Origin of the sequence: Saccharothrix espanaensis DSM 44229 (assembly GCF_000328705.1) — a bacterium.
GTDB classification, from domain to species: domain Bacteria; phylum Actinomycetota; class Actinomycetes; order Mycobacteriales; family Pseudonocardiaceae; genus Actinosynnema; species Actinosynnema espanaense.
Genome location: NC_019673.1, coordinates 510,020 through 566,150 on the forward strand (window position 1 = coordinate 510,020; position 56,131 = coordinate 566,150).

The window sequence follows — 56,131 nt, forward strand, 5'->3', positions numbered from 1 at the left end:
CACCCGACGCGAGCCCGACCGCCGCTCCCGGCGCGGGCTCCGGCGCGACGCCGGCACCCGTCGCGGGGGCCCCGGTCGAGACCGGTCCCGCCGAGACGGCACCCGGTCCCGAGCGGTACCTGATCGCGCCGGGTGCCGAGGAGCGCGAGGAGCCGGCGGCGGCCGGTGGCGGTGCCCCGGTGAAGAAGATCCTGATCGCCGCGCTGGCCGTGCTGGTCCTGGTGGGCGGCTTCTTCGCCATCCGGTACTTCGTGTCCGCCAACTCGACGGCGTCGGCGGGCGACTGCGTGAGCCTCGCCCAGCAGGACGACAACCGTGCCGACGTGAAGAACCTCGACTGCGGCGACGACAAGGCGTCCTACAAGGTCGGCAAGGTCCTCGACACGGCCGACGCGGTGTGCCCCGAGGAGGGGCTGTACACCGAGGTGTCCCCGGTCGGCGGCGTCGGCGACGGCTACAAGCTGTGCCTGCTGCCGAACATGGCCGAGGGTGCCTGCTACAAGCCGGACGAGGGCACCGGGTTCGTGAAGGCCGAGTGCACCGGACCGGAGACGATCAAGGTGACCAAGGTCATCAAGGACTCCACCGACCTGACCCAGTGCCCGGACAGCGCCGGCATGTCCTACCCGGAGCCCGCCGTCACCTACTGCCTGGCACCAGCCGAGGTGTAGCGGTCTGAGGTGTAGCGGTCTGCGGTGTAGCGGTCCGGGGGTAACCACATGCGGTGAACCCGCTCAACCCGGCGTGCGGCCGTGCCGATGTCCCTGACCATGCGGAAACTCGGGTGGGGCATCGGTGCGGCCGTCGTCGTGCTGGCGGGCGTCTACGCGCTGACCACGACCGGCGGTGACGCCCCGCGCCCGGTGCCGGGCGAGTGCGCGAGCATCTCCGGCACGGCCGACCAGCCTCGCTACCAGGTCGCCGACTGCGCCGCCGCCCAGGCGAACGTCAAGGTCGCGAAGGTGGTCGACCAGGCCGGGCAGTGCCCCACCGGCGGCGCGCCCTACTCGACCTACACCGGCCCGGTCACCCTGTGCCTGATCCCGAACCTGGTCGAGGGCTCCTGCTACGAGCAGGACGGCGAGGCCGGCGTGCGCAAGGCCGACTGCGGCTCGGCCGAGGCGGTCAAGGTGGTCAAGGCCGACCGGGGCGGCGCGACCTGCGGCACCGGCCGCACGCTGACCTACCCCGAGCCGTCGGTCACGTTCTGCCTGGCCCGCGTCGGCGACCTGCGCTGACACCGCCGGCCGCGGGGGTCGGGCCGGGGTGACCCGGCCGACCGGTCGGGCTGATCGGAAACCGCTGCGCACGCCGGCCGCCCGGCGGTACGTTCCGCTCGTCCGATCCGAGAGGAACACCGCGTGACCACGCCCCCGAACCAGCCGCCTCACGGCCCGCCGCCGGGCGGCTACCCGCCCCCGCAGCCGGGCTGGGGCCAGACGCCCCCACCGGGCTTCCCGGCCGCCCCGCCCGCGGCCCACCCGCAGCAGCAGCCCTACCCGCCGCAGCCGAACTACCCGCCGCCGGGCCAGGGCTACCCGGGCCAGGGCTACCCGCCACCCGGCTACCCGCAGCAGCCCGGCTACCCGCCGGGCCAGCCGGGCTACCCGGGGCAGCAGAACTTCCCGCCGCCCCCGAAGAAGGGCACCTCCACGGGCGCGAAGGCGCTGGTCGTCGTGGTGGCGCTGGGCGTGGTCGGGATCGTGGTGGCCGGGATCATCGCGGGCATCGGCAGCCCCGGCCGGGCCGCCGTGGGCGACTGCATCAAGGTCAACTCGGTGAGCGTGACCGACGCCGACGTGGAGACGATCGACTGCTCCTCGCCCCAGGCGGCGTTCAAGGTGGCGGTCACCCTCGACAGCAGCACCGACGCGTGCCCGTCCGGGGACTACTCCGAGTACAGCGACCGCGGCGGCCGGCGCAGCAACGGCTTCAAGCTGTGCCTGGCGTTCAACGCCCGGGAGGGCGACTGCTTCAAGCAGGAGGGCACGATTGTCGCGGGCAAAACCACCAAGGTGACCTGCGATTCGTCGGCCACGCACAAGGTGCGCAAGGTGGCGGACACCGAGGACGAGAACCAGTGCGAGAGCGGTGAAACCGTGTTCGTCTACTCACAGCCCGCTACCACGATCTGCATGGTCAAGACTGAATAACAAAACCGAGGGGCCTTCCACGAGAACGCGGAAGGCCCCTGGAAACATCATCTTTCGTTCAGCGCGCGCGGTGGGCCGGTGGTCGGGTTTGTTCCTCAGCGCCCGCGGCCGGCACTCCAGCGCACGGCGCTAGTTCGTCGTTCCCGGCGGTAGCAGGGCCTGGACGTCCAAGCGGGACTCCAAGACCTCCTCGGCGTCCATCATGTCGGCCACCCGCTGGAGCCGGATCTGGTTGAGCGACAGCGGGAACGTGCCCACCGACACCAGTGCCGCGGTCTGCTGGTCGACGTCGACGTACCCGGTCAGGGCATCCTGCACGGACAGCTTGTCGTTCGTCGCGAGCTGCTGCGCGTCCCGCAGGACCTGGCGGAACAGGGCCAGCGTGCGCGGGTTGGCGTCGGCGAACTTCTTGCTCGACGCGTACCCCGACATCGGGAAGTCCTTGGTCGGGCCGATCGCGGTGTCGGTCACGATCCGCGCGCCCACGTCCTTCTGCGCCTTGGTGATGAACGGCTCGGTCATCCACGCCGCGTCGACCTGGCCCGCCTTCATCGCGTCGACCATCTGCTCGAACGGCATGACCTTGAGGTTGATCCGCTGCTTCTCCACGCCGGCGGTGTCCAGCACGGCCTTGGTGGTCAGCGCGCCGACGTCGGACTCGCTGTTCACCGCGATCCGCGGCGAGGCGAACCGGGCCGGGCTGTCGTAGTCGCTGTCCAGCGTGACCAGGGCCATCGTGTTCGCGCCCGCCTGGTACGCCTCGCCCTGGAGCTGGAGCTGGGTGCCGTCGGCGACGGCGCGGAACAGGTTGACGTGACCGGCCCAGGTCACGTCCAGCGTGGTGTCGAGCTGCTTGATGCCCTCGGCCTCGCTGCTCAACGTCACCAGCTGCACGGACAGGCCGGCCTTCTCGAACAGCTTCTCGTTGGTGGCGAGCTTCAGCGGGGCGACGTCGACCACCGGCATCACGCCGATGCGCAGCGTGTTGCGCTCCACCTCGGGTTTGCCGCCGCTGTCGGTACCCGGCCACAGGCCGCACGCGGTCAAGGTCGCGGCACACGCGAACAACGCTGCCGCACGTCGAAGAACACGCGCTGGGGTAGGCATGGCACCTCTCGCCGCGATGACCTCTTGAGCGGGGTCTATTTGATCAACCGAATTGTCGACGCATGTTGTCGATGCCGGGGATGGTAACCACCCGGAGGTGTGAAACGACAGTCCCGACCGATACGGTGAGTGCTTCCAGAGTCTTCCCCGCGGCAGGGTCCCGGCACTACGCTCCCGGCCGGGTGGCTCAAGGTCCGTGTGGTGGCGTTGCGTCCCTGTGCGGGGTGGGGTGCCTAGCCGGCGCTACCACTCCTGTGCTGCAATTCGGCCCGAATTCGTGTCCATGCTTCGGTCCGTGGGGAGAGGCCGGGGAACACTGCTGCCGGAAGAGGAAGCCCAGGGTGGCCCGACGAGAGAGAGGTCCCAGCCAGTCAGGCGTGGAGAATCCACCACGCTCCGATACCCCCGGAATGGGTGACGGACTGGCTGCGCTGAGTGATGGAACTGTGACCGAGTCCACGGGCGCCGGGCCGACAACCGATGTGCGCGAGGCGCGGAACGCGGGCACCGCCCCGTGGCGGCTGCAGAACTGGCGGCTGCCGACCAAGCTGGCGGCGGTGCTGCTGATCCCGACCATCGCCGCGCTCGCCCTCGGCGGTCTGCGGGTGCAGTCGGACCTCGGCGACGCCACCGAGTTCAACCGGTTGGCCAACCAGATCCAGCTGGAGGCCGCGGTCGCGGACGTCGTCCAGCAGCTCCAGCGCGAGCGCGACCTGAGCGCGAGCCACGTGGCGTCGGGCAAGAGCCTCGACCGCGTCGTGCTCGACCGCCAGCTGCGCCGCGTCAACGACACCACCGACGCGCTCAACAGCAAGATCGTGGAGCTCAGCGGCGACCTCGACGACGAGGTGGTCACCCGGTTCCGCCGGGCCGCCGAGCAGCTCAAGCGGCTCAACAGCCTGCGCAACGCCGTCCGGGACACCGCGTACCCGTCCGACGCCGTGCTGCGCACCTACTCCGAGTCCGTGGAGAGCCTGCTCGACCTCGGCGAGCAGGCCATCGCCGGCATCAACCACCCCGAGCTGGTGCGGCTGCACCTGGCCACCAACGCCATCGGCCGCATCAAGGAGCAGGAGTCCCGCAAGCGCGGCATCATGCTCGACGTGTTCCAGCGCGGCGGCTTCGGCCCCGGCCAGGAACGCGCCCTGCTGGCCGCGAACGCGGAGCTGGAAGCGGCGCGCAACGACTTCCGCAAGTCGGCGACGCCGGACCAGGCCAAGATCTACGACGACACCGTGACCGGTCTGATCGTCGACACCGCGAACGACATGCAGGAGTCGGCGCTGAACCTGGCGGCCGGCGGCAAGAGCCTGTCCTCGCTGCGCCCGGAGAAGTGGGACATCGCGTCCACGCTGACGGTGAACCTGACCCGTGACGTGGAGAACCTGCTGCTGGAGCAGCTCACCAACCGCACCGGCGAGCTGACCGGTCTCGCGCGCACCGCGGCGCTGCGGGACTCGGGCATCGTGCTCGGCGCGCTGCTGCTGGCGTTGATCATGGCGCTGTTCGTGGCCCGCTCGATCCTCAACCCGCTGCGCGTCCTGCGCCGCACCGCGCTGGAGGTCGCCGACCACGGCCTGCCGGACGCGGTCAGCCGGATCCTGGTGGACCCGAACCCGCACGAAGCGGCCAAGACGGCCATCGCGCCGGTGCCGATCACCACCAAGGAGGAGGTCGGGCAGGTCGCCCGCGCCTTCGACGCGGTGCACGGCGAAGCGGTCCGGCTGGCCGCCGAGCAGGCGCTGCTGCGCGACAACGTCAACGCGATGTTCGTCAACCTGTCCCGCCGCTCGCAGGCCCTGGTGGAGCGCCAGCTCAACCTGATCGACCGGCTGGAGCAGGACGAGCAGGACCCCGACCAGCTGGCCAGCCTGTTCGAGCTGGACCACCTGGCCACCCGGATGCGGCGCAACTCGGAGAACCTGCTGGTGCTCTCCGGCACCGACCTGTCCCGCCGGCTCACCCGCCCGGTGCCGGCCGCCGAGGTCCTCGGCGCGGCGGTGTCCGAGGTCGAGCAGTACGCCCGGGTGCAGGTCGGCCAGACCCCGGAGCTCACCGTCCAGGGCCGCGCGGTCAACGACCTCGTGCACCTGATCGCCGAGCTGCTGGACAACGCCACCGCGTTCTCCGACCCGGTCACCAAGGTCACCGTGCGCACCGCCCGCACCCGCAAGGGCGAGCTGGCGATCGAGATCCAGGACCGCGGCGTCGGCATGGCCGAGCAGGAGATCACCGACGCGAACGAGCGGCTGGCCGACCCGCCGGACGTGGACGTCGCGGTGTCCCGCCGGATGGGCCTGTACGTGGTCGCGCGGCTGGCCAAGCGGCACGACATCAAGGTCCGGCTGCGCGCCAACGAGGACATCGAGGGCGGCACCACCGCCCTGGTCGTGGTGCCCGAGACGCTGGTCGCCGCGCCCGCAGCGCCGGGCGCGCCCCAGGAATCGGTGTTCGGCACCCCCGCCGCCCCGGTGCACCCGAACCCGGCCGAGCGGGCCAGCGGCATCGCCGGCGCGTTCACCGGCTCCATGCCGCGCCTGGACGACGAACCGGCGTTCCCGGTCAGCTTCGTGCACAGCGACAGCGAGCCGGACGCCGCCGGGCTGCCGCTGTTCGGCGAGACCCCGGCGGAGAGCTCCGGCGAGATCTCGCAGCCGTGGCTGCCGGTGGGCGACGAGTTCACCGAGCGCGACGTCGAGCACGAACCGGCGGGCTCGTTCGGCGAGCCGACCCTGTTCACCGCCTACGAGGACCGGCCGGACGACGACGCGGACGCGCACGGCTTCGAGACCACCCAGTTCGCGCCCGCGATCGAGAGCCGGCTGGGCGGCGAGCCGTCCGCCAAGCCGTTCGCCGAGCCGTTCGCGGAGGCCCCGCCGGTCGCGGAGCCCGAGCCCGTCCGGCGCAACGGCTCCACGCCGCACCTGCCGGAAACCGCCCGTCCGGTGCACGACCTGGACGCCCCGACCGAGCGGCTGCCGATCTACGAGGCGGTCCTCTCGCAGTGGTTCCAGGCCGTGGGCAGCGAGACCTCGGCGGCGACCGCCCAGGACGTGCCGCCCGCGCCCCGGCCCGACCCGAAGCCCGAGCCCGAGCACGAGCCGGAGGCGGCGGCCGAGCCCGTGCTGCCGACCCGCCGGCCGCAGCCGGTGCCGCCGGTCGCGCCGACCACCGAGGCGGCCCCCGTGCCGCCGCCGGTCGCGGCGCGCGAGGTGGACAAGGGCCGGCCGTTCACCGAGGGCGGACTGCCCAAGCGGCGGCCCGGCTCGCCCGACAACTCGCCCCAGCGCGCTGCGGAGGTGCCCCGCGTGTCCGAGGCCGAACCGGCCGCAGAGCCGGAACCGGTCGCATTCGGCGGTCTCGTGCGCGGCGCCCACGCGCACGCCGATCCAGTGCACAATGATCACACGCCCGGTGATCACGACCGCGGTGACGACCACCCGGACGACGGCGTCGAGCCGTCGGCCGAGCAAGCTTGGCACTCGCCCGCCGACGAAGGCTGGCAAGCGGCCCAGGCGCTGCTCAGCAAGGCCCCAGAGACCACGACACAGGCGGGGTTGCCCAAGCGGGTGCCCAAGGCTCAGCTTGTGCCGGGATCGGCCGCTCCCAAGCCCCAGGGCGCGGAGCGGCAACCGCAGCGGCCCCCGCTGCCACCACGATCGGCTGACGCGATCCGTGGACGCATGTCGAGTCTTCAGCAGGGCGTCCGTCGAGGGCGACACGCTTTGATCGACGCTTACGCTGGTGACATGTCGAGCCGGCAAGACGAGGAGCAGGAGTGACGACCGCAGCTCAGCCAGGCAGCTTTGGTTGGCTTATCACCGACTTCGTGCGCCGGGTTCCCGGCGTGGCCCATTCCGTTGTGGTGTCGGCGGACGGGCTGCTGCTCGCCGGCTCGCAGGGCCTGCCCCGGGACCGCGCCGAACAGCTCTCCGCAGTGGCCTCCGGCCTGGTCAGCCTCACGGCCGGCGCGGCCAGGTGCTTCGAGGCGGGCACCGTGAACCAGACCGTGGTCGAGATGGAGCGGGGCTACCTGTTCCTGATGTCGATCAGCGACGGGTCGTGCCTCGCGGTGCTCGCGGCCCCGAACTGCGACATCGGCCTCGTGGCCTACGAGATGACCCTCTTGGTCGAGCGCGTCGGCCAGCAGTTGACCCCGGAGCTGCGCGCGCAGCTCCAGGGTGCGGTTCGGCGGTAGATCCTCATGAGATCGTGGGGGTGAGCGGTAAATGGCTGAACGATCTGGCGCGGGTGGACGTCGCTTCGGTAGGAACTTCAACTACCAGGAGTGGGCCGCCGGCGGGTTCCAATTCGAAGAGCCGGATGCCGACCCCTCAGCAGACGAGGAAGCCGAGGACGCACCCAACTCGAGGACCGGTCGGGCGGCCGAACCTCCTCGGGTCGAAGGCACAGGGCAGGGGCAAGGCGATATGTCTCAGCGTGAGGTTGACGACTCGTCGTACGACTACGACGACGTTCCCAACCGGTTCGACATCGACGGGTACGGCAGCGGGCTGTTCGGGGGTCCGGGCGCCGACCTGTTCGGCGCCCACGGCCTGCCGGACAGCGTGCCCGAGCAGGTTCCCTACACGACCGGGCCGCAGCCGGTCGTGCGGCACGAGGAGAACCCGGCGGCGGAGTCGGGCTCGCTGGTCCGCCCCTACACCCGGACGGGCGGCCGCACCCGGCCGGACTACGACCTGGCCATCGAGGCGCTGGTGTCCACCAGCGAGCGGGGCCTGGAGCGGGACGCGGCGGTGCTGCCCGAGCACCGGTCGATCTGTGGTCTGTGCACCGACACCAGGTCGGTGGCGGAGGTGGCGGCCCACCTGCGGCTGCCGCTCGGCGTCGTCCGGGTGTTGATCGGCGACATGGCGAGCATGGGTTTGGTATTGATTCACCAGGGCGGCTTGGTCGTGGGGGACAGGCCGTCCATTGAATTCCTTGAGAGGGTGCTCAGTGGGCTTCGCAGGCTCTAGCCCCAACGCGGCCGATGGCGAGCGGAAGCCGACGACCTCCGCGAAGATCGTGGTGGCCGGTGGCTTCGGCGTGGGCAAGACGACGTTCGTCGGTTCCGTGTCGGAGATCGTTCCGCTGACCACCGAAGCGGTGATGACCGAGGCGAGCGCCGGGGTCGACGACCTGTCGGCGACGCCGAACAAGGTCACCACCACGGTCGCGATGGACTTCGGACGGGTGTCGCTGGACCAGGACCTGATCCTGTACCTGTTCGGTACGCCGGGTCAGCACCGGTTCTGGTTCATGTGGGACGACCTGGTCAGAGGTGCGATCGGGGCGATCGTGCTGGTCGACACGCGGCGACTGGCGGACGCGTTCGCGTCCATCGACTTCTTCGACGACCGGCAGCTGCCGTACGTCGTCGGCGTGAACTGCTTCGACGGTCTGCTGCACCACCGCATCGAGGACGTGCGGGAAGCGCTGACCATCGACCAGTCCGTGCCGATGGTCACGTGCGACGCCCGCAACCGGCAGTCGACCAAGCAGACGCTGATCACGCTGGTGGAGCACGCCATGCGGCAGTGGATGTCGGTGCGCGCGGGCTGAGCCCGGGTTCCCGGACGAAGGGGCGGCACCCGCGTGGCGGGTGGCCGCCCCTCCCTGCTGCCCGCTCGCGCTTCCTCGCCGGGAGCGGACACCCCGCGCCCTACCGGCGGCGGACCGCGTTCGCGCTGTCCGGCGGCACGGGCCGCCGGGTGGGGCACTCGACGCGGAACGCGGTCCCGCGGCACGTCGGCGGGTAGGCGCGAGCCGCCGGTGCCGCTCCTCGGGCGCTGGGGTCTTCGCGCGGGACCACCCGGCCGGCCCGCGGCACGCGGTCGGCGGCCGGTGCCGGTGGCACCGGTGCGCACCGGGTGACGGCCATGCCGGGCTCCTCACGTGGTCGGGTCGCTCTACCGACCCCTCAACCCGACGCTAGGTCGCCTCGCCGCCACTGGCGGGTGATCGGCCTTCCCGATCGGGGATCACGCGGAGTCGCCGTCGCCCTGATCACCTGCCGCTGAACCGCCGGCTGTCGGGTCGTCGGCTGCCTGGTCGCCGGCTGTCGGGTTATTGCCGCTGGACTTGCGCCGCTGGGCGTTCGCCGCTGGGTCGGCGCTGGATCGGTGTGGGGGTGGCGCGGTCGGGTTCGTTCGCGGTCGGGGCGCGCGAAAGGGGCGGCCTCCTCGTGGGAAGCCGCCCCTCGGGCCGCTCAGGCAGGTGGTGTCGCACCCGCCGAGACGAGGCCTTCGCCCAGTCGCTCAGTCGTCGACCCCGAGGCCACCCCAGTCGTGGCCGTCGTCGCCGTGGCCCCACCAGTCCGGGTTCCCGTCCACGTCGACGTCCACTGTGGAGATGTCGTTGAACGAGTCGTCGATCCAGGTCAGGTTGTTCGTCGTGTGGGTGTTGGTGACGTCGTTGTCGTCGCCGAAGATGATGATGGTGTCGGCCTGCGCCAGCCCGCCGGAGAAGGCGAAGGCCGCGACGGTCGCAGGGACGATAAGCAGTGCTCGTCGGATGATCGACATGCTGAGTGCTCCTCGTTGCGTCGGGGCGCCTTATCAGCGCCTGTCTTCGACGCTAGGCCGCAACTCGATCACTATCGGGTAGACCGGACCCACGGACAGGGGTCACGCGGAGTCGCCCTCGACGAGCGCCGCGGAGGTGATCCGGTGCAGCGGGAAGCGCCGCACCTCGCCGTAGCTGACGTCCACGCCCTCCAGCACGCCACCGCCCACGACCTGCGGTTTGATCACGCGGCGGGCGGCGGTGCCGTGGCTGTCCACGAAGTCCACCAGCACGTCCCGGCCGTCCCGGGCGGCTTGTTGCAGCAACGCCAGGGTCGCGCTGGGTCCCGCGCCCAGGTGACCGGGGACCGAGACCCGGGCACCGCCCGTAGTCGTCGCTGCCTGGTCACCCGCCCGCACCGCCCGGACCAGCTCGCCCAGCTGCTCGTCGGACGGGGGTGTCGGTGCCGGTGAGCGCCGTCGGCCCTTGCCCGGGATCCGCCGGCCGCCCGCCCGCAGGTCCAGCACCCGGCCGTCCGGCCCCTCGGCGGCCGGCGCGAACCCGGCCGCGCGCAGCCCGTCGAGCACCTCGGCCAGCGGGTACGGGCTGACCAGCACGGTCGGCGCGATCTTGCGCAGCTCCAGCCGGTCCGCCGCCGGGTGCGCGGCCACCTCGGTGACCAGCACCGGGTCGTCGCAGCGCAGGAACGACCCGGCCGCGCCACCGCGCAGCCGGCCGTGCTTGCGGGCCGCGTCGTCGATCAGGTACGTCAGCGACTGCGGCACCGGGGTGCGCGACTTGCCGCGGAACAGCTCGTGCAGGTCGGCGGCGGTGCGCCCGGCGTCGAACGCGCGCCGCACGGACTCCTCGCGGACCCGGTAGACCGTCGCGCCGCCGGCCGACTCGACGTCGGCGACCAGCGCGATCTCGTCGGCCAGCTCCGGCTCCAGGCGGCCCGGCGCGACCACCGTCAGGTCGGCCTGCACCAGCACGTGGTCCACCGGCGCGGGCAGCGCGTCGCCCAGCCGCTTGGCGGCCGGGCCGGGGCCCTCGGTGAGCAGGGTCCGGGCCTGCGCGGTCAGCGCGTCCAGGGCCAGCACGCCCACCGCCGTGCCCTCCTCGACGGTCCACCGCACCAGCTCGTCGCGCAGCCGGCCGCCGCGCCGGGGGGCCCGCCACGCCAGCACGGCGGCCAGCTCGTCGGCGTCGACCGCGGCGGTGCCCGGCGGCAGGGCGGCCAGCGCCTCCAGCACCCGCCTGCGGTCGCGCGGCGCGGCCGGCCGGTTCAGCTCGGGGGCCAGCGGGTTGAGCAGCCGGTCGCGCTCGTCGCGGCGACCGATCAGGCCGGGCAGCCGGGGCAGGTCGAGCCACGCCTGGGCGAGCGTCGCCCAGCGGTGTTCGGGGGCCGCGGCCAGCCACGGGTCGGCCTGCGCGGTCGGCACCCACTCCGGTTCCGCGCCCTCGCTGTCGGCGACCAGGTTCGCGTTGACCACCAGCTCCACCAGCAGGGCCGCGCGGCGCTCGTCCACGTCCAGGTCCTTGGCCAGCTTGCGCAGCTCGCGCACCCCGACCCCGCCCGAGCGCAGCACCGCCGGCGGCTCCGCCGACCACGCCGTCAGCAGCGCCTCGACGTGCCGGGACAGCTCCAGCGCCTCGCCGGCACCGGTGCTGTCCACCGTCACCGGCTCACGGGCCAGCGTGGTCAGCGGCGGTTCCGAGGTCCGGACCTCGCCCAGCGGCCGGTCGCCGCGCACCGCCAGGCCGATCTCGCGGGGCAGCTCGACGGTCAGCGCGTCCCGGCGCACCAGCAGGCCGCGGGCCAGCAGCTTCTGGATCGGGGTGCGGGCGTTGGCCAGCGACACCACGTGCGCGGCGTCCTTGGTCTGGCCGACCGGCGGGCCGGCGGCCAGCGCGCCCAGCACCCGGCGCTCGTCCTCGCCGAGCCCGGACAGGTCCGCGCCCGCCAGCGAGGGCACCGAGCGGCCCAGGCCGCACGGGAAGGGGTTGACCGCGTCGCGGGTCGCCGGGGGCGTGCTCAGCGCGTCGTCGTCGCCCCACACCAGGACGCGGGCGCGCAGCAGGTCCGTCGCCGCGCGCACGTCCACGTCGAACAGGGCGTCCACGTCGGCCAGGCGCACCGGGCGCTGGTCGGCGTCGAGCACGAGCAGTGCTTCCAGCACGGTGAGGGTCAGCGTGTCCAGGTCTTCGCACGCCCGCGCCACCGAAGCCCGCGACCCGACCCGGGTGGCGAGCACCATGGTGTCGGCCGGTGGCGGCGTGGCCAGGTCTGGGCGCGCGCGCAGGAGAGCCACGAGCGCGGTGTCGTCCTGCGCGCGCAGCCACTCGGCGAGTGTGGTGCCGGACATCCCCACCACGGTATAGGGCCGCGCGCGATCCCGAGCCGGTGAGGCACACTTGTCCACGACGTGCAGCACCACCGAGGAGGAACCCGTGGCCAAGGCCCGCCCCGAGCGCATCGACCCGAACTGGCCGCAGCCGCCCGCGGACGCCAAGTACGCGGTCAGCGAACTCGCCAGCGACGTCCAGGGCGCACTGTCCCCGTTCGGCAAGCTGACCTTCCCGCTGCCGGTGGACGAGCTCGGCTACCACCACCCGGTGACCGAGATCAACCGCTGAGTTCAGGCTCCCGCTGCCCCACGGCCGTGCCTCGGCCGTGGGGCAGTTCGCGTTCCCGGGAACTCCCGCGCGCGCCCGGCCGGTCCGAGGTTCCTGGCCGGCCCGGGGAGCTGTGCGGGACAGCCGGGCCGGACGTGAGGAACTTTCCGTTCAGCGGGCGTGCGGCCGGAAGGTTTGCTGCGCGGGTCGAGCCGCGCGCGTTCCGTTAATCCGTGCGGACTAGGCTCGGTTCCCGCTTGAGCAGTGCTGTTCTGGGAGGATTCGATGCCGGTCCCCGGCCCTGGGTATTCGATCACCGTCCGGCTGGAGGCGCCGCCCTCGGCGAGCGCGGCGGGCGACCTGACGTCGGCGGTCGGCCGCGCGGGTGGCGTGATCACGGCGTTCGACGTCGTCGAGTCGCACAACGACCGGGTCGTGATCGACCTCACCTGCAACGCGCTGTCGGCCAACCACGCCAAGGACATCACCGACACCCTGGGCCAGTTGCCGGGGATCGTGGTCCGCAAGGTGTCCGACCGGACGTTCCTGGTCCACCTCGGCGGCAAGATCGAGATCTCCTCCAAGGTCCCGCTGCGCAACCGCGACGACCTGTCCCGCGCGTACACGCCCGGCGTGGCCCGGGTCTGCCAGGCGATCGCCGAGAACCCGGACGACGCCCGCCGGCTGACCATCAAGCGCAACACGGTCGCGGTCGTCACCGACGGCTCCGCCGTGCTCGGCCTGGGCAACCTCGGCCCGGCCGCCGCCCTGCCGGTGATGGAGGGCAAGGCCGCGCTGTTCAAGAAGTTCGCGGGCGTCGACGCCTGGCCGGTGTGCCTGGACACCCAGGACACCGAGGAGATCATCCGCGCGGTCGAGCTGATCGCGCCGGTCTACGGCGGCATCAACCTGGAGGACATCGCCGCGCCGCGCTGCTTCGAGATCGAGGCCCGGCTGCGCGAGAAGCTCGACATCCCGGTGTTCCACGACGACCAGCACGGCACGGCGATCGTCGTCGTCGGCGCGCTGCGCAACGCGCTGCGGGTGGTCGGCAAGAAGATCTCCGACTGCAAGCTCGTGGTCTGCGGCGTCGGCGCGGCCGGTTCGGCGATCATCCGGCTGCTGCTCAAGCAGGAGCCCGGCGACGTCGTCGCGGTCGACGTGGACGGCATCGTGCACCGCGACCGGCCCGGCCTGGACGAGAACCTCAAGTCCATCGCGGCCGTGACGAACAAGGGCAACGTGTCCGGCCGGCTGCACGACGCGCTGGTCGGCGCGGACGTGTTCATCGGCGTGTCGGCACCCAACCTGTTCGGGGCCGAGCAGGTCGCCACCATGAACCAGGACGCGATCGTGTTCGCGCTGGCCAACCCGGACCCCGAGATCGACCCGATGGAGGCGCAGAAGCACGCCGCCGTGGTCGCCACCGGCCGGTCGGACTTCCCGAACCAGATCAACAACGTGCTGGCGTTCCCCGGCGTGTTCCGCGGCCTGCTGGACGCGCACGCGCGCACCATCACCGACTCGATGCTGCTGGCCGCCGCGACCGCGATCGCGGACGTGGTGGACGGCCAGAAGCTGAACGCCTCGTTCATCGTGCCGAGCGTGTTCGACACGTCGGTCGCTCCGGCCGTCGCGGAAGCCGTCCGCAAGGCCGCCGCGGCCCAGTCGTAGCCGGTCGTAGCCGGTCCTCGGGGGTTTCTTGACGTGCGGTGCGTCGTGCCGGGTCGGTGCGGAGGCATAGCATCGTTCGCATGAGCAAGCAGTTCACCCACCTCGACGGAAGCGGCGCGGCCCGCATGGTCGACGTGTCGGCCAAGGAGCAGACGAACCGCACGGCGGTCGCGTCCGGCGTGCTGCGGACCACTCCCGAGGTGGTGGTGCTGCTCGGCAGCGACGGCCTGCCCAAGGGCGACGCGCTGGCCACCGCGCGGATCGCCGGGATCATGGCCGCCAAGCGGACCTGGGAACTGGTGCCGCTGTGCCACCCGATCGCGCTGTCCGGGGTCGTGGTGGACCTGGCGCTGGAAGGCGCGGAGGTCCGGATCACCGCGACCGTGCGCACCACCGACCGGACCGGCGTGGAGATGGAAGCGCTGACCGCCGTGTCGGTGGCCGGGCTGACCCTGCACGACATGGTGAAGTCGGTGGACCCGGCCGCGACGCTCGACGAGGTGCGCGTGGAACGCAAAGAAGGCGGCAAGACCGGCCTGTGGGTCCGCCCATGACCACCGACGACGCTCCGGCTTCCGCCGTTGGTGTGCCGATGTCCGCCGTTGGTGTGTCGGCTTCGGGCGGACGGGTGCGGGCGGCGAGGGTGGTGACGGCGTCCAACCGGGCCGCGGCGGGGGTCTACGAGGACCGGGGCGGGCCGATCATCGTGGCGTGGCTGCGCGAGCGCGGGTACGAGGTGCCCGATGCGGAGGTCGTGCCGGACGGCGAGCCCGTCGCGGAGGCGTTGCGGGCGGCGGTGGCGGACGCGGTGGCGGTCGTCATCACGACCGGCGGGACCGGGATCAGCCCGACCGACCGGACGCCCGAGGCGACGCGCGCGGTCGTGGACTACGAGGTGCCGGGCGTGGCGGACGCGATCCGGCTGTCGGGCTGGCCGCGCGTGCCCACCGCGGTGCTGTCGCGCGGGGTGGCCGGCGTGGCGGGGCGGACGTTCGTGGTGAACCTGCCCGGGTCGACGGGCGGCGTGCGGGACGGGTTGGAGGTGCTCGGCACCCTGCTGGAGCACGCGGTGGACCAGGTGGCCGGAGGTGACCACGGATGACCGAGGTCGTGCGCGCGACCGTCAGCGACCAGCCGCTGTCGGTGGAGGAACACGCGAAACTGGTGCAGAACGCGGCGGCCGGAGCGGTGGTGACGTTCTCCGGGGTGGTGCGCGACCACGACCACGGGCGGTCGGTGCGGGAGCTGGAGTACGTCGGACACCCGTCGGCGGCGGACGTGGTGGCCGAGGTGGTGGCGGACGTCGTGGCGAAGTTCTCCGGGGTGCGGGCGGTGGCGGTGACGCACCGGGTCGGCGAGCTGGCGATCGGTGACGTGGCGCTGGCGTGCGCGGTGTCGGCCGAGCACCGGGCGGAGGCGTTCGGGGTGTGCTCGGAACTGGTGGACGAGGTGAAGCGCCGACTCCCGGTCTGGAAACGTCAGGTCTTCACCGACGGCACCGACGAGTGGGTCAACTGCCCCTGACCACGCGCCCGTGGTCGCCGTTCGCACAACCGCCGAGTACGCGGCTATGGGTCGAGTTGTCGCCGACTGCTCAGCCGCGGAGCGTGGCCGCCGGTCACGGTGCTGCGGAGTGCGTGGCGAGGAGTGCTTGGCCGAAGAGTGCGTGGCGCTGGCCCCCGATTCAATTATCCCACCGACCACCGACAGTACGCCTGGTTCGGGCCGGCGTGCCGGCGGGCTAGCGGGGCGGCAGGCGACGGCGTCGGTCGGCGACGGTGGACGGCCAGCGTCGGGCATCGGCGGATCGGGGATCGGGCGAGCGGCGGCAGGCGTCGACAGGCGACAGGCGACAGGCGACAGGCGACGGGCGGCGTCCGGCGGCCAGCTGGCCGGGCGGGTGGCCGGCCGGGTGGCGAGGCGGGTGGCGAGGCGGCGGGTGGAGGAAAGCAGAGACCCCGCCGTCGGGGGGAACGGCAGGGTCTCTGGTCTGGTGCCGGCAGTCGCCGGCGCCGGGTCACTTGGTGGCGATCTTGTGACCCACCATGATCAGGTCGGCGTTCGGGATGAATTCCTTGTTGAGCTCGTGCAGCTTGGCCCAACCGCCCTCGACCTTCAGCTCCGACGCGATCTTCGACAGGCTGTCGCCCGGCTTGATCTCGTAATCGCCGGCGGGGTTGGTGCTCGGCAGCGCGACGGTCACCGGAGCGGCTTGCTGCTGCACCGGCGCCTGCTGCTGCTGCTGCTTCGGGGCCTGCTGCTGCTGGGGCTGCGGGGTCGTCTGGCGCTGCTGCGCGGGAGCCGGCGCGGTCCGCTGCGGGGCCGGGGCGGCACCGCCGCCGAGGCCCTTCGGGCCGCACACCGGCCAGGCGCCGATGCCCTGGGTCTGCAGGACGTTCTCCGCGACGCGGATCTGCTCCTCGCGGGAAGCCTGGTGGGGCATGCCGGAGCCACCGTTGGACGTCCACGTGCTGGGCACGAACTGCAGCCCGCCGTAGTAGCCGTTGCCGGTGTTGATGCTCCAGTTGCCGCCACTCTCGCACGCGGCGACCGTGTCCCAGTTGACGCCGGAGCCCTGCGCGTTCGCGGTTCCGGTGGCCAGGCCCAGGGGGGCACCCACGATGACGCCGGCGACGGCGACCTTCGCGACGGTGCGGGCGGTGGCACTGATGGTCGGGCGGTGCTTGCCTCGGTAAGAAGCCATTTCCCTCTCGGCCCACCACACCTGCACGACCGACGCGGGTTCGGGGCCCGTGATGTCGATCAGTCCCTGTCCGGCGGTATTCCTCGCTCGGGGTTTGGTTCCGGGGCCACTGGACAGGGTTCGGCGTGTGGCGTCCCGGTGGTGCTCGTGGTTGGTCGGGGCCAACCGAAGAGCGACCGTACGTAATCGGGGAGCGCAGGTCCAAACGTTCCAGGGTGTGATGGCTATCACTGTAACGCTTTGGGGTGATCTGCCGAGATGGGTATTTAGCCAGGTCAGGCGGCCGTTACCTTCTCGTTTCCGTTCTGAGATCTGTCGAGATAGATCACGGTAAGTGAGGTCTGGCTCACGTCATTCCGTCGGCCGTGGCAGGCCCGTCAGCCGCCGGCGAAGGGTGGCAGCACGTCCAGTCGGGCCCCCGTGGCGACGGGCGTGTCGCGGTCCCGCACGGCCACGCCGTCCAACAGGAAGCTGCACGCCGGCAACACGCGCCCGAGCCCGTCACCGTGCCGCGCGCGCACCGCGTCGAGCACCTGCGCGACCGTGGGCGTCCCGGACAGCTCCAGGCTCTCGTCGGACACCCCGGACGCCGCCCGCGCGCCGGCGAAGTACCGGATCGTCAGTCGCACCACGTCGTCCTCCGAGCCTTGAGAGTCTGTCCGGCCGTATGAGCCGTGTGGGCCGTACGTGTCATGTGGGCCGTGTGGGCTATCTGGGTCTTGCAGGTCGTGTGAGGGTCTCGCGGGTCGCCGACAGGAGGAGGGCGTCAGCCGCCGATCGCGCTCATCGGGCGGTCGGGTTGGTGGAAGCCGTCGTCGTTGATGCCGTGCCCGGCCGCCTTCGCCCACGAGTTCCCGCGCCACCGCACGGCGATCTCCTCGTCGGACGCGCCGTCGCGCAGCAGCGCCCGCAGGTCCGTCTCGGTCCGGGAGAACAGGCAGTTGCGCACCTGGCCGTCGGCGGTCAGCCGGGTCCGGTCGCACGCCGCGCAGAACGGCCTGGTCACGGACGCGATCACGCCCACCGTCGCGGGTCCGCCGTCGACCAGCCAGCGCTCGGCCGGCGCGCCGCCCCGGTCGCCGGGCTCGGGCACCAGGTCGAACGCGCCGCGCAGCGCCGCCAGGATCTCCTCGGCGGTGACCATGTCGTCCCGGTTCCAGGCGTGCTGCGGGTCCAGCGGCATCTGCTCGATGAACCGCAGCTGGTAGCCGTGGTCGAGGCAGAACCGAAGCAGCGGCACGGCCTCGTCCTCGTTCACGCCGCGCATCAGCACCGTGTTCACCTTCACCGGCATGAGACCCGCGTCACGCGCGGCAGCCATCCCCGCGAACACGTCGTCAAGGCGGTCACGCCTGGTCAGCGTGTGGAACCGGGCCGGGTCGAGGGTGTCCAGCGAGATGTTGACCCGGTCCAGCCCCGCGTCCACCAGGGCACGGGCGCGCTTGGCCAGGCTGATGCCGTTCGTGGTCATCGACATCCGGGGCCGGGGGGCGAGGGCCGCCGTCGCGGCGATCACGCCCTCCAGGCCGGGCCGCAGCAGCGGCTCGCCGCCGGTGAACCGGATGTCGGTCACACCCAGCCTGGTCACGGCCACGCCGATCAGCCGCGCCAGCTCGTCGTCGGTGAGCAGCTCGGGCTTGGGCAGCCAGTCCAGGCCCTCGGCGGGCATGCAGTAGGTGCAGCGGAGGTTGCACCGGTCGGTCAGCGACACCCTGAGGTCGGTCGCGACCCGGCCGAACCGGTCGACCAGCAGCGGGGAGTCCGGTCGCGCCGACGCCTCGGTCGTGCCGCGCACGCCGGGTAGTCCCAATTCGACTGCCGTCACCCCTACCAGGGTACTGCTACGACACTGGTGGGTATCGCCGCAAAACGGGACGGCGCGGTGGGACGGCTTGGTGGGACGGCTTGGTGGACCATGCCGAGCCGGGTCTCTCGGCGGCTAAATTATTGACATGACGAGCGAGCACGACGTCCCCGCCGACGTGTTGGAGCGGTTCGGCTTCTACGCCCGCGAGACGAGCACGCTCACCATCTTGTTCCACAGCCGGGTGGCCGAGCAGATGGGGCTCTCGCCCACCGACGAGAAGTGCCTGGACCTGGCGATGCGCGCGGACGAGCCGATCACGGCCGGCAAGATCGCGGAGCTGTCCGGGCTGTCCACGGGCGCGGTGACCGGCGTGATCGACCGGTTGGAGAAGGCCGGGTACGTGCGCCGCGTGCGCGACCCGCACGACCGGCGCAAGGTGCTGGTCGAGGTGACGGTGGCCGAAGAGCGCTTCGGTCACCTGTTCGTGGGAGCGCAGCAGACGTTGCAAGAGGTGTTGGCCCAGTTCACGCCGGCGGAGTGGGCGGTGCTGGAGAGGTACAACAAGACCGTGATCGACGTGTTCCGCAGGCGGGTGATCGACGGCTGATCGGCGCGGTTCGCGGAGGTGGGGAGGAGAGAGGAGATCGGGCGGGGGCCCGGGTCGAGGGTGCCGGTCAAGGAGCGCTGGTCGAGGGGTTAGCCGGCAGCATGGCGGCATGGCCGAGCAGTGGAACTACCTGATGGACATGGACGGCGTGCTCGTGCACGAGGAGCACCCGATCCCGGGGTCCGGCGAGTTCGTGGCGGAGCTGACCGCGAACGGCATCCCGTTCCTCGTGCTCACCAACAACTCGATCTACACCCCGCGTGACCTGCGCGCCCGGCTGTCCCGGACCGGGCTGGAGGTGCCGGAGTCGGCGATCTGGACCTCGGCGCTGGCCACCGCCCGGTTCCTGGACTCCCAGCGGCCGGGCGGCTCGGCGTTCGTGATCGGCGAGGCCGGGCTGACCACGGCGCTGCACGAGGTCGGGTACGTGCTGACCGACCGCGACCCGGACTACGTGGTGCTCGGCGAGACGCGCACGTACAGCTTCACGGCGATCACCAAGGCGATCCGGCTGGTCGAGGAGGGCGCGAAGTTCATCGCGACCAACCCCGACGCGACCGGACCGTCGCGGGAGGGGTCGCTGCCGGCCACGGGGTCCATCGCGGCGCTGATCGAGCGGGCCACCGGCCGCGAGCCGTACTACGTGGGCAAGCCGAACCCGTTGATGATGAGGTCGGCGCTGCGGGCGTTGGGCGCGCACTCGGAGAACACGCTGATGATCGGTGACCGGATGGACACCGACGTGCGGGCCGGGCTGGAGGCCGGGTTGCGGACGATCCTGGTGCTCACCGGGATCTCGGCGGACTCGACGGCGGAGCTGTACCCGTACCGGCCGACCCGGGTGCTCAAGTCGATCGCCGACCTGGTCGGGAACTCGGGCGACCCGTTCCCGGCGTAGCGCTGGTGGTTTTGGCGGTGACCTGCGCAAACAGGGGGATTGTCGTACCTGCCGGTTAGGTTCCGCGGCATGGGCATCGACTACTTGGCGGTTCTGGAGCGGTACGGCGAGGCGTTCGCTGACGCGGTGGACGGCAACCTCGACCGGCCGGTGCCCAGCTGTCCGGGGTGGACGGTGGACGACCTCGTGGCGCACCTGGCCGCGGTGCAGGGGTGGTGGCTGTCGGTGCTGCTGGCGAAGGGGCCGATGCCGGACCCGGCCGTCGCCCGCCGGGCCGGGGAGACCGGGCCGGACCGGGTCGCCGGGTGGCGTGAGATCACCGCCCGGTACCAGGCGGTGCAGCACGAGTACGGGGGCGAGCCGGCGGTGTGGGTGCCCTGGGGCGCGGGGTTGGACACGGCGGCGGCGGTGGCCTGGCGGCAGGCGCACGAACTGGTCGTGCACTGCTGGGACGCGCAGAACGCGGTGGGCGCGGCCGCGCGAATCCCGGAAGAGCTGGCGGCCGACGGGGTGGACGAGTTCGCCGACCATTTTCTGGGGGCGCGGGAGTGGGGTCGGGAGCCGGCCGAAGTCGCGTTCGTCACACCGGAGCGGACGTGGTCGCTCGGCTCGCCTGACGCGGCGGGGGCGGTGCGCCGGGGCGTGAGCGCGGTGCGCCGGGGACGTGCGGTGACGGTGACGGGTACCGCTGAGGAGGTGTACCTACTGGTCTGGGGCAGGCTCACCGCGGAACAGGTGCGGGTCACCGGAGACCGCGAGCTGCTCGACCGCCTGCTGACCTGGCCCGACGTCCACTGACGGCAGCCGGTTGAGCCGGTCGGCCATCCGCTCGGCGCGGTCGCGGACGAGTTCGCCGCGCCCGGACACGCCGCTGCCGTCGCCCGCCGCCGCCCCGAGCCGGTCGAGCAGGTCGGCGTGCAGTCGCAGCCAGTCGACGTGCTCCCACGGCGTCAGCACGCCCGTCGCGGCGGTTTCCGCCATCACCTCGTCCAACACCACCGCGACCCGTTCCAGGTGCTCCCTCATGAACCTGATGATGGGCATACCGCCTGTCACATCACGGCCACAGCGCGGAGTTCACCCCGGAGGGGGAGGCCAGTCGGGCCGGCGGGGGTCGGATCGGGGGTCGCCATCCGGACCAACCGGACGGCCGGTTGATCCACTTTTGCGCACCACACAGCGGCGTCGCTTATCGTCGCTGTGTGGACCGACCGCTCTTCGTGGTAGGCGACGTGCACGGGCACCTCGCCGAGCTCACCCGCGCCCTGCACGCCCAAGACCTCGTGGACGAGGCGGGCGACTGGGTGGGCGGGGACGCCGAGCTGTGGTTCCTCGGCGACTTCGTGGACCGGGGCCCCGACGGCATCGGCGTCATCGAGTTCGTGATGAGGTTGTGCGAGCAGAGCGGCGGCCAGGTAAACGCCCTGATCGGCAACCACGAGATCCTGCTGCTGGGGATGCACCGGTTCGGCGACGAGCACGTGCCCAACGCGCCGACTCCGCGCAGCTTCGCGCGCAGCTGGCTGCTCAACGGCGGCCTGCGCAGCGACCAGGACCGGCTGACCGACCGGCACATCGAGTGGCTCACCTCCCGCCCGGTGCTGCACCGGGTCGACGGCCACCTGCTCATGCACTCCGACACCCTCGCCTACCTGGAGTGGGGCGACTCGATCGACGAGGTCAACGCGGCGGTGCACGAGGTGCTCGACGGGCACGACCTCGACGCGTGGTGGGAGTGCTGGCGCAAGATGACCACCCGGTACGCGTTCCGCGGACCGGACGGCGGGACGGTGGCCGCGGACCTGCTGGAGGTGCTCGGCGGGGCCGAGGTGGTGCACGGGCACAGCGTCATCGCCGACCAGCTGGGCGTGCCGCCGCAGGAGATCGACGGGCCGCTGCGGTACGCGGACGACAAGGTGCTCGCCATCGACGCCGGGTTGTACAGCGGGGGGCCGTGCCTGGTGGTCCAGCTCGACCTGCAGGACGAAGTGGACGAGCTGGACGGTTAGTGCTCGGCTGGGTGGGGTGGGGTTGGGTGTCTCAGGCGGGCACGATCTCCTTGCCCAGCGGCATGAGGGACACCGGGACCATCTTGAAGTTGGCGATCCCGAGCGGGATGCCGATGATCGTGATGCACAGCAGGACGCCGCTGACCACGTGCCCGATCGCCAGCCAGATCCCGGCCACGACGATCCAGATGATGTTGCCGATCAGCGACGGCGCGCCGGACCCGGGCCGGTCCACGACGGTCCGGCCGAACGGCCACAGCGCGTAGTTCGCGATGCGGAACGAGGCCAGGCCCCAGGGGATGGTGATGATCAGGATGCAGCACACGATCCCGGTCAGCACGTACCCGATCGCGAGCCAGAACCCGCTCAGCACCAGCCAGATGAGGTTCAAGATGATCCGCACCCCACCATCTTGCCGGACGTGGGGCTCTCCGTGCCGAAACGGCGCCAAGAGGGTGCGGAGTGGGGCCCGTGAGGGGCGGTCAAGTCGATAGGTGGATCAAGGTGCCGTTGAGCGCGATGACGGCGGCGGCGACGATCACGGCGGCGGCGGTGACTGATCGGTGGTTGGCGTGTTCGCCCATGACGGAGCGGCGGGACGTCAGCCACACGAGGGGGACCAGCGCGAACGGGATCCCGAAGGACAGGACGACCTGCGAGAGCACGAGCGCCCAGGTCGGGTCGACGTCGAGCGCCAGGACGATCAGAGCCGGGATGAGCGTCACCACGCGGCGGGCCAGGATGGGGACGCGGATCTTGAGCAGGCCGTCGAGGACCACCGCGCCGGAGTAGCAGCCGACGGCGGTCGACGCGAAACCGGACGCGAGCAGGCCGATGGCGAACAGCAGCGCGACGCCGCTGCCGAGTTGGGTGCCGATGGCCTGGTGGACGCCTTCGAGGCTGTCGACGTTGTCGGACCCGCGCAGCGCGGACGCCGCGAGCAGCAGCATGGCGAGGTTCACGGCGCCGGCCAGCACCATGGCGGTCACCACGTCGACCTTGGTGGCGCGCAGCAGGTGGGGCGCCTTGCCGTGCCGGTCGCGGGCGAGCGCGGAGTGCAGGTAGACGGCGTGCGGCATGACGGTCGCGCCGAGCATCCCGGCGGCCAGCAGCACGCTGTCCGTGCCGTCGAACCTGGGGATCAGGCCGGTGACGGCCTCGCCGGACGGCGGTGACACGACCAGCCCGGCGGCGAACCCCACGGCGACCACGACCAGGAGTGTGGTGATGACCCGCTCGAACGGGCGCTGGCCGCGCTTGTCCTGGACGAGCAGCAGGGCGGTGGAGACCACGCCGGTGATCAGGCCGCCGAGCAGGAGCGGCAGGTCGAACAGCAGGTGCAGCGCGATCGCTCCGCCCAGGACCTCGGCCAGGTCGGTGGCCATGGCGACGACTTCGGCCTGGCCCCAGTAGGCGAGCCGGACGGGTCGCGGCATCCGGTCGCGGACGGCTTCGGGCAGCGACTTGCCGGTGACCAGGCCGAGCTTGGCGGAGAGGTACTGGACGAGGCCGGCCATGACGTTGGCGGCGACGAGGACCCAGACGAGCAGGTAGCCGTAGCGCGCGCCGGCGGCGGTGTTGGTGGCCACGTTGCCGGGGTCGACGTAGGCGATGGCGGCGACGAACGCCGGGCCCAGCAGTGCGGCACCCGTTCGGACGCGCTCCAGAACGGTCACGTCCCGCCATGTTGCCAGATGCTGGCGATAAGCGGTGGGCCGGTTCGAGGACCGGTTCGAGGGGTGGGACGGGAGTGGGCTTCAGGGAGGGGGAGTGCGATTCGGAAAGTGCGATTCGGGGAGTGCGATTCAGGGAGTGCGGTCCAGGGAGTGCGGTTCAGGGGAGAGGAGCAGGGCTGAGGTGATGGTGACCACGGCGTGAACAGGGTCGCGGCTGGGGGTGAGCAGGTGGCTGATGACCAGGCGGACGACGTGCTCGGCGATCAGCTCGGCGCGCTCCTGGGACAGCCACGGGTAGTGCAGGTGGAAGTGCTCCAGGTAGACGTCGGTCGCGGCGGCCATGATCGGGTGCCCGCGCGTGGTCACCAGCGGGAGCATGTCCTCGGCGTTGGCCCCGCCGAAGACGGACCTGGTGAGCGGGTCGTGCGCGGTGCGCTCGAAGACGAAGGCGATGGAGTCGCGCACGCCGTCGACCGGGTCGGGGGCGGTGCTGAGCCGGGAGCGGACGCCGTCGAGGAATTCCTCGGTCTTGTAGAGGGCGACGGCGTGCACGATCCGTTCCTTGTTGCCGAACTCGTTGTAGACGGACTGCCTGCTCACCCCCGCTTTGGTGGCGACGTCGGCCATTCGGAGGCCCTGGACGCCGCGCGCGGCGAGGAGATCCGCCGCGGCCTCGAGCAACGCGCGGGTGAGTTCCGTCACGACGCCAGCTTTACACAGAGCGGCTTTTTGTAAACCCCTGGCGCCCGTAGAGTGCGAATGTGCCGTTGACCGTGGGATTCGACCTGGACATGACGCTCATCGACCCCCGGCCGGGTATGGCCGCGGTGATGGACGCCGTGGCCGCCGAATGCGGCTACCCGCTGGACGGGGCGCACTTCGCGGCCAACCTGGGCCCGCCGCTGGACATGGTCTACCGCGACCGCGGCGTGCCCGAGGAGGAGATCCCGGAGCTGGTGGCGCGGTTCCGCGCCCTGTACCCGGAGATCGTCATCCCGGCGACGGTCGCCCTGCCCGGAGCGGCGCAATCGCTTGCGGCGGTGCGTGAGCTGGGCGGGAGCACGCTGGTCGTGACGGGGAAGTACCGGGCGAACGCGGCGTTGCACCTGGCGGCGTTCGACTGGGAGGTGGATCAGCTCTTCGGTGAGCTGTGGTCCACCGGCAAGGCCGAGGCGTTGAAGTCCGCAGGGGCGGCCGTGTACGTGGGCGACCACGTGGGTGACATGCGTGGCGCGCTGGCCGCCGACGCGGTGGCGGTGGGCGTGGTGACCGGTCCGTGCTCGCGCGAGGAGCTGGCGGACGAGGGCGCGGACGTGGTGCTGGCCTCGCTGGAGGAGTTCCCCGCCTGGCTGCGGGAGAACGCGCCTAGGCTCGCCGACGGGAGTTGCGCACGGCGCTGACCACGCCCAGCGCCAGGCCGGCCGGAGCCAGCAGCCAGCCCGCGGCGAACACCCAGGCGGGCAGGCCCTCCTTGCCGGCGATGAACATCGCGACGATGGCGACGACGCCCAGGGCGAACAGGGCCACTGCCACCGGCATCAGCTTCTGGGACGTCATGTGGGTGAGCGTAGTCCGGGGTTGTCGCGCAATCGGAGGTGCCCTGGCAGGGCAGTTCTGGATAGTCTGGTGGGACGCGTCCTGGGCACGCCTGGGGCGCGTTCGTCGTGTAGTTCTCAAAGGGATTGGTGAGCACGGTGCCGACCGGCAAGGTCAAGTGGTACGACTCGGAGAAGGGCTTCGGCTTCGTCACCCAGGACGGTGGCGAGGACGTGTATGTGCGGAAATCCGCGCTGCCTCCGGGCGTCGAGGGCCTGAAGGCCGGACAGCGCATCGAGTTCGGCATGGCGGAGGGGCGGCGCGGGCCGCAGGCCCTGTCCGTGCGGCTGATCGATCCCGCCCCCTCGGTGGCCGAGGCTCGACGTCGTCCGGCCGAGGAGTTGCACGGGCTGATCGACGACATGATCAAGCTGTTGGAGATCAAGGTCCAGCCCGAGTTGCGGCGTGGGCGGTACCCGGAGCGGAAGAACACCAAGTTGATCGCCGATGTGGTGCGGGCGGTGGCGCGGGAGTTGGATCCGTAGCCGGGGTGTTTGGGCTTGTGGGCTTCTGAAGAGTCCTCGCCGGACGGGCGAGCCGCCAAGGATGACTCAAAGAAAGAGCGGGCGTCGTGTCATCCCCGTGTGGCCCGGTCAAAGACAACCACCCTTGAGTGGAGGGCGCAAGCGAAAAGCGTGCTTGCGCCCTCCACTCAAGCGCGGTTCGCTGCGCGCGGGCCACACGGGGATGACACGACGCGGCAGGAGGATTGGGCGGCGCGGGGGTTGTGCGGCGCGGGGGTTGTGCGGTGCGGGGGTTGTGCGTCGTGTTTCGGTTTGGGGTTATTTGCGGTCGTCTACTGAGAGGACCCAGGTTCCCCTGGCTACGAAGTCGAAGGTGCCTGTGGTGCTGGCTTCGATTCGGGAGCCGTACTGCTGGACTTCTACGCTTTCCAGTTGGTCGCCCGGGTTCGGGAGGACCAGGGTGTAGGCGTATTGCGGGTCGTTCTTGGTGAAGAGTTTGCTGCGCAGGGGCTCTTGCGGTGTGCCTTGGGCGTCGCGGTAGGTGAACTTCACCGACCAGGCGGTTTTCGCCAGGTCGCCCGGGACGGAGATCTGGACCGGTTTGCCCGGACGGACCTTGAGCACGCCGGTTGCCTGCGTGTCGACGTCGCAGTTCTCCGACTTCACGTCGCAGTACTGGGTCGGCTGCACGGTGACGGTCTTCCCGTCGGCGTAGAACGTCACCTCGGGGTCGTGGGGTGCGGCACAGGCCGCGACGACCAGGAGCAGCAAGATCGGCAGTACTCGGCGCACGGGCCAGGAGCCTACGGTGTGACCGGGGTCGGGCGGATCGGGCGGTCGCCGCCCAGGCCCGGGATGAGGGAACTGCCCTGGCGGGACAGGATCGTCTGGGCCAGGCCGCAGGCCAGCAGGCCGGACAGCACGGTGAAGCCCACCCAGTACTCGGTGGGCAGCAGGACGCCCAGCGCGCCGCCGAACACCCAGCCCAGTTGGAGGATGGTCTCCGAGCGGCCGAACGCGGACGCGCGGGACTGTTCGGGCAGGTCGTCCTGGATCACGGCGTCGAGGCTCACCTTGGCCAGGGAGCTGGCCGTGGCTCCGACCAGGCCCACGGCGGCGGCGGTGATCAGGCCGGGGAGCAGGGCGGCGACGATCGTCGTGACCAGGGTGGCGCTCAGGCAGCCGATGACGACCTGGTCGGGCTGGCCGAAGTGGAGTCGCGCGCCCACGGCGTTGCCCAGGAAGCTGCCGACGCCGGCCGCGCCGGCGATCGCGCCGAGCAGGAGCAGCTGCATGAAGGCGTCGCCCTCGGTCTGGGCGCGGACGACGAACGCGGCGAACAGCATCAGGAAGCCGGTGAGCATCCGGATCGTGCCGTTGCCCCAGAGGCTCACCACGACCGTGCGGCCGAGGGGTTGGCGCTTGGGTTTCTGGGGTTGGGCCCGCAGTGACGTCGGGACCTCGCCGTCGGTCACCTCGACCCACGACGGGATGCGCAGGCACAGCCAGGCGTTGCCGAGGCAGAGGACCGCCGTGAACCAGAGTGCGCCGGGGGAGCCGAAGATGTTGGCGAATCCCGCCGCGAACAGGCCGAAAACACCGCCGGCGGCCAGACCGAAGACGGTCATCCGCGCGTTCGTCTTGGACAGGGTGATTTCGCTGGGCAGCACTCTGGGGGTGATCGCCGCCTTGAGCACGGTGAACGACTTCGACAGGACCATGCTGCCCAGTGCGGCCGGGTAGAGGCCCCAGTTGTCGAAGTTCATCGCCATGACGATGGCCAGGACGACCCGCAGCACGCAGGAACCCGCCAGGGCGAATCGGCGGCCGTGCTGGATCTTGTCCAGGGCCGGGCCGATGACCGGGGCCACCAAGGCGAACGGGGCCACGGTGATGAGCAGGTAGAGGGCCACCTTTCCTTTGCTCTCGCCGGTGGCGGCGGAGAAGAAGAGGGTGTTCGCCAGCGCTACGGCCATGGCGGCGTCGGCCGCGTAGTTCATCATCACGGCGTAGGTGAGGGAGGAAAGGCCGGATTGCTTCGCGCCGTCGGCGTGAGCCGCTTTGCGGAACGCGGTCACGGCTTGTTTGCTCAGTTGCCGGGTTCGCCACAGGGCTACGCGGGTGACGGTGAGCTTCTTGGGGGCGGGGGGAGGGGTGCTGATGGGGGTGGTGGGGTGTTCGGGGCCTTGGGGGCCCTGGGGGTGTTGCTGTTCCTGGTTCTGGTGCTGGTGTTGGTCCTGGTGGGGGTACGGCCGGGTGCGCGGCTTGTACTCGTCGTCTTCCCACGGGTACCGCCGCGACGGGTCTTCCGGCCGTTGACGCGTCACGTGGTCAATCCTGCCTCACGCGCACCGCCCTGTCTCAGACATTGCTCCCGGTGAGCACGGTGGCGATGGTCTCGCCGGGGATGTCGTGCGCGGCGATGGCGGCCAGACCCGCGGCTCCGGCCGGTTCCAGGACGAGGCCCAGGGTGTGCAGGGCGGTGTCCGCCGCGCGGCGGATGGCGTCGTCGTCCACCAGGACGATGTCGTCCACCAGGGCCTTGAGGCGGGTGACGGCCTCTGGCACGGGCACCCGGACGGCGATGGTGTCGACCGGTCCGGTGTGGGTTCTGCCTGCCCAGGCGTGTGCCAGGACGGGTGCGCCTTGGGCGCAGACGCCGATGATCTTGGTGCTCGGCGAGTGTTCCTTGAGCCACCTGGCCATGCCGGTGATCAGGGCTCCGTCACCCACCGGGAGGACCGCCGCGTCCAGTGCCAGGCCGGCGGTGAGCAGTTCCACGGCGATGCTGCCCGCACCCTCGGAGATCGCCGGGTCCTTGCCGTCCTCGATGAAGATCGCCCCGGTCCGCTCGGCGTGGCGGCGGGCGGTGTCCTTGGCCCCGGTGAAATCGCCCTCGATCTGGTGGACGGTCGCGCCCAGGGAGCGCATTCGGGTGATCTTCGCGGGGATGGCCTGGGCGGAGGCGAACACCTCGACCGGGAAGCCGTGGGTGCGGCCGGCGTAGGCGAGGGCCTGGCCGAAGTTGCCCGCCGACGCGCAGACGACCGGGTGGGCGGCGGTCAGCGAGGTGGCCAGGAAGTCGGCTCCGCGACCCTTGAAGCTGCGCAGGGGGTTGGTCGTCTCGACCTTGACCAGGATCCGGCGGTCCAGTTCGGCGCACAGCTGCTCGTCGACGTACTGCGGGCTGTCGCGGAACACCGGATCGATGATCTTGGCCGCTCGGGCGATGTTCTCCAGGTCGAGGTCCATGGCCTGAACGGTAGAGCGGGGGCGGGTGGGCGCGATTGAAAGTCATCCCGCTTTGGCGCAAGATTTTTGCGTGGACGACGTGGATCGCAGACTGCTCGACCAGCTCCAGCGCGATGCCGGGTTGACCCTGCACGAGCTGGGGGAACTGGTCGGGCTCTCACCCAGCGCGGTGCAGCGGCGGATCAACCGGTACCGCTCCTCGGGGCTGGTGAGCCGGCAGGTCGCGGTGCTGGACGGGGCCCGGTTGGGCGGCATGCTGGCGATCGTCCTGGTGGTGCTCGAACGCGAGTCCAACGCGCACCACCGGCGGTTCGCCGAGCGGATGCGGGCCACGCCCGAGGTGCAGCAGTGCTACGAGCTGGCCGGCCGCTGGGACTACCTGGTCGTGCTGTCCACGGCCGACATGGCGCGGTGCCGGGAGCTGGGCGACGCGTTGTTCCAGCGCGACGAGAACGTCAAGCGCTACGAGACCATGCCGGTGTTCGACGCGGTCAAGACCGGGCTGGCGATCACCCTGTCCGGAGCTTGACGCGGAAGATCGTCGGCCAGTTCTTGCCGGTGACCAGGAACTCGTCGGTGTTCGGGACGGCGGCGATGCCGTTGAGGACGTCGGTGGCCGGGACGTCCTTCGGGCGGATCGGCGCGAGGTCGACCGTCGCGGTGACGTTTCCGCTGGTCGGATCGATCCGCACGACCTGGTCGAGCTGCCAGAGGTTGGCCCACACCTGCCCGCCGACGCACTCCAGCTCGTTGATCCGCACCAAGGGGATGCCGTTGCGCTTGACGGTGACCTTGCCGGTCTCGGCGAACGTCACCGGGTCGCGGAAGGTCAGCTCCTCGGTGCCGTTGCTCATCACCAGGCGCTGGTCGTCGCGGCACAGGCCCCACCCCTCGCCCTCGTACGTGACGCGCCTCACTTCGGTCAGCGTCTCGCGGTCGCGCTGGATCGCGACGCCGTTCTGCCAGGTGATCTGCCAGATCTTGTCGCCGACGACGGTGACGCCCTCGCCGAACAGCTCGGGGTCGAGGTCCACCTGCTTGGTGACCTGGCCGTTCCCCGGGTCGATCCGCCGGATGGTGGACCGCCCCTCCAGGCCGGTGCCCTCGTAGAGGACGCCGTCGACCAGCTCCAGGCCCTGGGTGAACGCCGTCGGGTCGTGCGGGATCGTGCCCAGCACCTCGACGCCCGTTTCGGGCTTTTCGGGCTGTTCCGGTCCGCTCGGGGCACCCGTGCACGCCGCCGACAGGACCAGCACCACGACCACCAGGAGCCACCGCACGTCCGAAAGGGTGGCACGTGTGCACAGGGCGGTGCAGACGTGCGGCACAATTCACCTGTGACCGCCACGCCGACCCAGCAGCCCGAACCAGTGCTCGCCGACCCGGTGCTCCTCGACTCCGGGGCGGTCGGGCTAGCCCGTGCCGCCGCGCAGGAGGAAGCCGGGGAAGAACCCGTCGGCGACCACGTCGGCGTGCTCGCCGAGGACGACGCGTCGGTCACCCACCTGTTCGAGGCCGAACGCGCGGGCTACCGGGGCTGGTCGTGGGCGGTGACCGTGGCCCACGCCGGCGGTGGCACGCCCGTGTCGGTGTCCGAGGTGGTGCTGCTGCCCGGCAACGACGCGCTGGTCGCGCCCGACTGGGTGCCGTGGCACGAGCGCGTGCGCGCCGGCGACCTCGGGGTCGGCGACCTGCTGCCGCCGCGCGAGGACGACCCGCGGCTGGTCCCCGGCTACGTCGAGTCCGAGGACCCGGCGGTCGAGGAGGTCGCGCTGGAGGTCGGGCTCGGCCGGGTCCGGGTGCTGTCCCGCGAAGGCGTGCTGGACGCCGCGTCGCGCTGGCACGGCGGCGACTTCGGCCCGCGCAGCGACATGGCCCGCAGCGCGCCCGCCCGGTGCGGCACGTGCGGCTTCTACGTGCGGGTCGCGGGGTCGCTGGGCGCGGGCTTCGGCGTGTGCGCGAACGAGCTGACGCCGGCCGACGGCCACGTCGTGCACGTCGAGTACGGCTGTGGCGCGCACTCCGAGGTCGAGGTGGAGAACATCCCGGCCGTGCCGGTGGCCGACCTGGTCTACGACGACGCCGTGCTGGACGTCGAGGCGAACGCGCCGGAATCGTCTAGGTGAGCCGGGACCCGTTCGGCACCGAGGCGCTGCGCGACTCGGTGCTCGCCGCGTGGCGCGGTTCGCCCACCAGGTTCCGCGAGGACGCCAACGCCGAGGAGGACCTGCGGCTGGGCGGCTACCGCGACCGGCTGCTGGTGGAGCTGGCGCAGAACGCCTCCGACGCGGCCGGCGGCAGCCCGGGTGTGCTGCGACTGTCCGTTGTGGACGGTGAGCTGCGGGCGGCGAACACCGGTGCGCCGCTGACCGCGGCCGGGGTGGCGGCGCTGGCGTCGCTGCGCGCGTCGGCCAAGTCCGCGGACACCGTCGGGCAGTTCGGCGTCGGGTTCGCGGCCGTGCTCGCGGTGACCGACGCCCCCAGGGTCGTGTCGACCTCCGGCGGCGTGCTGTTCTCGGCGGCCCGCACCCGGCAGGCGGTGCCCGAACTGGCGTCCGCGCGCGGTGGCGACGTGCCCGTGCTGCGGATGGTGTGGCCGACCGACGAGGCCGACCTGCCGCCGGGCTTCGACACCGAGGTCCGGCTGCCGCTCAAGGTCGACGGCTCCGCCCTGCTCGCCGAGTTCGCCCGGCAGGTCCCCGACCTGCTGCTGGCGCTGCCCGGCCTGCGCCGGGTCGAGGTCGGGTCCGACGTGTGGGAACGCGCCGAGGACGACGGGGTCGTGGTGCTCACCGGCCCCTCCGGCTCGGCCCGATGGCGGGTGCTGCGGGTGGCCGGCGAGCTGCCGCCGTCGCTGGTGCAGGGCGTCGAGGCGCGGCCGCAGTGGCACGTGTGCTGGGCGTGGCCGATGGACGAGCCGCTGACCGGCGACGTCCTGCACGCGCCGACGCCGACCGACGAGAAGATGTCGTTGCCCGCGCGGCTGATCGCCACGCTGCCGGTGGAACCGTCCCGGCGGCGGGTGCTGGTGGGCCCGGCCGCGTCGTTCGTGCTGGACCGGGCCGCCGCCGCGTACCCGGACCTGGTGACCGCGCTGCCGGCCGTCGAGCGGACCGCGCTGGTGCCGCTGCCCGGCTTCCCGCTGTCCGAAGTGGACGGACTGCTGCGCGACGGCGTGCTGGCCGCGCTGCGCAAGGCGTCCTGGCTGCCGCTGGCCAGCGGCGAGTGGACCGCGCCCGCGTCGGCCAAGGTGCTCGACGCGCCGTCGGAGGAGCTGGTCGAGCTGCTGGAGGACGTCGTCCCCGGCCTGCTCGACGCCGAGCTGACGCTGCCCGCGCACGCGAAGGCGCTGGCCGCGCTCGAAGTGCCCCGGATGTCGGTGGGCGAGGTGGTCGAGGCGCTGGCCGGTGTCGGCGGCGACCCGGACTGGTGGCGGCAGGTCTACCAGGCGCTGTCCCCGCTGGCCGACGTCGACTCCACCGCGCGCGAGGAGATGGCCGCGCTGCCCGTGCCGCTGGCCGACGGGCGGCTGGTCAGCTCGCCGCGCGGCGTGCTGGTGCTGTCCTCGGACACGCCGCCGGACCTGTCCGGGCTGCGGATCGCGCACCCGGACGCCGCGCACCCGTTGCTGCTGCGGCTGGGCGCGACCGAGGCCGGCCCGGCCGAACTGCTCGACTCCGACGCCGTGCGCGAGTCCGTGCACCGCAGCCTCGACGACCCCGCGATGGACGGCCCCGAGCTGGTCCGGACGGTGCTGTCGCTGGTCGCGCGGGCCGGTGGCCGGCCGTGGCTGGGGGAGCTGGCGCTGCCCGACGAGTCCGGCGAGTGGCGGCGCGCCGACGAGCTGGCGTTCCCGGACTCGGCGCTGCTGTCGGTGCTGGAGGAGGACGCGCCGATCGGCACGCTCTCGGCGGAGCTGGCCGCCGCGTGGCCGCGCGAGGTGCTGGCCGGCGTGGGCGTGCTCGACGGGTTCACCGTGGTCGAGGACGACGCGCCGACCGAGCCCGACCACGACCTCGCCGACGAGGGCTACTGGTGGGACGGGGCGGACGAGCCGCCGACCCGGGTGCGCGGCATCCGCGACCTCGACCTGGTGGCGCGTGACAAGTGGCCGCAGGCGCTGGGCCTGATGGCCGGCGACCCGGTGACGTGGCGCGCGGTGACCGAGCCGGACGGCTACACGGGCTGGTGGCTGGCCCGCTACGCGACCTTCGACGGCGTGCCGCTGGGGTCGTGGCGGCTGGCCGACGCCGAGGGCCTGGACGGGCTGTACGACGTGGTGCCGGACGTCGGCCTGCCGGCGCACGTGCTGGCGGCGGCCGGGGTGCGGACGTCGCTGGAGGTCGTGGACGAGGACGACGTCAACGACCTGTTGGCGCGGTTGGGCGACCCGGAGCGCAAGCTCGCGGACGCGCTGGTGCTGCGGGTGCACGCGGCGCTCGCGGAGGTCGCCGACTCGGTGGGCGTCGAGCCGCCGGACCGGGTGCGGGTGCTGACCGGCGAGGCGGTGCCGGCCGACGACGTCGTGGTGCTGGACCTGCCGTGGCTGCTCGGCGTGCTGCCCGGCAACCAGGTGCTGGCCGCCGAGGGCTCGGCGGAGGTGCTGGCCGAACTGCTGGCGCTGCCGCTGGCGTCGGAGGAGATCACCGGCGAGGTCGACGGCGACGGCGACGAGGTGGTCTGGTCGGAACTGGGCGCGGTGCGCCTGGCCTGCGACCTGCTGGGCGTCGACCTGCCCACGACGCCGGTGGTCGTGCACGACGACCTGGTGGTGGAGTTCGAGGGCGAGCGCCACGAGGTGTCGTGGTGGGTGGCGGGCGAGGTCCCCCACGCGACCGACACCCCGGAAGGGCTGGCCCGAGCCCTGGCGTGGTCGACCAACCGCTGGCCCGACCGCCACACCTTCGCCGCCCTGATCACCGACCCGACCCCGACCGTCCTGCTCGGCTGACAACCGCGACGCCCCCTGCTTTCGTTCAACCGGCGAGGTACGCCACTGTGGTCGGTTCGCCCTAGGATCGCGCCATGACGGACGTCCCGCCCGAGGTGTCGCGGACCAGTCGGCGGACGGCCGGGTTCGGGAAGGTCATCGGGGTGGTGTCGGCCCTCGGGACGGCTGCCGTGGTGGTGTTCGGGGTCGTGGAGGCCGAGTCCTGGTGGCTTTCGGTGGTCATCGGCGTGTGCGGGGTGTTCGCGGTGCTCGTCGTGCTCGGGATGGTCGCCGCCGTCGGTCGGGATGCCGAGCAGACTGCCGCGCTCGACGCTGTCGGGACGCGGGTCCGGGCCGAGGTCGTCCGGGCCGAACGGGTCGAGACCGCTGATGACGTCGTGTACGAGATCGGGTTACGGATCCCGCTGCCCGACGGGACCGCGTTCGACGTCGAACACCGGTGTGGCCACCACACCTGCGCCGCCGCCACGCGGGAGGCCGCGACCAGCCGTCCCGTCGTCGTGGACCCGACCACCCGCGCGTGGGCCGTCGTGCACTGACGGCTAGTCGACCAGGCCTTGCTGAGCCGTGCGCGAACCCCTTCGGGCCGCTGATCGTTGCCACCGGAAGATGCCGTAGCCGATCACCCCGAGCGCGGCACCCGACAGACACGTCCACAGCAGGGTGGTCTGCTCCCGGAAGAACACCAGCACGACCACGAACGCGAGCAGCCACAGGGCGGTGCCGCCCGCGATCGCCGGCACCGGGTCCGCCAGGCGCGCCGGCAGCGGCGGCGGGGCGGGCGGCGATTGGGTCTGTTCGGCCACGTCCGGCAGGCTACCTGCCGGAAACCCGGGTGCGGCACGCTCGCCCCGGTGACACACCCACGGAAAGGGGAGCGCGGCATGGCCATCGGGCTCGACGGCTTCTTCAAGATCTCCGAACGCGGCTCCACGGTCGGGCGGGAGGTCCGCGGCGGCGTGGTCACGTTCGTGACCATGGCCTACATCGTGGTGCTGAACCCGCTGATCCTGGGCAGTTTCGCGGCGGACGACCCGTCGGCCAAGAAGGACGTGCTCGGCGCGATCCTGCCCGTCTCCCAGGTCGCCGCGGTCACCGCGCTGTGCGCGGGCGTGATGACCATCCTGTTCGGACTCGTCGCCAACTACCCGTTCGCGCTGGCCACCGGCCTGGGCATCAACTCGTTCGTGGCCGTCTCGATCGTGCCGAAGATGACCTGGCCGGAAGCCATGGGCCTGGTGGTGGTGAACGGGCTGGTCGTCCTGCTGCTCGTGGTCACGGGCGTGCGCACGGCGGTGTTCAACGCCGTGCCGCAGGAGCTCAAGGCGGCGATCGCGGTCGGCATCGGGTTGTTCATCTGCTTCATCGGGCTGGTCGACGCCGGGTTCGTGCGGCGGGTCCCGGACGCCGCGGGCACGACCGTCCCGGTCGGACTGGGCATCAACGGGTCCATCGCGTCCTGGCCGACGCTGGTGTTCGTGGTCGGGCTGGTGGTCACCGGGATCCTGGTGGCGCGCAAGGTGAAGGGCGCGATCCTGATCGGTGTGCTGGGCGCCACCGCGCTGTCGATCGCGATCGAGGCCCTGGTGCACGCCGGTCCGTCCAAGGGTGTGGACCCGCAGGGCTGGAACCTCGGCTACCCGGCCCTGCCGGAGCAGGTGCTCGGCCTGCCGGACCTGTCGCTGCTGGGCGAGGTGTCGTTCGGCGCGTGGAGCCGGGTGCCCGCGCTGACCGCCGCGCTGGTGGTGTTCACGCTGGTGCTCACGGACTTCTTCGACACCGTCGGCACGATGACCGGCCTCGGCAAGGAAGCGGGCCTGATCGGCGAGGACGGGCAGCTGCCGGGCGTGAGCAAGGCGCTGTTCGTGGACGGCGTGGGCGCGGTCGCGGGCGGTGCCTCCTCGTCGTCGTCCAGCACCGTCTACGTCGAGTCGGCGGCGGGCATCGCGGAGGGCGCGCGGACCGGGCTGGCCAACGTCGTGACCGGCCTGCTGTTCCTGGTCGCGATGTTCCTGACCCCGCTGTACTCGATCGTCCCGGTCGAGGCCGCGGCCCCGGCGCTGGTGATCGTGGGCGCGCTGATGATCGCGCAGATCAGGGAGATCGACTTCGGCGACTTCTCGGTGGCGCTGCCCGCGTTCCTGACGATCGTGGTCATGCCGTTCACCTACTCGATCGCGAACGGGATCGGCGCCGGTTTCGTCAGCTACGTGCTGCTGAGGGCCATGACCGGCCGGGCCCGCAGCGTGCACCCGTTGATGTGGGTGGTGTCCGCGGCGTTCGTCGTCTACTTCGCCGTCGGACCCATCCAGGCAGCTCTGGGCAACTGAATGGGAAAGTTCACACGATGGGTGCAGAGATCGTGAGGTATGCTAACTACGTGGCGGAAGTCGACGTGGAGGCAGGGCTGGCGAGCCGGTTGCGGTTGGCCGTGGTCCGGCTCACCCGTCGCCTGCGCGCCCAGCGGGTCAACTCCACGATCTCGCTCACCCAGGTGTCCGCGCTGTCCACGTTGCACAAGTGCGGACCGCTGACACCGGGCGAGCTGGCCGCGAAGGAAGGCGTCCAGCCCCCGTCGATGACGCGGGTGATAGCGGCGCTGGAGGAGTTCGGCTTCGCCACCCGGCGACCGCACCCCACCGACGGCCGGCAGGCCATCGTGGAGCTGAGCGAGTCGGGCAACAGCTACATCAACGAAGAGGTGTCGGCGCGCGAGGCGTGGCTGGACAAGCGCCTGGCCGAGCTGACACCGGAGGAACGGGGCGTGCTGTCGCGCGCCGCCGGGATAATCGACAGGATGGCGGGGCAGTAACGAGTGCCGGCGTACGCGGGTGGTGCGGAGACCGATCGGACCGATCGCGGCAAAGCCCTACCCCCGCCGGCCAAGCGGCGAATGTTCGGTTCGCTGCACGTGCGCAACTACCGCCTCTACGTCTCCGGCCAGGTCGTCTCCCTGGTCGGCCTGTGGATGCAGCGGGTCGCGCAGGACTGGCTGGTCCTGGAGCTGTCCGACGGCTCCCCGGTGGCCCTGGGCATAGCCGCCGCCCTCCAGTTCGCCCCGACGCTGTTCCTGTCCCTGTGGGCCGGTGTCCTGGCCGACCGCCTCGACAAGCGCAAACTCCTGCTGGTCCTGGAAACCGGTCTCGGCCTCTGCGCCCTCGCACTCGGCCTCTTGGACGTCACCGGCGTGGCCGAACTCTGGCACGTCTACCTCCTGTGCCTGCTGCTCGGCGCGGTGTCGGCGGTGGAGACCCCGGTGCGCCAGTCGTTCGTGGTCGAGATGGTCGGCCGTGACCAGCTCACCAACGCCGTCGCGCTGAACTCGATGACGTTCAACCTGGCCCGGATGGTCGGCCCCGCCGTGGCGGGCGGCCTGATCATCTTCGTCGGCACCGGCTGGGTCTTCCTGATCAACGCCGTCAGCTTCCTCGGCGTGATCGTCGGCCTGTTCCTGATGCGCCCCGCCGACCTGCACCGCAGCGAACCGGTGCCCCGCGAGAAGGGCCAGCTCCGCGAGGGCCTGCGCTACGTCCGAGGCCGCCCCGACCTGGTCATCCTGCTCTTCCTGGTGTTCTTCATCAGCACGTTCGGCCTGAACTTCTACGTGACCCTGGCCGTGATCGCCCGCAACACCTTCGGCGGCGACGCGGACGCCTACGGCCTGCTGTCCACCATGCTCGCGGTCGGCACGCTGGCCGGCGCGACCCTGGCGGCCCGCCGCAGCGCCAAGGGCAAGCCCCGCCTGCGCCTGCTCATCCTGGGCGCGCTGGCGTTCGGCGTCCTGGAGATAGCAGCGGGCCTGATGCCCTCGCTGCTCCTGACCGGAGTGGTCCTGATCCCGGTGGGCATCGCCATGATGACCTTCACGACCACCGCCAACGCCACCGTGCAACTGGCCGTGACCCCGGCCATGAGGGGCCGCGTCATGGGCCTCTACATGCTGGTGTTCCTCGGCGGGAACCCGGTCGGCGGCCCCGTGATGGGCTGGCTGGCAGAACACTTCACCGCCCGAGCCCCCCTGGTCGCGGGCGGGATCGTCTCCATCCTCGCGGCCCTGGTCGGCGGCCTGGTCCTGGCCAGACGAGGCGGCCTCACCCTCCCCACCCACCGCCTGGGCCTGCGCCGCAGGTCCAGGGTCTGACAACCCACCGGTGCCACAAGGCCCGGTACGTCGGACTTCCCATCGAAGCGAAGTTAGGCTAACCTAAGTCTCGTCGCTTCGTGGTGGGAGCGGCAGTCAGTTCGGGAACAGACGAGGCCCCGCCTCCCGGTCGTACCGCCGGGGAGCGGGGCCTCGTCGTGTCAGCGGTGAGGGCTTGTCGGAGCATCCACCGCCGAGCCAGGAGAACGGACGACAGGTCCGTTCAGCAGCGGCTCACTGGGCGGGGAGCAGGAGCCCGTTCTGCCCGGCCCGCGCCGCCTCGAAGCGCGCGTTCACGTCGTCCCAGTTCACGACGTTCCACAGGGCGGAGATGTAGTCCGCCTTGAGGTTGCGGTACTGGAGGTAGTACGCGTGCTCCCAGATGTCGAACACCAGCAGCGGCGTCGTCGCGATCGACAGGTTCGAGTGGTGGTCCTTCAGCTGCTGGGTGATCAGCCGCTGACCGACCGGCTCCCACGCGAGGATGCCCCACCCGGAGCCCTGGATGGTCGACGCGGCGGCACCGAGCTGCGCGCGCAGCTTGTCGAACGAGCCGAAGTGCTCGTCCACGGCGGCCGCGAGCTCGCCGACCGGCTTGTCGCCGCCGTTGGGCGACAGGTTCTTCCACCACACCTGGTGCAGCGCGTGGCCGGCCAGGTGGAACGCCAGCGTCGTCTCCAGGCCCACGATGGAGCCGAAGGAGTCCTTGTCACGCGCCTCGGCGATCTGGTCGATCGTGTCGTTCGCGCCCTTGACGTAGGCGGCGTGGTGCTTGCTGTGGTGCAGCTCGTTGATCTCGCCGATGATCGCGGGTTCGAGGGCGGCGTAGTCGTAGTCGAGATCCGGGAGCACGTACTGGGCCATGACAATCCCCTCGTTGCAACTCTCTAGTACCTGCAATCTACTTGCAACAGCCCCTGCCCGAAACCGGGGTGCTGATCACAGGGGTTTTTGCGACGATCGGGAATGTGTCCGCCCTGACAGCTCGCGCCGTGTCGCTGTCGTTCGGTCCGAGGACCGTTCTCCAGGAGGTAGATCTCGATGTTCCCGCTGGTCAACGCGTAGGTCTGGTAGCGCCCAACGGCGTGGGGAAGTCGACCTTGCTCAAGGTCCTGGCAGGCGAGATCCAGCCCGACGAGGGCACCGTCACCGCCACCGGCACCGTCGCCCGCCTCACCCAGGAGGCGACCGTCCACCCGGGAGAGTCGCTGCGCGACCACCTGGCGAGACGAACCGGGGTGGCCGAGGCCGTCCGCCGCTTCGAAGCGGCGACCGAAGCCCTGGCCGCGGGCGAACCGGGCGCCGACGACGCCTACGCGACCGCCTTCGACCACTGGACCGCGACCGGCGCCGCCGACTTCGCCGAACGCGCCGCCGAGACCTGCGACAGGCTGGGCCTGCCCGCCACCCTCCTGGACGAGCAACGCCCGCTCTCCGGTGGCCAGTCGGCCCGGCTCAGACTGGCCGGCATCCTGCTCACCCGGGCCGACGTGGTCCTGCTGGACGAGCCCACCAACGACCTGGACGACGCCGGCCTGGCCCAGTTGGAGGAGCACGTCCTCACCTCCAGAGCGGCCATGGTCCTGGTCAGCCACGACCGCGAGTTCCTGGCCAGGACGGCAACCCGCATCGCCGAACTGGACGAGTTCACCCACACCGTCACGGTCTACGGCGGCGGCTGGGAGGCCTACCGGGCAGAACAGGCATCAGCCAGGGCCAGGGCCCAGGAGGACTACGAGCAGTACGCCGCCAAGCGGGACTCCCTGGTCCAACGCTCCCGGCAGACCCGCGAGTGGTCGAAGGCGGGCGTCCGCCGCAACGCGAAGTCGAAGGAGAACGACCGCAACATCAGGGCGGCCCGCAAGGAGGGGGCGGAGAACCTCACCGCCAAAGCGTCCACAGTGGACAGAGCGCTGGCCCGCCTGGACGAGGTCGAGGAACCCCGCGACCCGTGGGAACTGCGCCTGACCCTGCCCACGGCGGGCCGGGGCAGCACCATCGCCTTCACCCTCCGCGACGCCGAGATCAGCCGGGGAGAGGTGACCCTGGGCCCGGTCGACCTGACCATCGGCGCGGGCGAGCGCTGGCGCATCACCGGCCCGAACGGCTCCGGCAAGTCCACCCTGCTGGCCGCCATCCTCGGCCGACTGCCCCTCACCAGCGGACACCGCAGCCAGGGCACGTCGGTGGTGGTCGGCGAGATAGACCAGGTCCGAGCCGCCTTCGCCACGACCAGCCCGGTGCTCACCATCGTCAAGAACGCCACCGGCCTGGAAGAAGTAGAGGTCAGAACCCTCCTGGCCAAGTTCCGGGTCGGTGCCGACACCGTCCTGCGCCCGGCGGACTCCCTGTCCCCGGGCGAGCGCACCAGGGCGGGCCTGGCCATCCTCCAAGCCACCGGCACCACCTGCCTGGTCCTCGACGAGCCCACCAACCACCTGGACCTGGCGGCCATCGAACAGCTCGAACAAGCCCTGGAAACCTACGAGGGAACCCTCCTGCTGGTGACCCACGATCGGCGGATGGCCGACGCGGTGGGGGTAGACCACACGCTGGACGTGCGGACCCTGGCAAGATGAGCCCATGGGCACCGAGGAGGACTGGCCGGTCGAGCAGACGTGGTCACTGCGCAACACGCATTGGCACGCCTATGTCGAGCACACGTCCCTGGACCACGCCTCGCCAAGGCAGGAACGCCTCGAACGCACCCCGGAAGAGGTTCTGACCACCCCGGCGGAGGTGGCGGCCTGGCTGGAGGTCAACCTCCGCAGCGCCACGAAGCCGGAAGAAGCCGGCAAGAAGCGCACCAAGGACGAACGCGACTTCTCCGACTCGAACCGGGTCCACACCTCCCTGGCCTCCGCCGGCGAATCCATCTACACCGGCGTCAAGGGAATGCTCACCCTGGCCGTGGAAGCGGTAACCCCGGAGGAGTGCCGAAGCTCCCACGACGGAGCAGACGTAGCCCCGTTGAAATCGGGCCGCAGGCGCTAGCAACCGCCACGAACAGCCCAAACCCGCACCACCTCACTCCTCCTGCCGCGTCGTGTCATCCCCGTGTGGCCCGCGCGCAGCGAACCGCGCTTGAGCAGGTAGTGCAAGCACGCCCTTCGCTTGCACTACCTGCTCAAGGGTGGTTGTCTTCAGACCGGGCCACACGGGGATGACACGACGCCCGCTCTTTCTTTCAGTCATCCTTGGCGGCTCGCCCGTCCGGCGAGGACTCTTTTACGTTTTTGCGTAATTCTCCACGCTGCAAACCAGCTCTGATTCTCCCAACCCGACGTCACACCCCGACCGGCCACGTGTGCACCGGCTCGCCACCGTGCATCAACTCCACGTACCGCGCCAGCATCACGCCCAACGCGACCTCCCGAGAAGCCCCGCGAGCCTCCAGCGACGACACCGTGTCCCGCTGCCACTGCGATCCGGTGCGCCGGGACAGGCACCGGGCCTCGATCACCCCGAGGTACCTCTCCCGGGCGGAATCCGAGACGCCGCACGCCCGCAACCCCTCGTGGGCCAGCGGCAACAGCCGTCGCAGCACCAACTCGTCCGGCGGTACCCACCCGATCCCGGGCCAGTACAGCTGCGCACCCATCCCGTGCCGCGACCCCGCGTAGAGGTTCTCCTCCGCCGCGTGGAACGACATCTGAGTCCACAGTGGACGTTCAAGCGTGGTCAGCGCCCGCTGTGCCCCGTAGAAGAACGCCGCGTTCGCCATCGTGTCCAGCACCGTGGGGCCGGCGGGCAGCACCCGGTTCTCCACCCGCAGGTGCGGAACCCCGTCCACCACGTCGTAGACCGGCCGGTTCCACCGCCACACGGTCCCGTTGTGCAGGCGCAGCTCGTTCAACGACGGCGTGCCGCCCGCGCCCAGCACGTCCAGTGGATCTTCGTCGCCGGTCTCCGGCAACAACGCGGGGAAGTACCGCACGTTCTCCTCGAACAGGTCGAAGATCGAGGTGATCCAGCGTTCCCCGAACCAGACCCGTGGCCGCACACCCTGGTTCTTCAGCTCGACCGTCCGGGTGTCGGTCGCCTGGAGGAACAGCGGGATCCGCGTCTCGTGCCACAACGCGCGCCCCAGCAGGAACGGCGAGTTGGCCGCGATCGCCACCTGCACCCCGGCCAGCGCCTGCGCCGCGTTCCAGTGCGCCGCGAAATCGTCCGGTGCCACCTGGAGGTGGAGCTGCACCGACGTGCAGGCCGCCTCCGGCACGATGGACTCCGCGTAGCTCAACAACTTCTCGGTGGACGACCCCGCCATCGGCGAGCCCTCCATCGACAGCACCGTCTCCTCGCCGCGCTCGGCGAAGATCTGGTCGTTGAGCAGGCCGTAGCGGGGGGAGTTGGACAACCACCGCCGGTCGAAGTGCTCGTGCCGCAACGTCGGCAGCACCCCGATCATCACGATCGACGCGCCGGCGTCGTGCGCCTTGTCGTCCGCCGACGACAGGGTCTCGCACAGCTCTTTCTCCAGGTCCAGCGTCTCGTCCCCGGCCAGTTCCCGGGGCGGGACGTTGACCTCCAGGTTGTGCTGTCCCAGTTCCAGCGTGAACGACGGGTCGCCGATCTTCTCCAGCACCTCGGCGTTGGCCATCGCGGGACGGCAGTCGTCGTCGACCAGGTTCAGCTCGATCTCCAGCCCCATCTGCTGACGGGGGAAGGAGAAGCTGTCCTCGGCCAGCATCGTCCCCAGGGCGTCCAGGCAACGCTGGACCCGCTCGCGGTAGCGCTGGCGGTCCTCCCTGGTGAACGTCCGACTGGACACATAGCTACCCATGCCGCCTCCCAATCGGTCGGGCTGCTCCGGCGGGCTCAGCGGAGGCCAACCGTGACACAGCGGGCACCTGCCCGCCAGCGCCCAAATCGGTGCTCTCTGTCACCTTCCGGTAACAATCAGCGAGAACGTGCAGGTGGAAGCCTCGTCGTTCGGCCCTCTGGACTACGAGGGGTGTTCACCTGTCGGGAATGGGACACTGCCCGGGTGATCGAGATCGACGACCCGGCGGACCCGCGACTGGACGACTTCCGGGACTTGTCGACCGCCGACCGCCGCCCCGACCGCCCCGGTGGCCGGGGCCTGGTGATCGCCGAGGGCGTCGTCGTGGTCGAACGGCTCCTGGCGTCGCCTTACCCGGTCCGCTCGCTGCTCGGCGTGCGCCGCCGCGTCGAAGCCCTCGGCGACCTCCCCGCCCCCGCGTACGTCACGTCGGCCGAGGTCATGGCGGAGGTGGTCGGTTTCCACCTCAACCGGGGCGTGCTGGCCGTCGCGGACCGCGCGCCCCAGCCGAGCCCCGATGACCTCGCCCGGGACGCGACCACGCTCGCCGTCCTGGAGGGCGTGGGTGACCACGAGAACCTCGGTTCGCTGTTCCGCAACGCCGCCGCGCTGGGCATCGGCGGCATCCTGCTGGGGCCGGGGTGCAGCGACCCCCTGTACCGCCGAAGCGTCCGAGTTTCGATGGGCCACGTGCTCCGCGTCCCGTTCGCCCAGCTGCCCGATCTCTCCTCAGGCTTGGACATGTTGCGCCACAACGGTTTCACCGTTGCCGCTCTGACACCCAGGGCGTCGGCCGAGAACCTCGCCGACCTCGACCTGAGATCGTCGAGGACCGCGGTGCTGCTCGGCTCGGAGGGGCCCGGCCTGACCGAGGAGGCCATCGCGGCCGCGGACGTCGCCGTGCGCATCCCGATGGCCTCCGGCGTCGACTCCCTCAACGTCGCCACCGCCGGCGCCATCGCCTTCTACGCGATCTCCTGAACTTTCCGAAAGCTTCTGCCTGATCGCCCGACCGACTACGGTCGACACAGCATCCTTGAGGAGGAATTCGTGGAACTGCGGGTCCAGGACGGCCGCGCCGTGCTGGCGGGCCGCGACGACGCGGGCGAGCGCGAGGTCGACCCCCACACGCTGCCGCTGGGTGCCGGTCTGGCCGAGGCGCTGCACGAGTGGGCGAAGGTCGCCGCGGCCGTGGTCCGCTCGGACGCCTCGCCGGACGCCTCGCCGGACGACACCGCGGGCGAGCTCGTGGCGCTGCGCGGTCGACAACTGGCGAGCCGGGTCGCCGCCGACATGGGCGCGCCCGTCGCGTACACCGACCCCGTGACCGGCGAGAAGCACATCATCGAAGCTCCCGCTCTGCCCCCCGACCCCGAACCCGAACCCGAAGAGGCACCGGAGACCGAAGTGCCCCAGGAGCAGACCCCCTGGGGCACCGGTCTCACCGTCAGCCTCTTCACCGCCGCCGTCGTGACCTTCATGGTCGTCACGCTGTCACTGGGTCTCGGTGAGACCAGCCAGTGGCTCGCGCTGGTGGCCAACGTCCTCGTGGTCGGCGGTATCGCGCCTTCCGTGTGGCTCGCGCGCAAGGTGATGGTCTGGCGCTGGGTGGCCTACGGCGTGGTCGCCGGCGTCCTGATCGCGTGGTTCGCGCTCATCCTGACCCTCCTCGAATAGAAGAACCCCACCCCACCACCACGCCTCCGCGTCACCTCACGCCAACGAATCCCGCCAAGCCGTGTGCAACGCGGCAAACTGCCCACGCCCGTCGATCAACTCTTCCGGCGTCCCGTCCTCCACCACCCGGCCACCGTCGAGCACCAGCACCCGATCCGCGATCATCACGGTCGACAGCCGGTGCGCGATGATGAACGCCGTGCGCGAGGCCAGCACCGTCTCCAGCGCGCCCTGCACCAGCCGCTCCGACGGCACGTCCAAGCTCGACGTCGCCTCGTCCAGCACCAGCACCGCCGGGTCCGCCAGGAACGCCCGCGCGAACGCCACCATCTGCCGTTGCCCCGCGGACAGCCGCCCGCCGCGCTTGCGCACGTCCGTGTCGTACCCGTCCGGCAACGCCGCGATGAACTCGTGCGCGCCGACCGCCCGCGCCGCCTCCTCGATCTCCGCCCGGGTGGCCGTCGGCCGGCCCAGCGCGATGTTGTCCGCCACCGACCCGTCGAACAGGAAGTTCTCCTGGGTCACCATCACCACGGCGCGCCGCAGGTCGGCGTCGGTCACCGAACGCAGGTCCACCCCGTCGAGCAGCACCGCCCCGTGGGACGGGTCGTAGAACCGCCCGACCAGCTTCGCCAGCGTCGACTTGCCCGCGCCCGTCGCGCCGACCAGGGCCACCGTCTGCCCGGCCGGCACGGCCAGGTCGAACGGCGGCAGCACCACCGGCGTGGTCGCCGAGTACCGGAACTCCACCCCGTCGAACGTCACGTGCCCGCGCACGTCGCCCAGCGGCACCGGGTCGTCGGGCTCCGGCACGGCCGGCTCCTCCTCCAGCAGCCCGGAGATCTTCTCCAGCGCCGCCGTGGCCGACGCGTACGAGTTCGCGAACATCGCGATCTCGTCGAACGGGTCGTAGAACCGCCGCACGTACAGCGTGAACGCCGCCAGCACGCCCAGTTCCAGCTGCCCGTCCGCCACCCGGTACGCACCCCACGCCACGATCACCGCGAGGGAGACGTTGCCGATCACCCGCACCAGGGAGGTGAACGTCGCGACCACCTTGAACGCGTCGGTGTTCGCGTCGCGGAACTTGTCGTTCAGCTCGCCCATGATGTTCTTGTTGCGGCTCTCCCGGCGGAACGCCTGCACCGCGCGGATGCCGTTCATGGTCTCCACGAACTGCACGATGATCTTCGCGATAGCGCCCCGGGTGCCCCGGTACGCCCGCGTCGAGCGGCGCTGGAACCAGCGGATCAGCATCAGCAGCGGCACGAACCCGAACAGCACCGCCATCGCCAGCGGCGGGTCGAGGGTGAGCATCACGATCGAGATGCCGATGACCGACAGCATCGAGGTGAAGAACCCGTCCAGCCCCTGCTCCAGCAGGTCCTGCAACGAGTCCACGTCGCTGGTCAGCCGCGAGATGACCTTGCCGGACGTGTACTTCTCGTGGAAGGACACCGACAACCGCTGGGCGTGCCGGAAGATCCGCTCCCGCAGGTCGAGCAGCAGGTCCTGGCCGATCCGCCCGGACAGCCGCACAAACGCCCACCGCAGGACCGTCGCGGCCAACGCGCAGCCGACGTACCCGCCGACGCACCACGTGAGCACGCCGGGCTGCCCGGCCAGCGCCGCCGGCACCCCCCGGTCGATCGCCACCGCGATCAGCAGCGGCCCGGCCAGGTTGACCAGGTTCTCCGCGATCACGATGACCAGCGCCAGGACCGCCGCGCGCGAGTGGGGCCGCAGCAGCGACCCGAGGAGCTTGCGCGACCGGGCCTTGAGCTTCACGCCGGTCGTGTGGTCCAGCTCTTCGACGTCCTCCGCAGCGACTCCACGCCACTCTTCCTCAACCGTCGCCACCGCCGCCGCTCCCGCCGACCCCGCTCCCGCCGACCTCACCGCCGCCGACCCCGCTCCCGCAGAGCCCGCTCCCGCTGACCCCGCCGCCGACCCCGCTCCCGCCGGCGACTCCGACTCCGAACCCGACTCCGAACCCACCGTCCCGGCGCTCACGCCGCCACCTCCTCATCCTCCATAGTGGACAGAAGGTGTCGGTACTCCTCGTTGTCCGCCAACAGCTCCCGATGTGTTCCGACAGCCGCGATCCGACCGTCCACGAGCATCGCGACCCGGTCGGCCAACTGCACCGTGCTGGGCCGGTGTGCGACGACCAGCGCCGTCACCCCGTGCAGGACCCGGCGCAGCGCGGCCTCCACCTCGGCTTCGGTGTGCACGTCCAACGCGGACAGCGGGTCGTCGAGCACCAGCACCGCCGGGTGTCCCACGACCGCCCGCGCCAGCGCCAACCGCTGCCGCTGACCGCCGGACAGCGACAGGCCCTGCTCGCCGATCCGGGTGTCCAACCCCCACGGCAGCGCGTCCACGAACTCCTCGGCCCGCGCCACCCGCAGCGCTTCGCGGACCCGCTCCTCGCCGACGTCCGCGCTGCCCAGGGCGATGTTCTCGGTCACGCTCGCGGAGAACAGGATCGGCTCCTCGAACGCCATGCCGACGACCCGGCGCAGCTCCGCCAGGTCGAGGTCCCGCACGTCCACCCCGTCGACGGTCACCCGTCCGGACGTCACGTCCGTCAGCCGGGGGACCAGCGCCGTCACCGTCGTCTTGCCGGACCCGGTCGCGCCGACCAGGGCCACGGTCTCGCCCGGCCGGATGTCCAGGTCGATGCCGCGCAGCACCTCCCGGCTGCCCTCCGCGTGCGCGAAGTGCACGTCCTCGAACCGCACGTGCCCGCGGACCTGCTCGGGCAGGCTCGCCGGGGCCTGCGGCGAGGTGATGGTCACCTCCGCGTCCATCACCTCGAAGTAGCGCTCGGACGCCGACGCGGTCTGGTTCGTCTCCGCCAGCAGCCACCCGATCGAGTCGATCGGCCAGCGCAGGTAGGCGCTGACCGCGACCGCCGCGACCAGCGTGCCCGCGGTGACCGTGCCGTCCGCGATGCCCACCGCGCCGAACGCGAGCTGGCCCGCGATGGCGAGCTCGGGCAGCACGATCAGCACCGCCCACAGCAGGGCGAAGATCCGCACCTTGGCCAGCTCGGTCTCCCGCAGGTCACGGGCCTGCCGCAGGAACCGCCGGGTCAGGTGCGGGCCGCGACCGAACGCCTTGAGCACCCGGATGCCCAGCACCGACTCCTCGACCACCGTGGTCAGGTCGCCGGACTGGTCCTGCGCCCGCCGTGCCACCACCTTGAACTTCGACTCGAACAGGTAGGACAGCGCCACCAGCGGCAGCGTGCAGGCCAGCACGATCGTGCCCAGCACCGGCGAGAGCCAGAACAGCACGCCCAGCCCGATGAGCACGACGAGCGTGTTCACCACCAGGAACGTGATCACGAACGCCACGAACCGGCGAACCGTGTTCAGGTCGGTCGTGGCGCGCGAGAGCAGCTGCCCCGACTGCCACCGGTCGTGGAACGACACCGGCAGTCCTTGCAGGTGGCGGTACATGTCCGCGCGCATCCGCGCCTCGACGTCGGACGCCGGGCGCGCGATGAACCGCCGGCGCGCGAAGAAGAAACCCGCCTCGGCGAGCCCCAGGACCAGCACCAGCGCCACCATGGGCGGCAGCGCGTCCAGGTCGCGGGCGGCGATCGGGCCGTCCACGATGCGTTGGGTGATGAGCGGTATGCCGAGACCGCACAGCATGGCCAGCAGCGCCGCGGTCATGCTGGCGATCATCTGGAAGCGCACCGGCCGGAAGTACGGCCACAGCCTGCGCACGGTGGCGGCGGTGGATACGCGGCGAGCATCGGTGTTGGATGGTGACTCCGCGTGCTCAGTCACTTCTGTCGTCCCCCTCAGGTCCGCTTCCACCGTACGAACCCCACCCCCCACAAGCATCCGGTTTTCCCGTCACCGACCATGCAGGCTCGACCTAGGTGGAGGTCAAGATGGACGTGAGCTACCTGCGCACCGCGCCGACCATGGCTTTTCCGCACGGCCGGCTGCTCGCTGTGCGCGGCGGTCGACTGAACGTGCTGGCGCCCGACGGGTGGGACGCCGTCGACGGCCGGGTCGAGCACGCCCTGCCGCTCACCCGGAAGGAAGCCGAGGACTGGTGCGAACGCGAGGGCCGGCCTCTCACCCTGCTGGACGAGGTCCCCGTTCCTTGACCCGGCCCTACCGCTTCTTCAGCATGGCGGGCGCGGTCAGCAACCCCGCGAGACCGTAGCTGGCACCGGCCAGCAGGGTGAGCACGGTCCACTTGTCGCCGACCCCGGCGAACTGGTCCGGCAGCTTGAAGTAGTGGGCCAGGCCCAGCAGCACCGGCCCGATCAGCACGATCGGCCACACCGGGCGGACCTTCAACACCCACAGCACCGGGCCGGCGAGCAGCGCGCTGAACAGCAGCGCGACCGGCAGCCCGACCACGACCAGCAGCAGGAACCCGCCCAGCGACGTCTCGTTGACCACCCGGTCGAGCACGCCGCTCTGGTACGCCCAGATCCAGGCGATCAGCAACACCGCGCCGACCGCGGCGGACACGACGACGCGCAACAGCACCCGGAACGCGAAGCCGCCCGCCGTGGGGCGCGGGATGTCAGTCACGGCCGGCATTGTCGCCGACCGGGTGCCGCGCTGTCACCGGTGCGGCGAGCACGAACCCCAGTGCACCGGCCAGGACACCGCTCGCCGGGATCGAGATCCACACCGTCGTCAACGTCAGCACCGCGGCGAACGTCATTCCCACGGCGGCCATCCCCAACGGCCTCTGCACCCGCAACAGGGCGAGCACGAACCACCCGAGCAGCACGCCGACGACCAGGCTGACCGGGATCGCGAACAGCCCCATGGCCAGGCAGTTCCACTCGTCCTTGGAACACACCGCGCCCGCCGCGATGAACTCGCGCACACCCCACCAGGCAGCGCCTAACGCAGCCCCGACCACCGCGCCCGCCACCACTCGCCCCAGCATTCCCTCCTGATACCCCCACCCCACCCCGCACAAACGCCGCCCTCACCCGCCCGCCTCACCCGCCTGCCTCGCCCCGCACAGCCCGCACCACCCGCCCGGCCGTCTCGCACTGCTCGCACGCCTTGCGTCCCGCTCTCACCCCAACGCAGGCACCCTCAACGCAGGCAGCCTCAACGCGGCGGACCCCGCACAACGCGAAAGGCCCCCGCCAACCCGGCGGGGGCCTCGCGAGAACGAACGATCAGCCGCGGTTCGAGCGGACGCCCAGCAGGACGTCCTCCCACGACGGGACGATCGGGTGGTTCTTCTTGCCGCGCTTCGGCGGCTCCTTCTTCGCCGCCGCGGCCGGGTTCGGCTGCGGGGCCGGCGGTGCCGGGGGCTCCTCGGCGACCGGCGCGGGTTCGGGTTCCGGCTTCGGCTCGGCCTCCACGGCCGGTGCCCGGTCGGCCGGGACCTGCACCGGGGGCGGCGGCGGGGTCGGCTCCTCGCGGGCGAGGATCTCCGGCTCCGCCTCCTTCTCCAGGTTCAGGGCCTGCCGGGCCAGTTGGGTGACCGGCCGGACGGTGCGCAGCGTGCGGTTGGGGTTCGGGTCCATCAGCTCGACGGCCCCGTCGTCCAGCGCGGTCACCGTGCCGCCCTGCGCGCCCCGGTGGAACGCCCAGTGCGCCCGGTTGTCCGAGCGGCCCGCCGTCCAGTGCAGCTGCACCACCCAGCGGCCGTCCTCACCGCGCCACGCGTCCCAGCTCACGTCCGCGTACTCCTGGCCGCGCAGCCCGAACGAGTGCGCCACGACCTCGCCGAGCGTCTGCACGTCCGGGCCGTCCTCGCGCACCGGGTGGGCGCGTTGGGCCAGCTCAGCCGTGCGGGACCGCTCCAGCAGCACCGGGTAGGCGTACCGCTCGACCCGGTGGGCCGGGATGCCGGCCGCCGTGGCGACCTGGTCGACGGACTCGCCGGCGCGGATGCGCGCCTGGATCTCCTTGGGGCGCATCTGGCTCTCCACCTCGATCTCGATCTGGCCGAGTCGGGTGAGGTCGCCACGCGCCGCGGCGCGCAGCCGTTCGTCGGCGGGGAGCACGAAGCGCTCGCCACGATCCGGGTCCTCGAGGATGACGGACTTGCCGTCGTCTTCGAGCCCGATGACCCGCAGCGCTCGCATCATGGCCTCCCGTATGACTTCACCTCGCCAGGTGCCGACGTTAATCCGGCGTGCCGCCTTGACGGGGGAGGCTCGCCGCGTCTATCGATATCTTCATGTGATCTTGCCGTATGTTGCTCGTGTTCGCACTTCTGTTACCGCAAGGTTCACCTCGTCGGCCACCCCTCCACGTCTACCACTTCGGCAACGCGAAAGGGGCCTCCCACCCCGGCCGGAGCCGGACGGCGGGAAGCCCCCGTGACGTCGACAGCGCGCGTCAGAGCTGGGAGACCACCCAGTCGACGGCCTTGGTCAGCGTGGTCACGTCGGCCGGCTCGATCGCCGGGAACATCGCCACCCGCAGCTGGTTGCGGCCGAGCTTGCGGTAGGGCTCGACGTCCACGACGCCGTTGGCCCGGAGCACCTTGGCCACGACCGCCGCGTCCACCGAGTCGTCGAAGTCGATCGTGCCCACGACCTGCGACCGGTACGCCGGGTCCGCCACGTAGGGCGAGGTGTACGAGGTCGACTCGGCCCACGAGTACAGCCGCGACGACGAGTCCGCGGTGCGTCGCACGGCCCACGGCAGGCCGCCGTTGCCCAGGATCCACTTGATCTGGTCGTCCAGCAGGAACAGCGTGGCCAGCGACGGCGTGTTGTACGTCTGGTCCTTGGTGGAGTTGTCCAGCGCGGTGGTCAGCGACAGGAACTCCGGCACCCAGCGGCCCGACGCGCCGATCTCGGCGACCCGCTCCAGCGCGGCGGGCGACATCAGGGCGATCCACAGGCCGCCGTCGGAGGCGAACGACTTCTGCGGCGCGAAGTAGTAGACGTCGAAGTCATCGGCGTCCACCGGCAGGCCGCCCGCGCCGGACGTGGCGTCGATCGCGACCAGGGCACCCTCGGACCCGGCGGGGCGCGACACCGGCACGGCCACCCCGGTGGACGTCTCGTTGTGCGCCCAGCCGACCAGGTCGGCGCCCTCGGCGTAGGCGATCTCCGGGGCCGAGCCCGGGTCGGCCTTGACCACGATCGAGTCACCCAGGAAGGGGGCGTCGGAGGTGACCTTGGCGAACTTCGAGGAGAACTCGCCGTAGGTGAAGTGCTGCGCGCGCTCCCGGACCAGGCCGAACGCGGCGGCGTCCCAGAAGGCGGTGGTGCCGCCGTTGCCGAGCACGACCTCGTAGCCCTCGGGCAGCGAGAACAGCTCGCGCAGACCCGAGCGGACCGAGCCGACCAGGGACTTGACCGGCTTCTGGCGGTGGGAGGTGCCCATCAGCTTCGCGCCCTCGGACGCCAGGGCCGCGAGGGACTCCGGGCGGACCTTGGACGGGCCGCAGCCGAACCGGCCGTCGGACGGCTGGAGCTCGGTGGGCAGGACCAGGCTGGTCGGGTCGGCGGTCTGGGTCATCGCGGAGCCTCCGGGTACCGGGGGAGGGGTGACCGGCGCCGTTGCCGGGGGTCAACAGTGTTGCAGCCGCGTGGCCTAAGAGTGACGGCCGGGTGTCGCTGCTCACGTTCCTCCACCCATCACTCCCGGCTATACCGTCCCTGACCAGGACGTACTTCGAGCCCGCGCCCTCGCGCGCTGACACCGGTCAGTGCCCGCACCCGACGTTCCGCGCCCGAACCTCAACGCCGTGCTGCCGCCGCCGCGGTGCTGCCGTGGTGCCGCCGCCCAGTCCGGCCTGCCGAGCGTGGTGAGCACCCGCAGCAGGTAGGTCTTCGCCGAACAGCTCGCGGCCGCTTTCCACAGTGGACAGTCCTCGTGCGACCGGCCGGGAGTGCGATCAGCTGCCGCTGCGTTCGCTCGTCCACCGGAACCCGACCAGGCACAGGACGAAGCCGATCACGCACCACGCGCCCAGCACCAGCGCGATCTTCCCGTGCTCCCACGTCCCGGCCGCCTCCTGGATCGCCATGCTGTCCGGCAGCAGCACCGAGCGGAACCCCTGTGCCACCCACTTGAGCGGGAAGAACGAGCTGACCACGACCATCGCCTTGGGCAGCAGGGACAGCTGGATGAACACCCCCGAGATGAACTGCAGCCCGATGTAGGGGAGGTTCATCACGGCGGGCGCGCTCGCGGCCGTGCGGGCCAGTGCGCTGGCCGCGATCCCGAGCAGCGAGCACGACACCACGCCCAGCAGGAACACCCAGGCGAACGTCAGCCAGCGCCCAGGCTCGGTCGGCAGCTCCACGTCGAACACCCAGATGCCCACCGCGAGCATCAGCACCACCTCGGCCAGGCTCAGCACGAGCACCAGCGCGATCTTGCCGACGAAGTACGAGAACGGGGCCATCGGCGTGCCCTGGAGGCGTTTGAGCGTGCCGTTCTCGCGGTCCTGCGCCACGCCGACGCCGAGCGTGATGAACGACGTGGAGATGATGCCCGCGCCGATCAGCCCGGCCGCGTAGACTTGGCCCATCGTGGCTTCGCCGCCGGGGACCTCGCCGTCGAAGATGTTGCCGAGCAGCAGCAGGATGAACGCCGGCAGCGCGAAGGTGAACACCACGCCGCCCCGGTCGCGGAAGAACTGGCGCAGCTCGAAGCGCCCGCGCGAGAGACCGGTGTCGAGGGTGCTCATCGTCCGATCAGCTCCAGGTAGACGTCCTCCAGCGAGGGACGGGTGACGGTCAGCTCGGGCGCTTCGCCGAGTTCGCGGATCAGCGCGGCGGGGCGGGCGGTGCGATGTGCCTGCGGGCCGTTGGGGGCCAGCCACCGCACGACGGCCTCGGCCTGGTGACGTCCGCCGAGCGTGGCGGGGGTGCCCTCGGCGACGACCCGGCCGGCGTCGATCACCACCAGGCGGTCGGCCAGCGCCTCGACCTCGTCGAGGTAGTGGGTGGTGAGCAGGATCGTGCAGCCCTCGCCCGCGAGCAGCCGGACCAGCTCCCAGAACCGCCGGCGGGCCTCCGGGTCGAAACCGGTGGTGGGTTCGTCCAGGAACAGCAGCCGAGGCCGCCCGACGATGCCGAGCGCCACGTCCAGCCGGCGCCGCTGCCCGCCGGACAGCCGGCCTGCCATCACCGCGCGCTGAGAGGTGAGGCCGACGAGCTCGACCACCTCGTCCGGGTCGCGCGGGTCGGGGTAGTAGCCGGTGAAGTGCCGGACGGCCTCGATCACGGTGGCCTCGGCCAGGTCGGTCGCCGACTGCTGCACGATCCCGATGGCGGACCGCCAGGACCGGGGCGCGGTGGCCGGGTCGACGCCCAGCACGGACACCTCGCCCGCGTCGCGCCGGCGCAGTCCTTCGAGGATCTCCACGGTGGTGCTCTTGCCCGCCCCGTTCGGGCCGAGCAGCGCGAACACCTGGCCGGTGTCGACGTCCAGGTCGACACCGGCGACGGCGGGCCGTCCGCCGTAGGACTTGCGCAAGTCCCTGACTCGTATCGCGTTCATGCCGCAGATCGTTCAACGGCAGGGTGCCCGCGCGGGACAACCCGTCGACGGACACCGGCGGTCCACCGACCGGTGGACGCCATCAACCACCTGACCAACCAGCCCCGGACCACAACCGACCCGGACGGGCCGGGGCCGAGTCCAGGGCCAGGGCCGAGTTGAGAAGCAGGGTCAGGCGATCTCTTCCCAGCCCTCGACCTCGGACGGCGTGCGCGGCCCGGGACCGATGTAGGACGCGGACGGCCGGACCAGCCGCCCGGTGCGCTTCTGCTCCAGGATGTGCGCCGACCACCCGGCGGTGCGGGCGCAGGTGAACATCGCGGGCATCATGTGCGGCGGCACCTGGGCGAAGTCGAGGATCACCGCGGCCCAGAACTCCACGTTGGTCTCGATCGCGCGGTCCGGCCGGCGTTCCCGCAGCTCGGCCAGCGCCGCCTGCTCCAGCGCCGCCGCCACCTCGTAGCGGGCCGCGCCCAGCTCCTTGCAGGTGCGCCGCAGGACGCGGGCGCGCGGGTCCTCGGCCCGGTACACCCGGTGCCCGAAGCCCATCAGTCGGTCGCCCCGGTCGAGGATCCCGGCCACCACGGCGCGCGGGTCGCCGGTGCGCTCGACCTCCTCGATCATCGGCAGCACCCGGGCGGGCGCGCCGCCGTGCAGCGGGCCGGACATCGCGCCGATCGCGCCGGACATCGACGCCGCGACGTCCGCGCCGGTCGAGGCGATCACCCGCGCGGTGAACGTGGAGGCGTTGAGGCCGTGCTCGGCGGCCGACACCCAGTAGGCGTCCAGCGCCTTGACGTGCGCCGGGTCGGGCTCGCCGCGCCACCGGGTGAGGAAGCGCTCGGTGATCGTGCGGCACTCGTCGATGCGCTTCTGCGGCACCGCGGCCCGGCCGATGCCGCGCGCGGACTGCGCCGCGTAGGACAGCGCCATCACCGAGGCGCGGGCGAGCTGCGCGCGGGCGTCCTCGTCGCTGATGTCCAGCAGCGGCTGGTAGCCCCAGATCGGCGCGACCATGGCGAGCGCGGCCTGCACGTCCACCCGGACGTCGCCGGTGTGCACCGGGATCGGGAACGGCTCGGCGGGCGGCAGGCCCGGCCCGAACCGGCCGTCCACCAGCAGCGCCCACACGTTGCCGAAGGTGACCTTGCCCGCCAGGTCCTCGATGTCGACCCCGCGGTAGCGCAGCGCCCCACCATCGCGATCGGGCTCGGCGATCTCGGTACGGAAGGCGACCACGCCTTCCAGTCCAGGCCGGAATCCGTCCTGTTCGGTCTGCTGCACCACGCTGTGCGCTCCTTGTCCCCGAAGCTCAAGAGTTGGGAAAACCTTGCTCCCCCGCCGACCCCCTGGCAACGACGGCAATCGGTGGCGTCGGTCACGATTCAGGAACCGATTCAGAAAGCCGAGGCCCGGTTAACGGCGTGTTTCCACTCTGCGGTAGCAGCATTTCGGTGCGCAGACGGCGAATCGTGCACCCGACGCCCATGAACGGGACAAACCGCTGGTCCACGTGGCTGCCGGCCGCGCCCGCCGCCGAGTGCGGCTGGGCGTCGTGCTGGGCCCACCCCTGGGCCGTGGCGCTCATCACGGACCTCGCGCCGGCGGTGGGCGCCGGCCTCGTCGTCATGACGGCCGACGCCCACCGGGCGCGCGCTCAGCTCACACTGGTGACCTTCAGGTGACTGCCCCACGGGCTCACGTCGCCGGCGCAGCCGTACTGGCCGTCCAGCCGCAGGTACAGCGGCGCGGTCTGGTCCGGCGGGAACAGCTTGAGGCCCCACACCAGGGTCTTGCGGCACACCGCCGGGTCGAAGTTGTCGGCGTTCGCCGACCCGACCACCGCGACCGCACCCGCCCCGTGCGGCAGGGTGACCGACGGCCCGCGGACGCCGTCCCGGGTCGCGGCCGCGCCGACCTGGTTGCCCGAGGAGTCCACATAGGACACTCCGGGGAACCCTTGCAGCACGCAGGTGGCGATGCCCCGGTTGGTGAAGCGCACCTCCCGGTAGAGGGTCCCGGCCGCGGGC

The 56,131-nt window shown here is 71.4% G+C and carries 59 protein-coding genes (2 of these 59 cut by a window edge); 31 read left to right on the forward strand and 28 right to left on the reverse strand.

The annotated features are described in order from the left end of the window. From BN6_RS41510 to BN6_RS02460, 3 genes are all read left to right on the forward strand, one after another. Positions 1-671: the 3' portion of an LppU/SCO3897 family protein gene (locus tag BN6_RS41510; RefSeq protein WP_015097941.1), read on the forward strand. Its footprint begins 97 nt before the window's first position; 671 of the gene's 768 nt are visible here — the last part of the coding sequence; the start codon falls outside the window, past its left edge; the stop codon is at positions 669-671. Positions 672-770: 99 nt separating this feature from the next. Continuing rightward, positions 771-1,238: an LppU/SCO3897 family protein gene (locus BN6_RS41515; protein ID WP_148302711.1), complete on the forward strand. Its 468-nt coding sequence runs from the start codon at positions 771-773 to the stop codon at positions 1,236-1,238. Positions 1,239-1,361: 123 nt separating this feature from the next. After that, positions 1,362-2,153 carry an LppU/SCO3897 family protein gene (locus BN6_RS02460; protein WP_015097943.1) on the forward strand — a complete coding sequence of 264 codons (792 nt, stop codon included), beginning with the start codon at positions 1,362-1,364 and terminating at the stop codon, positions 2,151-2,153. Positions 2,154-2,282: 129 nt separating this feature from the next. Here the strand turns inward: BN6_RS02460 and BN6_RS02465 are convergent, their stop codons facing one another. Next, a complete protein-coding gene (locus BN6_RS02465; protein ID WP_231904953.1) occupies positions 2,283-3,221 on the reverse strand; it encodes an ABC transporter substrate-binding protein in 939 nt (312 codons plus the stop codon). Between the two features lie 449 nt (positions 3,222-3,670). Here BN6_RS02465 and BN6_RS02470 point away from each other — a divergent pair, with 449 nt between their 5' ends. Genes BN6_RS02470 through BN6_RS02485 form a run of 4 tightly spaced genes read left to right on the forward strand, consistent with a single transcriptional unit; the run spans position 3,671 to position 8,825 of the window. After that, positions 3,671-7,042: a nitrate- and nitrite sensing domain-containing protein gene (locus tag BN6_RS02470; RefSeq protein WP_148302712.1), complete on the forward strand. Its 3,372-nt coding sequence runs from the start codon at positions 3,671-3,673 to the stop codon at positions 7,040-7,042. Then, a complete protein-coding gene (locus BN6_RS02475) occupies positions 7,039-7,458 on the forward strand; it encodes a roadblock/LC7 domain-containing protein (protein WP_015097946.1) in 420 nt (139 codons plus the stop codon). Before BN6_RS02470 ends, BN6_RS02475 begins: the two co-directional genes overlap by 4 nt. A 31-nt stretch (positions 7,459-7,489) precedes the next feature. Next, positions 7,490-8,239, forward strand: coding sequence for a DUF742 domain-containing protein (locus tag BN6_RS50100; protein WP_015097947.1), 750 nt, complete (start codon positions 7,490-7,492; stop codon positions 8,237-8,239). Beyond that, complete coding sequence (locus BN6_RS02485; RefSeq protein WP_015097948.1) at positions 8,220-8,825, forward strand: GTP-binding protein; 606 nt, start codon at positions 8,220-8,222, stop codon at positions 8,823-8,825. The genes BN6_RS50100 and BN6_RS02485 overlap by 20 nt, the downstream gene beginning before the upstream one ends. 695 nt (positions 8,826-9,520) lie before the next feature. Here BN6_RS02485 and BN6_RS02495 read toward each other — a convergent pair. Next, a complete protein-coding gene (locus BN6_RS02495; protein WP_015097949.1) occupies positions 9,521-9,787 on the reverse strand; it encodes a hypothetical protein in 267 nt (88 codons plus the stop codon). Positions 9,788-9,889: 102 nt separating this feature from the next. Next, positions 9,890-12,133 carry a helicase-associated domain-containing protein gene (locus BN6_RS02500; protein WP_015097950.1) on the reverse strand — a complete coding sequence of 748 codons (2,244 nt, stop codon included), beginning with the start codon at positions 12,131-12,133 and terminating at the stop codon, positions 9,890-9,892. Positions 12,134-12,218: 85 nt separating this feature from the next. Between BN6_RS02500 and BN6_RS02505 the strand changes: the two genes are divergently transcribed. The 5 genes from BN6_RS02505 to BN6_RS02525 all read left to right on the forward strand — a co-directional run bounded on the left by BN6_RS02505 (position 12,219) and on the right by BN6_RS02525 (position 15,581). Next, positions 12,219-12,404, forward strand: a complete 186-nt coding sequence (locus tag BN6_RS02505) for a hypothetical protein (protein WP_015097951.1) — start codon at positions 12,219-12,221, stop codon at positions 12,402-12,404. A gap of 264 nt (positions 12,405-12,668) precedes the next feature. Beyond that, entirely contained in the window at positions 12,669-14,057 is a 1,389-nt protein-coding gene (locus BN6_RS02510; protein ID WP_015097952.1) for an NAD-dependent malic enzyme, read from the forward strand. 80 nt (positions 14,058-14,137) lie between these two features. Further along, positions 14,138-14,611, forward strand: a complete 474-nt coding sequence (moaC, locus tag BN6_RS02515) for a cyclic pyranopterin monophosphate synthase MoaC (protein WP_015097953.1) — start codon at positions 14,138-14,140, stop codon at positions 14,609-14,611. 38 nt (positions 14,612-14,649) lie between these two features. After that, entirely contained in the window at positions 14,650-15,159 is a 510-nt protein-coding gene (locus tag BN6_RS02520) for a MogA/MoaB family molybdenum cofactor biosynthesis protein (protein WP_051075922.1), read from the forward strand. Continuing rightward, positions 15,156-15,581: a molybdenum cofactor biosynthesis protein MoaE gene (locus tag BN6_RS02525; protein ID WP_015097955.1), complete on the forward strand. Its 426-nt coding sequence runs from the start codon at positions 15,156-15,158 to the stop codon at positions 15,579-15,581. Before BN6_RS02520 ends, BN6_RS02525 begins: the two co-directional genes overlap by 4 nt. Before the next feature lie 493 nt (positions 15,582-16,074). Here BN6_RS02525 and BN6_RS02530 read toward each other — a convergent pair whose 3' ends face one another. From BN6_RS02530 to moaA, 3 genes are all read right to left on the reverse strand, one after another. After that, positions 16,075-16,761 carry a LysM peptidoglycan-binding domain-containing protein gene (locus BN6_RS02530; protein WP_041311710.1) on the reverse strand — a complete coding sequence of 229 codons (687 nt, stop codon included), beginning with the start codon at positions 16,759-16,761 and terminating at the stop codon, positions 16,075-16,077. A 377-nt stretch (positions 16,762-17,138) separates the two neighbouring features. Beyond that, positions 17,139-17,393, reverse strand: a complete 255-nt coding sequence (locus BN6_RS02535) for a MoaD/ThiS family protein (RefSeq protein WP_015097957.1) — start codon at positions 17,391-17,393, stop codon at positions 17,139-17,141. A gap of 134 nt (positions 17,394-17,527) precedes the next feature. Further along, the gene (gene moaA, locus BN6_RS02540) at positions 17,528-18,586 is read right to left on the reverse strand and encodes a GTP 3',8-cyclase MoaA (RefSeq protein ID WP_041311714.1); all 1,059 of its coding nucleotides are present in this window, start codon (positions 18,584-18,586) and stop codon (positions 17,528-17,530) included. 127 nt (positions 18,587-18,713) lie between these two features. Here moaA and BN6_RS02545 point away from each other — a divergent pair, with 127 nt between their 5' ends. The 3 genes from BN6_RS02545 (at position 18,714) to BN6_RS02555 (ending at position 20,871) form a co-directional block, all read left to right on the forward strand. Next, on the forward strand, positions 18,714-19,175 hold the full coding sequence (locus tag BN6_RS02545) for a MarR family winged helix-turn-helix transcriptional regulator (protein ID WP_015097959.1): 462 nt from the start codon (positions 18,714-18,716) through the stop codon (positions 19,173-19,175). A gap of 109 nt (positions 19,176-19,284) precedes the next feature. Then, a complete protein-coding gene (locus tag BN6_RS02550; RefSeq protein ID WP_015097960.1) occupies positions 19,285-20,073 on the forward strand; it encodes an HAD-IIA family hydrolase in 789 nt (262 codons plus the stop codon). A gap of 69 nt (positions 20,074-20,142) precedes the next feature. Next, positions 20,143-20,871 (forward strand): maleylpyruvate isomerase family mycothiol-dependent enzyme, encoded by a 729-nt coding sequence (locus BN6_RS02555; protein ID WP_015097961.1) that lies wholly within the window; start codon positions 20,143-20,145, stop codon positions 20,869-20,871. On the opposite strand, the gene BN6_RS45245 is transcribed toward BN6_RS02555, so the two are convergent. Further along, positions 20,776-21,099: a hypothetical protein gene (locus BN6_RS45245; RefSeq protein ID WP_148302714.1), complete on the reverse strand. Its 324-nt coding sequence runs from the start codon at positions 21,097-21,099 to the stop codon at positions 20,776-20,778. The genes BN6_RS02555 and BN6_RS45245 overlap by 96 nt on opposite strands. A 176-nt stretch (positions 21,100-21,275) precedes the next feature. Here BN6_RS45245 and BN6_RS02560 point away from each other — a divergent pair, with 176 nt between their 5' ends. Next, a complete protein-coding gene (locus tag BN6_RS02560) occupies positions 21,276-22,082 on the forward strand; it encodes a metallophosphoesterase (protein WP_015097963.1) in 807 nt (268 codons plus the stop codon). A gap of 31 nt (positions 22,083-22,113) precedes the next feature. On the opposite strand, the gene BN6_RS02565 is transcribed toward BN6_RS02560, so the two are convergent. The 3 genes from BN6_RS02565 to BN6_RS02575 form a co-directional block, all read right to left on the reverse strand. Next, positions 22,114-22,485: a YccF domain-containing protein gene (locus BN6_RS02565; RefSeq protein WP_041311716.1), complete on the reverse strand. Its 372-nt coding sequence runs from the start codon at positions 22,483-22,485 to the stop codon at positions 22,114-22,116. Positions 22,486-22,564: 79 nt separating this feature from the next. Next, positions 22,565-23,758, reverse strand: coding sequence for an Nramp family divalent metal transporter (locus BN6_RS02570; RefSeq protein ID WP_015097965.1), 1,194 nt, complete (start codon positions 23,756-23,758; stop codon positions 22,565-22,567). Positions 23,759-23,887: 129 nt separating this feature from the next. Continuing rightward, the gene (locus BN6_RS02575; RefSeq protein WP_041311721.1) at positions 23,888-24,460 is read right to left on the reverse strand and encodes a TetR/AcrR family transcriptional regulator; all 573 of its coding nucleotides are present in this window, start codon (positions 24,458-24,460) and stop codon (positions 23,888-23,890) included. 59 nt (positions 24,461-24,519) lie between these two features. On the opposite strand from BN6_RS02575, the gene BN6_RS02580 reads away from it, so the two are divergent. Further along, entirely contained in the window at positions 24,520-25,158 is a 639-nt protein-coding gene (locus BN6_RS02580; RefSeq protein ID WP_015097967.1) for an HAD family hydrolase, read from the forward strand. Here BN6_RS02580 and BN6_RS02585 read toward each other — a convergent pair. Further along, positions 25,124-25,315 (reverse strand): hypothetical protein, encoded by a 192-nt coding sequence (locus BN6_RS02585; RefSeq protein ID WP_041311725.1) that lies wholly within the window; start codon positions 25,313-25,315, stop codon positions 25,124-25,126. The genes BN6_RS02580 and BN6_RS02585 overlap by 35 nt on opposite strands. Before the next feature lie 137 nt (positions 25,316-25,452). Between BN6_RS02585 and BN6_RS02590 the strand changes: the two genes are divergently transcribed. Next, entirely contained in the window at positions 25,453-25,839 is a 387-nt protein-coding gene (locus tag BN6_RS02590; protein ID WP_041315926.1) for a cold-shock protein, read from the forward strand. 297 nt (positions 25,840-26,136) lie between these two features. On the opposite strand, the gene BN6_RS02595 is transcribed toward BN6_RS02590, so the two are convergent. From BN6_RS02595 to BN6_RS02605, 3 genes are read right to left on the reverse strand one after another with little or no spacing between them, the layout of a single operon-like run. After that, a complete protein-coding gene (locus BN6_RS02595) occupies positions 26,137-26,610 on the reverse strand; it encodes a DUF2771 family protein (protein ID WP_015097970.1) in 474 nt (157 codons plus the stop codon). Between the two features lie 11 nt (positions 26,611-26,621). Further along, positions 26,622-28,145, reverse strand: coding sequence for an MFS transporter (locus tag BN6_RS02600; protein ID WP_015097971.1), 1,524 nt, complete (start codon positions 28,143-28,145; stop codon positions 26,622-26,624). Between the two features lie 34 nt (positions 28,146-28,179). Then, positions 28,180-29,070: a threonine ammonia-lyase gene (locus tag BN6_RS02605; RefSeq protein WP_015097972.1), complete on the reverse strand. Its 891-nt coding sequence runs from the start codon at positions 29,068-29,070 to the stop codon at positions 28,180-28,182. A 70-nt stretch (positions 29,071-29,140) separates the two neighbouring features. On the opposite strand from BN6_RS02605, the gene BN6_RS02610 reads away from it, so the two are divergent. Continuing rightward, complete coding sequence (locus BN6_RS02610; RefSeq protein WP_148302716.1) at positions 29,141-29,599, forward strand: Lrp/AsnC family transcriptional regulator; 459 nt, start codon at positions 29,141-29,143, stop codon at positions 29,597-29,599. On the opposite strand, the gene BN6_RS02615 is transcribed toward BN6_RS02610, so the two are convergent. Beyond that, the gene (locus tag BN6_RS02615) at positions 29,580-30,350 is read right to left on the reverse strand and encodes a glutaminyl-peptide cyclotransferase (RefSeq protein ID WP_041315929.1); all 771 of its coding nucleotides are present in this window, start codon (positions 30,348-30,350) and stop codon (positions 29,580-29,582) included. The genes BN6_RS02610 and BN6_RS02615 overlap by 20 nt on opposite strands. Positions 30,351-30,407: 57 nt before the next feature. On the opposite strand from BN6_RS02615, the gene BN6_RS02620 reads away from it, so the two are divergent. The 3 genes from BN6_RS02620 (at position 30,408) to BN6_RS02630 (ending at position 34,560) form a co-directional block, all read left to right on the forward strand. Continuing rightward, complete coding sequence (locus BN6_RS02620; protein WP_231904957.1) at positions 30,408-31,196, forward strand: DUF3027 domain-containing protein; 789 nt, start codon at positions 30,408-30,410, stop codon at positions 31,194-31,196. Continuing rightward, entirely contained in the window at positions 31,193-34,021 is a 2,829-nt protein-coding gene (locus tag BN6_RS02625) for a sacsin N-terminal ATP-binding-like domain-containing protein (protein WP_015097976.1), read from the forward strand. Before BN6_RS02620 ends, BN6_RS02625 begins: the two co-directional genes overlap by 4 nt. A 74-nt stretch (positions 34,022-34,095) precedes the next feature. Continuing rightward, positions 34,096-34,560 (forward strand): hypothetical protein, encoded by a 465-nt coding sequence (locus BN6_RS02630; RefSeq protein ID WP_015097977.1) that lies wholly within the window; start codon positions 34,096-34,098, stop codon positions 34,558-34,560. A gap of 3 nt (positions 34,561-34,563) precedes the next feature. Here the strand turns inward: BN6_RS02630 and BN6_RS02635 are convergent, their stop codons facing one another. Beyond that, positions 34,564-34,827 (reverse strand): DUF2530 domain-containing protein, encoded by a 264-nt coding sequence (locus BN6_RS02635; RefSeq protein WP_041311730.1) that lies wholly within the window; start codon positions 34,825-34,827, stop codon positions 34,564-34,566. Positions 34,828-34,905: 78 nt separating this feature from the next. Between BN6_RS02635 and BN6_RS02640 the strand changes: the two genes are divergently transcribed. Genes BN6_RS02640 through BN6_RS02650 form a run of 3 tightly spaced genes read left to right on the forward strand, consistent with a single transcriptional unit; the run spans position 34,906 to position 38,162 of the window. Continuing rightward, positions 34,906-36,351, forward strand: a complete 1,446-nt coding sequence (locus BN6_RS02640) for an NCS2 family permease (protein ID WP_015097979.1) — start codon at positions 34,906-34,908, stop codon at positions 36,349-36,351. Between the two features lie 17 nt (positions 36,352-36,368). Beyond that, on the forward strand, positions 36,369-36,833 hold the full coding sequence (locus tag BN6_RS02645; protein WP_015097980.1) for a MarR family winged helix-turn-helix transcriptional regulator: 465 nt from the start codon (positions 36,369-36,371) through the stop codon (positions 36,831-36,833). 3 nt (positions 36,834-36,836) lie between these two features. Further along, positions 36,837-38,162, forward strand: a complete 1,326-nt coding sequence (locus BN6_RS02650; RefSeq protein WP_015097981.1) for an MFS transporter — start codon at positions 36,837-36,839, stop codon at positions 38,160-38,162. A gap of 234 nt (positions 38,163-38,396) precedes the next feature. Here the strand turns inward: BN6_RS02650 and BN6_RS02655 are convergent, their stop codons facing one another. Then, entirely contained in the window at positions 38,397-39,026 is a 630-nt protein-coding gene (locus BN6_RS02655; protein WP_015097982.1) for a superoxide dismutase, read from the reverse strand. A 104-nt stretch (positions 39,027-39,130) separates the two neighbouring features. Between BN6_RS02655 and BN6_RS02660 the strand changes: the two genes are divergently transcribed. Next, complete coding sequence (locus BN6_RS02660; protein ID WP_041311733.1) at positions 39,131-40,741, forward strand: ABC-F family ATP-binding cassette domain-containing protein; 1,611 nt, start codon at positions 39,131-39,133, stop codon at positions 40,739-40,741. Between the two features lie 4 nt (positions 40,742-40,745). After that, entirely contained in the window at positions 40,746-41,156 is a 411-nt protein-coding gene (locus BN6_RS02665) for a hypothetical protein (protein WP_015097984.1), read from the forward strand. A gap of 292 nt (positions 41,157-41,448) precedes the next feature. Here BN6_RS02665 and BN6_RS02670 read toward each other — a convergent pair whose 3' ends face one another. Then, positions 41,449-42,948: a glutamate-cysteine ligase family protein gene (locus tag BN6_RS02670; protein WP_015097985.1), complete on the reverse strand. Its 1,500-nt coding sequence runs from the start codon at positions 42,946-42,948 to the stop codon at positions 41,449-41,451. A gap of 204 nt (positions 42,949-43,152) precedes the next feature. On the opposite strand from BN6_RS02670, the gene BN6_RS02675 reads away from it, so the two are divergent. Continuing rightward, entirely contained in the window at positions 43,153-43,929 is a 777-nt protein-coding gene (locus tag BN6_RS02675) for a TrmH family RNA methyltransferase (protein WP_173430480.1), read from the forward strand. 69 nt (positions 43,930-43,998) lie between these two features. Continuing rightward, entirely contained in the window at positions 43,999-44,625 is a 627-nt protein-coding gene (locus BN6_RS02680; RefSeq protein ID WP_015097987.1) for a DUF2537 domain-containing protein, read from the forward strand. Between the two features lie 36 nt (positions 44,626-44,661). On the opposite strand, the gene BN6_RS02685 is transcribed toward BN6_RS02680, so the two are convergent. Together BN6_RS02685 and BN6_RS02690 are read right to left on the reverse strand one after the other, a co-directional pair. Then, positions 44,662-46,485, reverse strand: a complete 1,824-nt coding sequence (locus tag BN6_RS02685) for an ABC transporter ATP-binding protein (RefSeq protein ID WP_041311738.1) — start codon at positions 46,483-46,485, stop codon at positions 44,662-44,664. A gap of 149 nt (positions 46,486-46,634) precedes the next feature. Next, positions 46,635-48,365: an ABC transporter ATP-binding protein gene (locus BN6_RS02690; protein WP_041311740.1), complete on the reverse strand. Its 1,731-nt coding sequence runs from the start codon at positions 48,363-48,365 to the stop codon at positions 46,635-46,637. Between the two features lie 170 nt (positions 48,366-48,535). On the opposite strand from BN6_RS02690, the gene BN6_RS02695 reads away from it, so the two are divergent. Further along, entirely contained in the window at positions 48,536-48,757 is a 222-nt protein-coding gene (locus tag BN6_RS02695) for a hypothetical protein (protein ID WP_015097990.1), read from the forward strand. A 7-nt stretch (positions 48,758-48,764) separates the two neighbouring features. Here BN6_RS02695 and BN6_RS02700 read toward each other — a convergent pair whose 3' ends face one another. From BN6_RS02700 to BN6_RS02730, 7 genes are all read right to left on the reverse strand, one after another. After that, positions 48,765-49,193 (reverse strand): hypothetical protein, encoded by a 429-nt coding sequence (locus BN6_RS02700; protein WP_148302717.1) that lies wholly within the window; start codon positions 49,191-49,193, stop codon positions 48,765-48,767. Next, entirely contained in the window at positions 49,186-49,560 is a 375-nt protein-coding gene (locus tag BN6_RS02705) for a hypothetical protein (protein ID WP_015097992.1), read from the reverse strand. The genes BN6_RS02700 and BN6_RS02705 overlap by 8 nt, the downstream gene beginning before the upstream one ends. Positions 49,561-49,801: 241 nt before the next feature. Continuing rightward, positions 49,802-50,719 carry a septation protein SepH gene (gene sepH, locus BN6_RS02710; RefSeq protein WP_015097993.1) on the reverse strand — a complete coding sequence of 306 codons (918 nt, stop codon included), beginning with the start codon at positions 50,717-50,719 and terminating at the stop codon, positions 49,802-49,804. 256 nt (positions 50,720-50,975) lie between these two features. Beyond that, the gene (gene serC / locus BN6_RS02715) at positions 50,976-52,109 is read right to left on the reverse strand and encodes a phosphoserine transaminase (protein WP_015097994.1); all 1,134 of its coding nucleotides are present in this window, start codon (positions 52,107-52,109) and stop codon (positions 50,976-50,978) included. Positions 52,110-52,488: 379 nt separating this feature from the next. Next, the gene (locus BN6_RS02720) at positions 52,489-53,286 is read right to left on the reverse strand and encodes an ABC transporter permease (RefSeq protein WP_015097995.1); all 798 of its coding nucleotides are present in this window, start codon (positions 53,284-53,286) and stop codon (positions 52,489-52,491) included. Then, positions 53,283-54,101, reverse strand: a complete 819-nt coding sequence (locus tag BN6_RS02725; protein WP_015097996.1) for an ABC transporter ATP-binding protein — start codon at positions 54,099-54,101, stop codon at positions 53,283-53,285. Before BN6_RS02725 ends, BN6_RS02720 begins: the two co-directional genes overlap by 4 nt. A 171-nt stretch (positions 54,102-54,272) precedes the next feature. After that, a complete protein-coding gene (locus BN6_RS02730; RefSeq protein WP_015097997.1) occupies positions 54,273-55,388 on the reverse strand; it encodes a citrate synthase 2 in 1,116 nt (371 codons plus the stop codon). A 200-nt stretch (positions 55,389-55,588) separates the two neighbouring features. Between BN6_RS02730 and BN6_RS43185 the strand changes: the two genes are divergently transcribed. Further along, entirely contained in the window at positions 55,589-55,786 is a 198-nt protein-coding gene (locus BN6_RS43185; protein ID WP_041311743.1) for a hypothetical protein, read from the forward strand. On the opposite strand, the gene BN6_RS02740 is transcribed toward BN6_RS43185, so the two are convergent. Further along, positions 55,759-56,131: the 3' portion of a DUF4232 domain-containing protein gene (locus BN6_RS02740; protein WP_015097999.1), read on the reverse strand. Its footprint extends 155 nt past the window's final position; the window shows 373 of its 528 coding nt (coding positions 156-528); the start codon falls outside the window, past its right edge — the gene reads right to left on this strand; it ends in the stop codon at positions 55,759-55,761. The genes BN6_RS43185 and BN6_RS02740 overlap by 28 nt on opposite strands.

What these genes read in the sequence shown, in the direction of transcription:
- BN6_RS41515 (WP_148302711.1), top strand. Translation starts at nt 771, where the DNA reads ATGCGGAAACTCGGGTGGGGCATCGGTGCGGCCGTCGTCGTGCTGGCG.
- BN6_RS02470 (WP_148302712.1), top strand. Translation starts at nt 3,671, where the DNA reads ATGGGTGACGGACTGGCTGCGCTGAGTGATGGAACTGTGACCGAGTCC.
- BN6_RS50100 (WP_015097947.1), top strand. Translation starts at nt 7,490, where the DNA reads ATGGCTGAACGATCTGGCGCGGGTGGACGTCGCTTCGGTAGGAACTTC.
- BN6_RS02495 (WP_015097949.1), bottom strand. Translation starts at nt 9,787, where the DNA reads ATGTCGATCATCCGACGAGCACTGCTTATCGTCCCTGCGACCGTCGCG.
- BN6_RS02500 (WP_015097950.1), bottom strand. Translation starts at nt 12,133, where the DNA reads ATGTCCGGCACCACACTCGCCGAGTGGCTGCGCGCGCAGGACGACACC.
- BN6_RS02510 (WP_015097952.1), top strand. Translation starts at nt 12,669, where the DNA reads ATGCCGGTCCCCGGCCCTGGGTATTCGATCACCGTCCGGCTGGAGGCG.
- moaC (WP_015097953.1), top strand. Translation starts at nt 14,138, where the DNA reads ATGAGCAAGCAGTTCACCCACCTCGACGGAAGCGGCGCGGCCCGCATG.
- BN6_RS02520 (WP_051075922.1), top strand. Translation starts at nt 14,650, where the DNA reads ATGTCCGCCGTTGGTGTGTCGGCTTCGGGCGGACGGGTGCGGGCGGCG.
- BN6_RS02525 (WP_015097955.1), top strand. Translation starts at nt 15,156, where the DNA reads ATGACCGAGGTCGTGCGCGCGACCGTCAGCGACCAGCCGCTGTCGGTG.
- BN6_RS02530 (WP_041311710.1), bottom strand. Translation starts at nt 16,761, where the DNA reads ATGGCTTCTTACCGAGGCAAGCACCGCCCGACCATCAGTGCCACCGCC.
- BN6_RS02545 (WP_015097959.1), top strand. Translation starts at nt 18,714, where the DNA reads ATGACGAGCGAGCACGACGTCCCCGCCGACGTGTTGGAGCGGTTCGGC.
- BN6_RS02550 (WP_015097960.1), top strand. Translation starts at nt 19,285, where the DNA reads ATGGCCGAGCAGTGGAACTACCTGATGGACATGGACGGCGTGCTCGTG.
- BN6_RS02555 (WP_015097961.1), top strand. Translation starts at nt 20,143, where the DNA reads ATGGGCATCGACTACTTGGCGGTTCTGGAGCGGTACGGCGAGGCGTTC.
- BN6_RS45245 (WP_148302714.1), bottom strand. Translation starts at nt 21,099, where the DNA reads ATGAGGGAGCACCTGGAACGGGTCGCGGTGGTGTTGGACGAGGTGATG.
- BN6_RS02585 (WP_041311725.1), bottom strand. Translation starts at nt 25,315, where the DNA reads ATGACGTCCCAGAAGCTGATGCCGGTGGCAGTGGCCCTGTTCGCCCTG.
- BN6_RS02605 (WP_015097972.1), bottom strand. Translation starts at nt 29,070, where the DNA reads ATGGACCTCGACCTGGAGAACATCGCCCGAGCGGCCAAGATCATCGAT.
- BN6_RS02630 (WP_015097977.1), top strand. Translation starts at nt 34,096, where the DNA reads ATGACGGACGTCCCGCCCGAGGTGTCGCGGACCAGTCGGCGGACGGCC.
- BN6_RS02640 (WP_015097979.1), top strand. Translation starts at nt 34,906, where the DNA reads ATGGCCATCGGGCTCGACGGCTTCTTCAAGATCTCCGAACGCGGCTCC.
- BN6_RS02645 (WP_015097980.1), top strand. Translation starts at nt 36,369, where the DNA reads ATGGGTGCAGAGATCGTGAGGTATGCTAACTACGTGGCGGAAGTCGAC.
- BN6_RS02655 (WP_015097982.1), bottom strand. Translation starts at nt 39,026, where the DNA reads ATGGCCCAGTACGTGCTCCCGGATCTCGACTACGACTACGCCGCCCTC.
- BN6_RS02665 (WP_015097984.1), top strand. Translation starts at nt 40,746, where the DNA reads ATGGGCACCGAGGAGGACTGGCCGGTCGAGCAGACGTGGTCACTGCGC.
- BN6_RS02670 (WP_015097985.1), bottom strand. Translation starts at nt 42,948, where the DNA reads ATGGGTAGCTATGTGTCCAGTCGGACGTTCACCAGGGAGGACCGCCAG.
- BN6_RS02695 (WP_015097990.1), top strand. Translation starts at nt 48,536, where the DNA reads ATGGACGTGAGCTACCTGCGCACCGCGCCGACCATGGCTTTTCCGCAC.
- BN6_RS02705 (WP_015097992.1), bottom strand. Translation starts at nt 49,560, where the DNA reads ATGCTGGGGCGAGTGGTGGCGGGCGCGGTGGTCGGGGCTGCGTTAGGC.
- sepH (WP_015097993.1), bottom strand. Translation starts at nt 50,719, where the DNA reads ATGCGAGCGCTGCGGGTCATCGGGCTCGAAGACGACGGCAAGTCCGTC.
- serC (WP_015097994.1), bottom strand. Translation starts at nt 52,109, where the DNA reads ATGACCCAGACCGCCGACCCGACCAGCCTGGTCCTGCCCACCGAGCTC.
- BN6_RS02720 (WP_015097995.1), bottom strand. Translation starts at nt 53,286, where the DNA reads ATGAGCACCCTCGACACCGGTCTCTCGCGCGGGCGCTTCGAGCTGCGC.
- BN6_RS02725 (WP_015097996.1), bottom strand. Translation starts at nt 54,101, where the DNA reads ATGAACGCGATACGAGTCAGGGACTTGCGCAAGTCCTACGGCGGACGG.
- BN6_RS43185 (WP_041311743.1), top strand. Translation starts at nt 55,589, where the DNA reads ATGAACGGGACAAACCGCTGGTCCACGTGGCTGCCGGCCGCGCCCGCC.